The following is a 48,184-nucleotide window of genomic DNA, read 5'->3' as shown; positions in this document are numbered from 1 at the left end:
ATGCAGAGCAAAACAGGGTTGCTGTGGTCAAGATCGTACTTTGTCTGTAGCACCGGAGGGGCAACGCTCGAAACACTCAGAGCCTACGTTCAGAGTCAGTCAACGCCTGAGTGTTCTTGAAAGCCCCACGGGCTTTTCGCCTTATATCCCCGCCCGCACTGGGCAAGGGTTTACGGCGTTTTTCGCTAAACTACCAGCCATTCGTGCAGACTTTTCATTAACACCATTAGAAAGGGCGCAGCGAAACCCAGTTTTATCTTTTTTAATCATCCTTCCTCAAAAATTGGTTATGATTATAAATAGCTTGCCTGATACTGGCAGGCTATCGGCTGATATGTAAAAAAATTGTTGCCCGGAGGATGCATATATGAATTTATTGGATGGTTTACAAAAAAAACTGGACGGTTACTTTAATAAAACAAGTGAAATCAACTATGTAAAAATATTTGATACTCCCCAAATATGGGGGCTTCCTTTTGGAAAAGAGATAATGCCACAGGCTGTTAAAAGAGCAGCGGAATTTGAAGATGCTATTGTAAGCATTCTGGAAAACATGCGTTATCGCTGTGATATTTCCTCCTTAAATGCCCCGGATGCAGAGTGGAGAAAAGTTATCCTATCAGCTATTGATAGCGCATTTACAAAAAAAATAAACAGGAAGGACAGAACTCAGATAAGATTCTTATTCGCTCAAACACCGACATCTTTATTAAACGGTGTAGCTTCGTACTTTGAAGGTACTCCTGAATATCTGGCATTGAAGGATGATATTATTAAACTAATTCAAGAAAGGAGAGATAGTTGGGAGTGTATACCTGAAATATGGATTGGTCGATTTTACAGGATAGTAGACGGACTTAAAATATCATTAGACAAGAAGCTGTTACCAGAGGAAATGATTCCAGAAGCTGATACCAGAATGACATGGAATCATACAAAAATTATCGCAGTTGATGGAATTGAGTCATTTGTCGGGGGCCATAATTTAAATATGGATCTTTTTAAAAATTACCCTCCGGTTCATGATGTCTCTGTTAAAGTTATAGGAGAGGCATCATTAGGCTCACAATTATTTTTAAATAATATGTGGATATCTGATAAAGACCTCTTAACCAAAGAATTCTTTGATATAGATGAAAATAGATGGGCTAATGCAAATGGCATTGTGGGAAAGCCGGAAGACCCATTAAAAAAAGAGCACATTACTGAATATATAGACAGAAAAAAAGAAGAATGCCTAAAAAATCCACCTAAAGACCCAGAATATAAGAAAGCCAGCAGGATATTGTCCGTAGGTAAATATTGGTCTGGGCCTGATATGCGAACGGATTATAAAAAAGGCTCTGAAATAATGAAAGAGTTTATAATAAAGAATGCAAAGAAAAAAATTCGCATGTCCCAACAGGATCTTGTCAGTGCATGGAAAAAACAATGGCGAGATCATCATGTGTGCCGGTGGTTGATCGAAGCGTTACTTTCCAATCCCGAGCTGGAAGTTCAAATTGTTGTATCGCCACTTGATGCAGCAGCCGGTGCTGCTGGTGATCAATATTCTTTTGGTTCTGGGGCCAAAAGAACGTTTGAAATATTTAAATACTATTTGACACATGATGAGCATACCGATGAGAAACTGGAAGATCCGGATGGAATCAGGCAAGCCGCACTGAAAAGAATAGAGGTTGCCCCTTTTTTCTATACAGACAAAGTACCTGAAGATCTGTTAATTGAAGGTGCTACATACAAATGGCCAACCGCAGAGGAAAATTCTTATACAGCTACGCTAAAAGAACCGTCTCTTTCTGACAGACCTCCACAGATAGGTGCTATAGGACGCCCATTCTGGTCCTTAATGAAAGCAGGGGGTCCTGAGCAGGTATATCCCAAAGTCCCCCCTGCTCCTGGGAATCATGCAAAAGTAACAATAATTGATGATGAACTATATGTGGTTGGTTCTGATAATCTCTATCCAGGGTATCTTTCAGAGTTCAACTATCTTATTGAGGGAGAAGATGCGGTGAAAACTTTCATAGAATCCTACTGGGAACCGTTGTGGAAATACTCAGGAACACATTCATTTAATTACAAAAATGTTTGATGTAAGTAACCAGTATACTGATATATTCCCGCCAACTGCTGGCGGGAATATATCCCCTTCATCTTTCAAGTTGCTGCTTTGTTGGCTGCGTTCACTTGCCGCCGTGCTGCAATTTGAAATCTATTGGGTATAACTTGAAAAACACTAAGGAGATGACTTTTCAGAGTAGGAAACCAAATCAAAGCGTTTTTCAGTAATAGACTGAAAGCCAGCAGGATACTGAACCCGAGGAACCAGATGCTGGCAATCAGATTACCCCAGTGAAAGACACCATTTTCAAATAATCTGGGCTTGAAGCCCGTTAAATTATTTACGATTAGATTTTGGCCATAGCCAGGTATTTTGTCATCTCATCATCGGGCACCATACCACCGCCAGTTGCCCAGACCAAATGCGTAGCCTGTTTCATCTTTTCTACTGAAAGGTTCTTGTTATTTAAATAATTAGAGTTTCCACTAACACGAGCAGGCCCCGCCATTCCCGCCAACGCCGAAGGCTCTAACTGGATATCCTCATCACGATTAAGTAAACCCAACAGGTTATACATTTCTTGATCATTAATAGTGTAAAAGCCATCAAGCAAACGCTCCATGGCTCGACCAACAAAACCGGAAGCTCTCCCTACCGCAAGACCATCAGCAGCCGTGACATTGTCTATACCGATGTCCTGTACACTGATATTGTCATGTAGACCGGTATATACACCCAACAACATACATGGAGAATGGGTAGGTTCAGCAAAAATGCAGTGCACATGATCACCAAAAGCCAGTTTCAACCCAAATGCAACACCACCCGGGCCACCACCAACCCCACATGGCAGATAAACGAATAATGGATGCTCTTCATCAACCACAATATTCATCTGCTCAAATTGTGCTTTGATCCGGCCACCTGCCACAGAATATCCCAGAAATAACGTCCTGGAATTTTCATCGTCAATAAAAAAACAGTTGGGATCAGATTCCGCTTCTTTACGCCCATGAGCTACAGCCACACCATAATCTTGTTGATGCTCTACTACATTAATCCCATGTGAACATAACTTTTGCTTCTTCCACTCACGGGCATCGGCAGACATATGCACACTGACGTTAAAACCCAGTTTTGCACTTATAATGCCAATGGATAACCCCAGATTACCGGTAGAGCCTACGGCAATGCTGTATTGGCTAAAAAACTGTCTGAATTCCTCTGAAAACAGTTTGCTGTAATCATCATTTTCAGAAAGTAAACCAGCCTGTAATGCTAATTTTTCCGCATGAGTCAATACTTCATAAATACCACCACGAGCTTTAATCGAACCGGAAATTGGTAAGTGGCTATCTTTCTTAAGCAGAATTTTCCCTGCTATATCAACACTATAATACTGTTCCAGTGTTTTCTGCATTGCGGGAATAGCCACTATCTCTGATTCAATAATGCCATTCGTAGCTTTTGTCTCCGGGAAAGCCTTACATAAATAAGATGCAAAACGATTCAGGCGTGCTTCAGCATCCCTGACATCATCAGCATCCAAACCGACAAAAGGTAATCCCTCTTTAAAGGTTGTACTGCAAGGGTTAAACCAGAAGATTTCCTCTAATTTCATTAAATTTTTTACTAACGGATATTCATTTAGTAATTGTTGAATCTTTGTACTTTTCATTTGCGTGTTAACCCAAGATTGGTGTTCCCTGGTATATACCCTTCATCCTTCAAGTTGCTGCTTTATTGGCTGCTTTCACTTACCCCAGTCACATCGTTACCTATGCTCCTGGGGATGCGTTCTCTTGCCGCCACGCAGCAATTTGAAATCTATTAGGTATATAAAAAAATAACGCTAGTTTTTTAATTATTAAAATTATTATTTTCAGTATGTTATGTTTACTACAATTTTCCTACAAAATATCAAAACATCACTTTTTATTTATTTTTTATCTTCCCCTTATTTTGATTAGTACATTAGTATTTAATTTTCTTTTTATTTTAGCTATAAAAGCTACCTATTTTATAGGCTCCCCTGGTATTGACACACTCGCACTTCTTGTTCTTATCTTTCAACGACTGAAATATTATTCTTCTCATTACACAATGGTAGAAAGAAGAAACGTCCCAGCCAACGCAACAACAGATGCAATAAATGTTGCGGTTGTATAATATTTAAAAGTTTCACTGAGCGTTGCTCCGCAATATTGCTTAACCAGCCAGAACAGTGAATCAGTAACAATAGTACAGCCGATAGCACCGGAACCAATAGCTAAAGTAATGATTGCCGGGCTAATATCTGGATATAACGGCAGCATGGGTGAAACAATCGCTGTTGCTCCCACCATTGCTACGGTTGCCGAACCAACCGCCGCATGCAAGATAATAGCAACCAACCAAGACAAAAGAATTGGATGCATATCCAGATTTGACAAAATAACTGCCAACGTATCACTAATCCCACTTCCTTTCAGAATGCTATTGAATGCTCCGCCTGCACCGATAATCAATAAAATATTGGCGATAGAGGCAAAACAATCTTCTGTTTTTGTCAACAGCATACTCATGCCCACATTTTGTTTAATACCTAAGGTGTAATAGGCAACAAATGCAGCAATAAACATAGCGGTAATAGGATTACCGATAAATTCTAACACCATGTAAGATATGGTGCCTTTTTCTATATTCAGTTCAGCAAACGTTTTAATCAGCATCAACCCAATTGGCAATAGCACAGTAAACAATGTGATACCTAAAGAGGGTAAATCTTCTTCCCTGCGAACTTCAATATCAGAAAACTCATCAGGAACCGATTTGAAAGGCAAACGGCTACCGAGAAATCGCTGGAATAACGGGCCACCGATCAAAGCCGCAAACAAACCGATTATTAGTCCATAAACAATCACCGAACCAATATCCGCGCCCAGTTTATTCGTAACAAATAATGCCGCTGGGTGTGGAGGCACAATACAATGAACCACCATCAATGCCGTACACAACGGAATCGCTAATTTCAACAATGACGTATTAGTTTTCCTGGCAATAGAAAACGCCAATGGGATCAACAGTACTACCCCTACTTCAACAAACAGGGTAATACCACAAATCAGCCCAATCAGTACCATAATGATATCTGGTGAGAGCCATCGGCATTTTTGCAATGTGATACCAATACGCTCTGCTGCGCCAGATATCTCCATCATCTTGCCCAGAATGGTTCCCAAACCAATGACTGCGGCCAAAAAACCCAACGTACTACCCATCCCCGCTTCAATGGTTCTTACCACATTGACAGGGTTCATTCCCATTAATACGCCAACATAAAAACTTGCCAGCAGTAACGCCAGAAAAGGGTGAATTTTTAATTTGATTATCGTAAATACAATTAACACAATACTTGTAAGTAATGTACCAATCACCCAAGGTTGTGAATCCACTTAATCATTCTCCACAGTTAACCTCTGTTCGTTACATGCGTTTTCACTATTGAATATGAATATTCAATTTTTGACAAATGATCAATACATAGCCATGCATGAACTCTGTTGAGTCAATTCAGTGATACCGATCAAAATTTTCACTTTATTTGCGACTTAAATCACTAAAACTATCTGAAATATACACCCTTGATGATACGGTTGTATTATCCCACTTCGATGAAAAAGAAACATTATAAATATGTACACAGATGATAATTTCATGGTTGTAAATAAGTTACTAAATGGAAGCCAGTTATCAAAGCTGCATACATTTGAGATAGCCGCCCGCCACTGCTCTTTCGTTCAGGCGGCTGATGAATTGGCTATTAGTGCCAGCGCTGTCAGCCATAGAATCAGTTCACTAGAACAAGAGTTGGGACTCAAACTTTTCCAACGTTTTCACAGAAAGCTTGAATTAACTTGTGAAGGAAAGCGTTTATTTTGGACAATTAAATCAACACTGGAACATCTGAATCAGGAAATTCTGGAGATAAAAAACCAAGAGTTATCAGGAAACCTAACTATCTACTCCCGTCCTACCTTTACCCAATGTTGGTTAGTGCCCAAATTGGCTGATTTTAACCAGCTCTATCCATCCATTAATCTGAACATCTTGGTTGGTAACGAAAATGTAAATTTCCGCGGTTATGGTATAGATTTAGCAATTTATTTTGATGATATTATGTCCGATGAATTATCCCATCAGTATTTGATGAGTGAATATATTACCCCGGTCTGTAGTCCACAATATGCCGAAAAATATAACCTGATGGGAAATATCGATAATTTACAATACTGCACATTATTGCATGACAAACAAGCATGGAGCTACGATTCTGATACAAAAGAGTGGGATACCTGGACAGAACATTTTGGTATTACCCTAGATCCATCACAAAAATGTATAGTATTTGACCGTTCTGATTTAGCTGCGGTCGCCGCAATACACCATGCTGGTATTGCCATGGGCAGAAAAAACATGATTGGGGAAAAAATTAAAAGCAAAGAATTAGTAGCCCCTTTTCCCAATACCGAAGTGCTATGTAAACAATATTACTATACCTGTACCCTTCCCCAGCAACAGAATGAAAAAGTCAATGCATTTATTCAATGGTTGAAATCAATCATAGACGAATAAAGAATACCATCGGTCATTAAATAGGTACAACCATCCCTTTTTTCCAAGTGGCGATAGCTAATCGCCATTATACCCTTCATCTTTCAAGTTGCCTCTTTGTTGGCTGCACTCACCCCAGTCACATCGTTATCTATGCTCCCGGGAACTCGCTCCCTTGCCGTCGCGATCCATCTTGAAATCTATTGGGTATAGATCCCAATATAGTTACTACGAAAAAGGCTGAACTCTGTTCCCTACAAAGCTCAGCCTTATCAATTTAAGTTTAATCCTTGGTAATTATATTGTAGTCATGTGTCTACCTTTTCAAGAAGGTACGTTTTCAATTAGGCTATCAATATATCTATCAATATCCGCCCTGGTTGTCATTGGGTTTATAAACACCGCCTTCTCACCTGGAATATAAGAAAAATCCCCCTTTGAGTCATATTCAGAACGGGTAATAAATTCAACCCAATTGGTAAATAACCCAATTTTATCCCTATTGGTAAATATTCTTCGATGAAACTGATAATTACTTTGCATAAAATTCATAGCATCCTGAGAATCCATGCATGTCAGCTCATACTCAAATGCTATATCAACATCAGTTATAATCTTAGGATTATAAATCTTAAATCCAACACTTGGCCCCTGATTCGCTGGTGCAATAAGCTTAACATAGCCTAAATCTTGCAAACACTTTCTGAAATAATTGGCATTTTGTAAACAGTGCGCCAAAATAACCTGGTATCCTTTCTTTCCCATATAGGTTAAAGCAGAGACAGCACCAAAAATTCCTGCGGCACCCCGAGTACATTCAATTGTTGATTGTAAATGTGTTTTCTCTTGCATATCATTCTCAAAATAAGAGAAATGCTGTGGTTCATTCTCCAATGTTTTCAGATCGGATTTATCTTTTATCATCACTAAGCTGGAAATATAAGGCACATATCCCCATTTATGAAAATCTATGGTAAATGAGTCGGTATATTTAATTTCCTGAAACTTGTCCCTATTATTTTTTATACCTTGTAAAGTGCTTTCATTTATTGACAGCGGGTTTGATTCAAAATCATAATCAGCAAAGAACAACATTGACCAACCAATAGCTGCATCTGCATGAATATGCGGTTTAATTTTTATGCCATATTCTTCACATAAGCGATTACGTAAGTCATAAATTAGTTTTACCCTATCAACTGCAAACGTATCCGTCGTTCCCAATGTAAGCATAATTGTCGGAATCAAACAATTAACGTTAAAACATGCACGCATTTGGTGTTCCAAATGGGCCAAATCAATCTCATTAGAGGACGTAATCCTAATTCGTATCGTTTTATGTTTAATATCTACACCTAGCAGGGATAAATTCGTCATATTTGAATAATGTCCTCCCTGTGAATTAATAATACAATAATCATCACCGGAATCGAGACCGGTAAGCCGGGCATTTGGTAATGATTTTCTGATCCCTAAAAGATACCCATACAAATTACAAAAAGTTCCCCCTTGTGTGAAAATACCGGTTGCTTCCATAGGATCATAGCCAGCCAATGTTGCCATTTGCCTGACTGCCATTTTTTCTAATTTCTCAGCCATACCCGCATACTCGCTATAAACCAAATTAGGGCTTACAAGCTGGGATAACATTGAACCATAAATGGCGGGATCACAAGGCATAGCAATAGCATTTTCGACAGCACCAGGATTTTCCCAGTCTTTTGACAGTGCCACAGCAAAGAGCAACAGAGGATCAAGGCTACCTCCCGGTTCACAATACGTTTCAGGTATATGTTGCTCGGTTTTTATCTTTTCTAACAAAAAACTACCCTCAGGATAGGCATCAACACGTTTCAACGGATGAAGATTCCTCCCTCTAAACTCAATAATTTTCTTCATCTCCTGTTCATGAAATATAGGCCACTTATTAGAATTTCGGCTAAAAAACCATTCGATAATCCGTTGGTATTCAATTTCAAAATTAGGTGAAAGCCCGTCCTCTGAAATAATATAATTTTTATTTTTCACGATATTATTAACCTTTGTTTATTGTGTTATATGTGAATTTTTTGTTACCCAACAACAAAATTAGTCAGCATCTTGTCATTCATTTCTCTGATTAATTGCAATATACCCAATAGATTTCAAATTGCAGCGCGGCGGCAAGTGAACGCATCCCCAAGATGCATAGATAACTATGTGACTGGGGTAAGTGAAAGCAACCAACAAAATAGCAACTTGAGAGATAACGGGTATAAAAGCATAATAGGTATGCCATACAAATAAATAACCCCTTATAATGTCAGCGTTCACAAACTCAATGAAATATATGTATTTATGTAAAAACACTTCACCGCTATTACCCGGAAATAATCATTTATTATATAAACTATCATCTTAATATAATGTTTATTATTTTATTAATAGTAACCAATCTAATGTTAGACACAATAATTTAAATAAGATAAGTATTATATGAAAAATAACACATTACAATTAATTCATATAAAATCAAATAATTATATTTCATATGGCGCAAAAATACTCAAATAACTTTAACTCATTAATCTTTAATTGTATCTGGGTGTATTCCTACCACGCACACTGAAATGTGCAAAAAACAACTTACCTTTTTCACTTATCATAGTAAGCGCCAAAAATTTAATTTCACTAGTTACTATTGGAATAGAAAACAGAAACGCGTGTTTTTCTTAATATAAAAATGTGGAATATTTAGTATGAATAATTATCGGTAAGCAAAGAAAGAAAAATTCCAAAGTTAACAATTGATGAATATTGAAACAATAAAGCGATTATTTATACTAATAAAGCAAAATTACTCCAGAAATATCCTCAAAGAAGAAAGTAGTAATAATAGTTAGTGAATCGTGTATAAGACCTTAATTTTATCGAAAAATATATACTAATGATTTAATTTGTGATATTTATTATATTCGTTGGTAAACAAGTCTTTAAATAGTAACAAAGTAATTCATTACGAAATTATATAGAGTGTGATTAAATGCAAAAATTTTTACTAAGCTGTGGCATTATTTTCTCTGCATGTGCAATAACCTTACCTGCTCAAGCTGAACAACATACTGTTTCTATCGGCTATGCCTATGTGAAACCACAAGATATTAAAGCACTAAACGGTGCGACATTGAGTTATCGATATGAATTGGATGATCAATGGGGACTGTTATCATCATTTACCTTTGCTAAAGGGGATGAAAAAGAGACAGAAGAATACCCTAAACTTGATACTAAGTATTACTCTTTGATGACTGGTCCGACTTATAGAATTAATGATTATGTTAGCTTATATAGCCAACTGGGGTTATCCAGAATTAATGTAAAACTCTCCGCCACCTATGGAAATGGGTACACTGAGAAAGCAGAAATAAATAATAATGCTTTAGGCTGGGGAGCAGGTTTAATTGTCAATCCGACAACCAACACATCCGTTACAGTTGGTTATGAAGGTAGCCGCTTTAATACCAAAGAATATGGCGGGGAAAGCAAACTCTCCACTAATGGTTTTAATGTAACCGTCGGCTACCGTTTCTAATTTAGTCAATAAAAAGATTATAGAATCATCAAGGCTGAATATATAGCCTTGGTGATTTATTTAGAAATTTCGATTCAATTCTGCATATCAGCAAAATAAATTCATCGTTCCCCCAAAAAAGTAACTCGAAATCGATTTAACATATTACGAATCTTTTATTAAGCAAAGCCAGAACTAAACAAGGTTATTTTCACAATATTAATTTAGATGATGAAACTAAAGAGTGACCTCCGGGTGTTCCTGAATACAGAGATTTGTAACTTACCCTATATAAAATTTTAGTGTTAAGTATGTCCTCTATTCGCCTTTACATATCTTTACTGGGGCACAGTTGAAGGATGAAAGAGGGTTTTATTGAAGGTATATTCTAACAAGAATTAAATTATTTTTGTTGACCTTACTGGTTATATCAACGAAGATGTTAAAATGAGTAACATTAAACTAATGTAAGGAGGGAATATGACGTATAAGAAATATAATCCCAGTGTAGAAGGTTACATGGGGGATTTTTTAAAGGGTAATGTAGGTATTAATCAGTTAAAACCTCAACATGAATTCTTTGATGCCATAAGGTTAGAAAAAGTATTAAGTGATAATACCATACATGGCTAAAACTGCCATTATAGCAGCTACTTCTTAGGCTGCTGGCTCATTTATATCAGCTATAGCTGTAGTTGGTGGAAGTGTTATTGTCGCTGCAGGAATTGTTTTAATTGTTGGTTTTCTTGCTGCCATCACTTTGGAGTATATCGATAAGAAATATGGAATCAGTCTGAAAGTCATCAAATTGATAAAGGATGGAATGGAAAGAAAACCCAGGACACCTGAAGTTGATTTACAGAATATATTCAACAATATGGGTAAAATATGGCAGATAAAAAGATTATACGTATAATTTGTGGTATCTTTGTTTGTTTTATTATTTTATTTGGGTATTATATTGTTTTTAACAATATTCACTCATTATTAGTAATGAAAGATGAGATAGTATTTTCTAGTATAATTTTTATTTGCTTCTTTTCATTTCCACTCGTTTTGTATTATTTTACATCTTTATTTTTTTATTTTATTTTTAATAAACTGCCTAATAATCATATGTTGTATATCAAATTCTTAGGTTCTATTATGGTTATTTCTTTTATTATCAGTCTTCCAATATCTTTCTGGGTAAGTAATCAATTAAACAATGATGGCTATTTGGTATGTAATAAAATCTCATGGATGTCGCCTACAACTTATGTCAAAGACATTAAATTATGTGAGTAAAAATTTTATAAATATTCTTCTCTCATATTTTCGCCTAGCCTATTTAGCTCTCATTATGATTGCGATTAGTTTAGAAATTCTAGAGGCAAAATATGGAATAAGTAAAAAATTAATAGAACTAATCAAAGAAGAAATGAAAAGAAAACCAAAGTCACCGGAAGGAAATTTACAGCATGTATTTAACCGATTAGGTAAAATAAAGTGAATAATAAGCATGTAAAAATTTCATACGGAATAATATTATTACTAATAGTTACATCTGTAATGTACTTAGTGAGTGACTGTATTTTTTCATTGATTTTAATGAAAGAAAAAATAATATTTTCCGGAACTATTGTTATGTATTTCATTTCATTTCATTTCATTTCCTTTAATATTTTATGCTATATCTGGTTCTATATTTTTCTTTGTTTTTGATCGATTGCCTAAATTTAATAAGCCTATTATCAGATACTTAACCATGCTGATGATTGCATCATTCATCGTTAGCTTTCCTATCTCTTTTTATGTTGGTTATAAGTTAAACAATGATGGCTATTTGGTGTGTGATAAAATCTCATGGATGTCACCTACAACTTATGTCAAAGACATTAAATTATGTGAGTAAAAATTTTATAAATATTCTTCTCTCATATTTTCGCCTGTTTAGCTCTCATTATTTGAGGGCTTTTTTATTATTTCTCAGGGTGTTAAATAGTGCTTTCTGTAAAAATCACTCACGGTAAAAACACCACGAAAGAATTACTTGATATCCTGAACCATGAAACCAGAAATAAAGCCTTATATTACTGGTTCTTTGCTGCATTCATGCTGTTTGTCTATTTTACTTTCGATGTTGTCTGTCTGATATCATCATTATTATGGAAACATCCATTCTACCAAATAAGAAAATGGGGCTTAATCCTTAGATACTTACGACATATACCTGTTATCTTTCAAGTTGCCTCTTTGTTGGCTGCACTCTCTTACCCCGGTCACAGAGTTCTCTATGCTCCCGGGGATTCGCTCCCTTGCCGTCGCGATCCATCTTGAAATCCATTGGGTATAAACATAACAGACAAGATTTATCTTATAATGACAAATCTATATATAATCTCTATTAATGCTCTTAAATACCACTCTTAGGCATCCTAGATTTAACTGGTGGGTTGTCGGGGGCTCGAACCCCGGGCCAATTGATTAAGAGTCAACTGCTCTGCCGACTGAGCTAACAACCCATATGAACAATTATTATCTCATACACAGCTATCGTCAATATTATTATTGACCCGTTATTTGTTGGCTGCACTCACTCCCGGTCACAGTGTTATCTATGCTCCCGGGGATTCGCTCCCTTGCCGTCTCGATCCATCTTGAAATCCATTGGGTATAACTATTTTTTTCTAAGCGAATAATTCATATTCAATTTTAAGGATACTGATGAGTTAAATTGTAACCAATTTGTTTTTAAGATGAAATCAAGCTGTCATTATTATAGTAATTTGTGTCACAATCTTTTCGCAAACACCGCTAATATAAGGCCACTTAAAGAGCCGTGACAATTTACCTAAGAAAATGAAAATATTGGATACTATATACTATGGCAGAAAATATAAACACTTCACTTTCCGCTAAAACCGGGGAAACGCAGTTGCAACGCAATCTGAGCAACCGACATATACAACTTATTGCTATCGGTGGTGCTATTGGCACCGGGCTGTTTATGGGTTCAGGAAAAACAATCTCCCTTGCCGGACCATCGATTATATTCGTTTATATGATTATCGGTTTCATGTTGTTCTTCGTGATGCGCGCAATGGGCGAATTACTGCTCTCAAACCTGCAATATAAATCATTCAGTGACTTTGCTGCGGATTTACTGGGGCCTTGGGCAGGTTTTTTTGTCGGTTGGACTTATTGGTTCTGCTGGGTTATTACCGGTATCGCCGATGTGGTAGCCATCACTTCATATATCAGTTATTGGCAACCCGATTTCCCACAATGGGCTACTTCCCTACTCTGTGTTTCGTTGCTGCTAGCGCTTAATCTAGCAACCGTAAAATTATTCGGAGAAATGGAATTCTGGTTCGCTATGATTAAAATCGTTGCCATTGTTGCTTTAATTGTGACAGGCGCTGTTCTGATCGGTATGCATTTTCAATCTCCAGCCGGCCATACCGCTTCACTGGCAAATATATGGAATGACGGAGGATTCTTTCCCACAGGATTAAATGGATTTTTTGCCGGATTCCAAATAGCCATATTTGCTTTCGTGGGAATTGAATTAGTAGGTACTGCTGCCGCAGAAACTAAGGACCCAATGAAATCACTTCCCAGAGCAATTAATGCCATTCCAATCCGTATTATCACCTTCTATGTGCTGGCACTCATAATTATTATGTCAGTCACGCCATGGCGTTCAATCATTGCAGACAAAAGTCCTTTTGTTGAGCTGTTTGTGCTGATTGGTTTACCTGCTGCTGCAAGTATCGTGAACTTTGTGGTATTGACTTCTGCTGCATCTTCAGCAAATAGCGGGGTTTTCTCCACCAGCCGTATGCTATTTGGACTAGCAAAAGAAGGTGATGCACCACAGCAATTCAGCCGCCTTTCACGCCGTTCAGTGCCTGCATCGGGGTTAATTTTTACCTGTTTATGTTTATCTTGTGGTGTCGTGCTGATTTATTTAATTCCTGATGTTATGCATGTATTTACCCTAGTAACCACCGTTTCAGCCATTCTGTTTATGTTTATCTGGAGTATGATCCTATGTTCATATCTGGTTTACCGGAAACGTCGCCCTGCATTACATAAAGCTTCAATCTATAAAATGCCACTGGGTATTATCATGTCGTGGGTCTGTCTGGCATTTTTTGCATTTGTTCTGATACTACTCACTTTACGAGATGATACTCGTCAGGCATTAATTATCACACCTGTTTGGTTTCTGGTTTTAATTATTGGCTTTCAAATTGTAAAAAAACGTAGAACACGTTTGTACAACTAACTTATTCAAGTTTTTAATACCTATATGACCTGTGGGAATAATACTCCACAGGTCTTTTTTATTGCTGCAAGCGACTAAATTACCGCTACACTTACTCTACCGGTTAAGAAAATCTTTCTTACAAAATAAGGTAATTTCGCCTTATTACATCAATAATATTGATGAATTTAAATGACGGCTGCCGTTATTGTAAACTTCGCAGCCACTTTTTAACCTTGTTGGAGCAAGTAATATGACTAAAATTCTTGTACTTTATTATTCCATGTATGGACATATTGAAACGCTGGCATCCGCAGTTGCAGAGGGCGCCAAAAAAGTCTCTGATGTAGAAGTCACCATTAAACGCGTACCAGAAACCATCCCACCAGAAACATTTACCAAAGCAGGTGGTAAAACGGATCAATCCGCTCCGATTGCATCCACACAGGAGCTGGTTGACTATGATGCAATTATCATCGGCACCCCAACCCGCTTTGGTAATATGGCCGGCCAAATGAGAAACTTTTTAGACCAGACAGGCAGCTTGTGGGCCGAAGGTAAACTGCACGGCAAAGTCGCCAGCGTATTCACTTCCACAGGTGTTGGCGGTGGTCAGGAAATGACCATTACTTCAACCTGGACAACACTCGCCCACCACGGCTTTATTATCATACCGATTGGTTATGGTATTCCTGAAATCGGGGATATTTCACAGTCGCAAGGGGGAACCCCTTATGGTGCCAGTACTTTCGCTGGCGGTGACGGTTCACGCTTCCCCAATGAAAACGAATTGAAAATCGCCCGTTATCAGGGGGAACATGTCGCTAAGATCACTAAAAAACTGAAAAGCTAATAACGCTCGTTAGAGTGTGAAGGCATTTCGCCTTCACACTTTTTTACCTATTTCAATTCACTTAGTTTTGTATTGCACCTCAGCATCAATGAAACGCTGTTGCGTTTCTCTGCCCGGCGCTTTACCCAGCAAGCTGACAATGACAATCGCAATAGAAGCAAAGATAAAGCCAGGAATAATTTCATACAGTCCAAACCATTGGTACTTCATCCATACTAATACCGTGCCTGCCCCAACCAACATCCCGATTAATGCACCATTACGTGTCATACGTTTCCAAGTAACAGAAATCAACACAACCGGACCAAACGCTGCACCAAATCCAGCCCATGCATTACTGACCAGAGCCAATACCTTATTTTCAGGGTTAGTTGCTATTACCATAGCGATAACTGCCACCAACAGAACCATAAAACGCCCCACCCACACCAACTCCTTCTGGCTAGCAGATTTACGGATAAAAGGCTTATAAAGATCTTCTGTCAATGCACTGGCACACACCAACAGCTGACAACTCAAAGTACTCATGACCGCAGCCAGAATAGCTGATAATAAAATACCTGCTATCCACGGATTAAACAGAATAACCGCCAATTCCATAAAGATACGCTCACGATTGGCAGCTACCGGGCCAGACAGGTCAGAATGCATTTCAAAATAAGCAATACCGAAGAAACCAACCGCAATAGTTCCAGCCAAACATAACACCATCCAAGTCATACTAATACGACGAGCTTTACGGATAGTGTGATGGGAATCTGCCGCCATAAAACGCGCCAAAATATGTGGCTGACCAAAATAACCCAGTCCCCAACCCAATAACGAGATAATAGCGATAAAGTTCAATCCCTTAAACATATCCAAATAAGCTGGATTTTTCGCTGCTATCAGAGTAAGCGAGGTATCAATGCCACCAACGGAGAAAATAACGATAACTGGGGTCAAGATAAGAGCAAAAATCATTAATGAAGCCTGAACAGTATCTGTCCAACTGACCGCCAAGAAGCCACCGAGGAAAGTGTAAGCAATCGTTGCTGCTGCCCCAAGCCACATGGCTTTCTGATAACTGATACCAAAAGTGCTTTCAAATAATAAACCTCCGGCAACAACGCCAGAAGCACAATAGATGGTGAAGAAAATCAAGATAACAAGTGCAGAAATAATACGCAGGATCTTGCTGTTATCTTCAAAACGACTGGTGAAATAGTCTGGCAGTGTCAAAGCATTGTTATTGACTTCCGTCTGAATCCGTAACCTGCCTGCAACCAGTTTCCAGTTAAGATAAGCGCCTAACGCAAGACCAATAGCTATCCAGCTTTCTGAAACACCCGCGAAATAAACAACGCCAGGTAAGCCCATCAATAGCCAACCACTCATATCCGAAGCACCGGCAGACAAAGCCGTTACCACGCTACCTAATCGCCTTCCCCCTAAGATATAATCATCAAAATTTTTGGTCGAGCGATAAGCTAAAAAGCCTATCAACAACATCCCAGTAATATAGACAATAAAGGTGATTAGCATTGGTGTATTTACTGTCATGCAGGTTCTCCATAGTTTATCTGTGTTTGCAAAGCCGCAGTTCTCCTGGGTACACAGAGTTTTCCCTGTCAGGTTCAGGAACGTTGCACCTGATTGCACCTAAAGATGATTTATAATTCTAAATTGAAATAATTTTTTTTGTAACCAATTAAAAAGTTACAATGAATCCTAGATTAGCACTAGGTAATTTAACAACTAATTAACGCCATTTTTTACAAGAAACGTTTGCTGAATCACATTTATTTGATTTAAAGGTTGTATTTTTTAACCATTTCATGATTCCACTCTAGTGTTAGCCATAAAATGTTAAACCAATATATATCAATTAGATAAAGTCACAATAACAAATATACCCGTCTAATTATAATAAATGGATTAATTTCACAAAAACAAAACAAGCAATTTGCATAAGGTTGCACAAAGTTGCAACATATCAGATATTATCATGCAAATTAGATAAACCTTACCTATTAAAGGAGCGAGGATGGGTAGTACAACAATGGGCGTGAAGCTTGATGAGGCAACTCGTGATCGCATTAAAGCTGCGGCACAACGGATTGACCGCACTCCACACTGGCTGATTAAACAAGCTATTTTTAATTACCTTGAACGTCTTGAAAATGACGAGCAGATTACTGAGTTATCTTCCAGCCAAGATCTTGAAGAGAAGATAACGGGAGAAGAAACTGCAATAATAGATTCCTCTCATCAACCTTTCCTCGACTTCGCCGAGCATATCCTGCCTCAATCAGTAAAACGTTCTGCAATCACTGCTGCCTATCGTCTGCCAGAAACACAAGCAGTTCCAATGCTGCTACAACAGGCGCAATTGCCAGAAGAGCAGGCACAAGCAACCCACAAGCTAGCCTATAGCATTGCAGAAAAATTGCGTAACCAGAAAAACAGCGTTGGCCGCTCAGGTTTAGTTCAAGGGCTGTTGCAGGAATTTTCACTTTCATCTCAGGAAGGTGTTGCCCTGATGTGTCTTGCGGAAGCCCTGCTTCGTATTCCTGACAAAGCCACCCGTGACGCGCTGATCCGCGATAAAATCAGTAATGGTAACTGGCATTCTCATTTGGGCCAAAGTTCATCTATGTTTGTCAATGCAGCAACATGGGGGCTGCTATTTACCGGAAAACTGGTTTCTACCCATAACGAAGCCAAACTTTCTAATTCACTGAATCGTATTATCAGCAAAAGTGGTGAACCATTAGTGCGTAAAGGCGTAGATATGGCAATGCGTCTGATGGGTGAACAGTTTGTGACAGGTGAAACTATCGATCAAGCGCTGGCAAGTGCACGTAAATTGGAAGAAAAAGGGTTCCGCTACTCCTATGACATGCTAGGTGAAGCCGCTTTAACTGAGAAAGATGCCCAAGATTATATGGTTTCTTACCAACAGGCGATTCATGCTATCGGTAAGGCATCTAATGGCCGAGGCATTTATGAAGGACCTGGGATTTCCATTAAGCTTTCCGCCCTGCATCCGCGTTATAGCCGTGCTCAATACGAGCGAGTAATGGACGAGCTGTATCCACGTCTGCTTTCCCTGACATTACAGGCACGTCAATATGATATTGGTATCAATATTGATGCAGAAGAAGCGGATCGTCTGGAAATCTCTCTTGATTTGCTGGAAAAACTCTGTTTTGAGCCACAACTGGCTGGCTGGAATGGCATTGGTTTCGTTATTCAGGCTTATCAGAAACGCTGCCCATTTGTTATTGACACGATAATTGATTTGGCACAGCGCAGCCGTCGCCGCCTGATGGTGAGACTGGTAAAAGGCGCCTACTGGGATAGCGAAATTAAGCGTGCTCAAATAGATGGGCTGGAAGGCTATCCAGTTTACACCCGTAAAGTTTATACCGATGTTTCTTATCTGGCTTGTGCCCGCAAACTATTGTCAGTGCCAAATCTGATTTACCCCCAGTTCGCTACCCACAATGCTCATACTTTATCTGCTGTTTATCATATGGCCGGTCAAAACTATTACCCGGGTCAATATGAATTCCAATGCTTGCATGGCATGGGAGAACCACTATACGAACAAGTGGTCGGGAAAATCGCTAATGGCAAATTAAACCGCCCATGTCGCATTTATGCGCCAGTAGGCACTCATGAAACGTTGTTGGCCTACCTCGTCCGTCGTCTGCTGGAAAATGGTGCTAACACCTCCTTCGTCAACCGTATCGCCGATACCACACTACCACTGGATGAACTGGTTGCTGATCCAGTGAAAAAAATTCAAAAACTGGCTGAAACCGAAGGTCAAATTGGCCTCCCTCATCCGAAAATCCCTCTGCCTTACAACCTGTATGGCAAAGATCGCGCAAACTCAGCCGGTTTGGATCTTTCCAACGAGCATCGCTTAGCTTCTCTTTCCAGTGCCTTACTCAGTTCTGCTACCGAAGAACGGTATAGCGAACCATTACTAGGCGGTCATTATTACCATCAAGGTGAGTTACCCGTAGCTAAACCGGTCATTAATCCGGCTGAGCCTCTGGATATCGTTGGTCATGTTCGTGAAACAACTGAGCAGGAAGTTGGTCATGCGCTGGATGTCGCAACAGAAGCTGGAGCAATCTGGTTTGCGACTCCGCCATCAGAACGAGCAGCAATTCTGATTCGTGCTGCTGAATTGATGGAAAACCAGATGCAACTGCTGTTGGGTATTCTGGTTCGAGAAGCAGGTAAAACCTTTAATAATGCGATTGCGGAAGTACGCGAAGCTGTCGATTTCCTCCATTATTATGCCGGGCAAGTTCGCCATGATTTCGCTAATGATACCCATCGTCCACTGGGACCCGTTGTATGTATCAGCCCATGGAACTTCCCATTGGCTATTTTCACTGGACAGATAGCTGCTGCGCTGGCTGCCGGAAACAGTGTCTTAGCAAAACCAGCGGAACAGACCTCATTAATTGCAGCAATTGCGGTCAAGATACTACAGCAAGCTGGTATTCCCCATGGCGTATTGCAATTATTACCTGGCCGAGGTGAAACCGTTGGCTCTCTTCTGGTTGGTGATGAAAGGGTACGCGGGGTGATGTTTACCGGCTCCACTGAAGTTGCTGGTCTGTTACAACGCAATATTGCCGGACGACTTGATGCGCAAGGACGACCAACACCTCTCATTGCCGAGACCGGTGGCCTGAATGCAATGATTGTTGATTCTTCTGCTCTCACAGAACAAGTTGTTACTGATGTCGTCGCTTCTGCTTTTGACAGTGCAGGTCAACGTTGCTCTGCCTTACGCATTCTTTGCATTCAGGAAGATGTGGCAGAACGAACCATTACCATGCTGAAAGGAGCAATGTCTGAATGCCGGATGGGTAATCCTGAACGTCTTTCTACCGATATCGGACCAGTCATTGATGCTGATGCCAAAGCCGGTATCGATCGCCATATTCAGGCAATGCGCACTAAAGGACGCACGATTTACCAGGCAGCGCACAGCAATACGGTTGACAGTAAAGAGTGGGAACAAGGCACCTTTGTTAAACCAACGCTAATTGAACTGGAAAGCTTTGATGAGCTGAAAAAAGAGATCTTCGGCCCTGTTCTACATGTTGTCCGTTTTAAACGTAGTGAACTGGATACATTGCTGGATCAAATTAACGACTCCAACTACGGCCTGACACTAGGTGTACATACCCGTATTGATGAAACGATTGCACAGGTTACCGCGAAAGCGAAAGTAGGTAACTTGTATGTTAACCGCAATATGGTCGGTGCTGTTGTTGGCGTACAACCGTTTGGTGGTGAAGGCTTATCCGGTACAGGCCCGAAAGCGGGTGGTCCACTCTATTTATATCGATTACTCTCTTGCCGCCCTCAGAATGCCATTAATCAGACGCTGGAACGTCAAGATACTGAATATTCACTGGACGCCAATGCTCGTTCGACACTGATGGCTCCATTTGATGCATTGACGAAATGGGCTACCAATCAGCACAACGAAGAGCTGAATCAGTTAATTCAGCAGTACAAACTACTCGCACAAGGTGGCACAACTCGCCTATTACCTGGGCCTACAGGTGAACGCAATACTTACACCCTGTTACCTCGTGGTCAGGTATTGTGTCTGGCGGATAATCAGCAAGATACCTTGACCCAACTGGCCGCAACATTGTCTGTTGGCTGTCAATTACTCTGGCAAAATGATGAAATGCACCAGCAACTATTCCGTCAATTGCCAGATAACGTCCGTAAAGCAATCAATCTGGTTCAAGACTGGCAGAGTGAAGATACGGCATTCGACGCTGTCATTTACCACGGCGATTCTGATCAACTCCGTCAAGTCTGCGAACAGATCGCCCAACGTAGAGGCCCCATTATCTCCGTACAAGGTTTTGCCCGTGGAGAAACTAACCTCTTGTTAGAACGTCTGCTACATGAACATTCGCTGAGCATTAACACTGCCGCTGCGGGGGGCAATGCCAGCTTGATGACTATCGGGTAACGCCTAAAATAACCAAGGGGAACACACCGAAAATGCGTTCCCCTGAAATTGGTGCTCTCTTTACTGTTATATTTCCAGCTTAATGACCGCCCTGCTGCCAGCTCAAATACTGCTCATACTTACGCAAGGCAATGTTGTAGTTACTGAATGCCGACTGTGAGAGTTTCTCACTCAGTTTTTCCTGGATTTTCTCTGTTGTGAACTCTTTTACAGGGTAATTGCTTGAAGTGAGCAATTCATCCAAACGTCGTAAACGAACCACATACTCACGAATCGTACTGTGGCTCATTTCAGTTTGTTCAAACAGGTATTGTTTGAAAGACATGATGTCAAAATAATCTGTCTCACTGTTGCAATAAATTTCACTGCAAAAACGGCATAATGCGACAAATTTATCTTGCAACTCATCCCAAGTCTTATCATCAATCAACTCCGTCATCTCGGAGATCGACTCTTTATTAATCACCTGGCCATTAAAAACCAAAGAGATGCGATCAAGAGCTTTGTGACAATGCAAGCAATGAGTTTGACTATGTTTGTAGTCTTTAATGTAACGGCTGAGCGGCCGTTTCTTTTGTGTTGTAACAGACATAAGAGATAAAGCCCTGTGTGTAGTCTTAAACAAAAAACAAATAAGCAAAAAGTTACTTTTCCGGATTTAAGCGAGCCCGCAGACGTTTAATCGCCTGACTGTGTAACTGACTTATGCGGGACTCCCCGACTTCAAGTACTGCGCCAATCTCTTTCAGATTAAGTTCTTCCTGATAATACAGCGTCAGAACTATTTTTTCTCGCTCGGGTAACGAATCAATAGCATCAATTACCCGTTGACGAACATCACTTTCCAACAATTGTTGTAAGGGATTAGTTTCATGCCCTTCTTCAATGACAGGTTCACAGCTTTCACCATGCATTTCATGCCATTCGTCATAAGAAAACAACTGACTGTTATTCGTATCTAACAGTATCTGCCGATATTCTACCAGATCAATCTTTAATTCTTTAGCAACTTCCTGCTCACTGGCTGGACGGCCTAAGTCTTGCTCAAGTTTACGGATGGTTTGCGTTACTTCGCGCGCATTACGTCGCACACTACGCGGAGCCCAATCACGGCTCCTTAACTCATCCAACATTGCACCTCTGATACGTTGTACCGCATAAGTGGTAAACGCGGTTCCTTGTAAGGAATCAAAACGTTCCACCGCATTTAGTAAGCCGATTCCCCCGGCCTGAAGCAGATCATCCAGCTCCACACACGCAGGTAACCTAACTTGTAGCCTTAACGCTTCATGGCGAACTAATGGTACATAGCGCTTCCAGAGGCTGTTTTTGTCCATCACGCCTTCGGCGGTATACAAATCGCTCACAACAACAGACACCTTTGGAATAAGAGACTAACTACCATTATCCAATCCCCTAACAAGGGCAATCGTTTGAACAATGTAGTAAAAGCACTTCTTTTTCACCTATGCGAAATTTATTGTCCGCCTAATAATAACACAAATTTTAGGCTGTTCACGATAAACGACTAAAAAAGAAGGACCGGCGAACCGATCCTTAATTTATTTGGATTTTTACGTGAATCAGGTTCACATATTGCCCTAACGGAACGATTAGCGCAGCAGAGACAATACAGTCTGAGGAACTTGGTTAGCCTGAGCCAGAACCGCAGTACCAGCCTGTTGCAGGATTTGACCACGGCTCATGTTAGACACTTCGGTTGCGTAGTCAGCATCTTCGATACGGCTACGAGCTGCGCTCAGGTTGTTAACAGTATTGTTCAGGTTGTTAACGGTAGATTCCAGACGGTTCTGGATAGCACCCAAAGAACTGCGCAGGCTGTCAACTTTTGACAGAGCCTTGTCTAAAGATGTTAATGGCTTAGCATCATCGTCAACTTTAGCTGTTTTTTCACCAACCGTGACATTACCCGTTTTAGTGTCAATAGTGGCCTTATAAAATACTTCTTCACCACCGTTACCTTTACCCGTTACAACATATTGACCATCAATTGCTTTACCATCTTTATCGTTGGCTGCCTTGACTTTGATATCAGTAACATCAGCAATAGTTGGTGGGTTTACCTTAGTCTCAGTATTACCATCAGCTCCACCTTTAACAGTCGCGATGTCAGTACCAACACGTACTCCACCTAATGAACTAACATCAAATGTATTCAGCGCTAGAGTCTCACTATCAATTTTTTCCAGATTAATTTTGATAACTTCGTTATCGTTAGCGCCAACCTGAATGGTCATTTCGTTCTTTTCACTTAGAACATGAACACCATTAAATTGAGTCTGTTTAGAAATACGATCAATTTCCTTTAAACGCTGAGTAACTTCTTCCTGGATAGATTTAGTATCACTCGCAGAGTTGCTGTCGTTTTGAGCCTGAACAGTTAGTTCACGAATACGTTGTAAGTTGGTGTTAATTTCGTTCAGTGCACCTTCGGTAGTCTGTGCAATAGAGATACCGTCGTTAGCGTTACGTGCTGCCTGAGACAAACCTCTAATATTTGCAGTGAAACGGTTAGCGATCGCTTGACCAGCCGCGTCATCCTTCGCGCTATTGATACGCAGACCAGAAGACAGACGCTCAATAGCGCTACCCAAAGTACCCTGGGATCTATTCAGGTTATTCTGAGTCAGCAGGGACAGGCTGTTGGTGTTGATGACTTGTGCCATAGTTAGAGTTCCTTTTTAAAATCAAGTCGATATATAAGTTTGGGGTTTACCCACGGTGTTCATCACCGCCAACAGTTTTATCGGCGCTCCTCAAAGAACCTTTAATTTTTCTTGAAAAAACTTTTTCTTTTTTATCACTCCTCCCTTATAAGCCAAACAGCGCCCGTTCTTCGCGATTATTCTTACCATCAAAAAATTATTTTTATTAGTAAACTTTTTTCGAAACTTACCGATAACCGGTTCAATAAAGATTTACTAATAAAGGAGTCAATAAATGGCTAGCATTTCTTCATTAGGCGCCGGGTCGGGGATGGATCTGGGCTCTATATTGGATAAACTTCAAGCAGCAGAACAAAAACGTTTAGTACCGCTGACAGAGCAGCAAACCAGTTATAAAGGTAAGCTAACCGCTTTTGGTACATTAAAAGGCAGTTTAGAAAAACTGGAAACTGCGTCTGAATCACTGAAAAAGTTCGATAAACTTAACACAACCACTGCCAGCGAAAAACATGATGCATTCGTTGCCAGTACTGATTCTAAAGCCAGCCCGGGTAACTACAGTATTGAAGTTAAGCAATTGGCACTGGCACAATCATTACGGACAGAAAAAGTCAGTAATATCAAAGAGTATATGGGTGAATCTTTGGGTGAAGGTAAAACCCGGACAATTACCATTACTCAGCCTGGTGAAAAAAAGCCGATGAAAATCGAGCTGACAGACGGACAAACATCCATTCTTGAGCTCCGTGATGCCATTAATAAACAAGAAGGTAATGTCAACGCTAGTCTTATTAAGGCCAAAGATGGCGAAAACTATTTAGTGCTGACGGCTAAAAAAGCTGGCACTGAATCAAAGATGACAATCAAGGTTGAAGGTGACAATAAACTTGGTAAGTTTCTGAACTACACTCCAGGCACAGATGGCAATAAAGACACAGGTGCATTAATTCAAAAAGTTGAAGCAAAAAATGCAATCTTAAAAGTTAACGATATCGAAATTGAGCGTCAGACAAACCATATTACCGATGCACCCGAAGGCGTTATTCTGGATCTGAAAAAAACGACCGAAAGTAAAGATAAACCCGGGGTACATAAACCAGAAATTCTGGTCGTATCCCGTGATATTGAGCCGATGAAAGAGGCGATTAAAAACTGGGTTGATGCTTATAATGAATTACAAACGACGTTTGATTCACTGACCAAATTTAAGCAAGTAAAACAGGGTGAAGAGCCGTCGAAAGATAATGGTGCTTTATTAGGTGACAGCACATTACGCGGAATACAAAACCAGCTAAGAAGCCAGATTTTCAGCTCTCAGGCGGCTAATGATATTCCAACCCTGAATAAGCTAGGCATTAAACAAAAGTTTGACGGCAAACTGGAAATTGATAACGAAAAGCTGGAAAAAAATCTAAAAGAAAAGCCGACTAATGTGAAAGCGTTCTTTATGGGTGACGGTAAAAAAACGGGTTTTGCTACCCAGACACATAAGCTATTAAAAGATGCTCTGGATAGCCAAGGTACCTTAGTTACCGCGACTGATGGCATTAACAAGCGTCTAAAAACACTTGAGAAACAAGTGGACAGGACGAAAGAGAATATTAACGAAACAATTGAACGTTATAAACGCCAATTTTCACAACTGGATAAAATGGTCTCTTCCTTGGGAAAAACCGGTAGCTTCCTATCACAATTACAGCAAATGAGATAATTAAAGGAAATTATGTATCAACGTTCGGCAAGTCAATTATATGCCCAGATAGATATGGAGAGCGAAATTATGAATGCCTCCCCCTATCAGTTGATTCAGATTTTGTTCAACGGGGCGCTTAGCGCCCTACGTCGAGCAATTATTCTGATGGAACAAGGTAATATCGCGGAAAAAGGTGCAGCTATTTCCAAAGCGATCAATATCATTGATAATGGCCTTAAACAGGGGTTAGATAACGAGAAAGGCGGAGAGCTGGCACACAATCTTGCTTCCCTTTACGACTATATGACCCAACGTTTACTCTACGCTAATTTACGCAATGATGAGCCAGCCATTACCGAAGTAATAAAGTTACTCACCGAGATTTCAGACGCTTGGCGGCAAATTGGCCCTCATTACAACGCCAGTCAGGATATTGTTTAATGGATAATAAAATGGATCTTTTGTCAGCTTACCAACAGATCCTAAGTTTAAGTGAGCAAATGCTTAATTTAGCTAAAAATGAAAAATGGGATGAACTTGTTGATATGGAAATCACCTACCTCAAAGCAGTAGAAGTGATCAGCCACTCTTCAATATCATCGACGACTTCTCTTTCGTTACAGCAAAAAATGACCAACATTTTGCAGATAATTTTAGATAATGAAAATGAGATTAAAAAACTACTACAGAAAAGACTTGATGAATTAAGTAAACTCATTAAACAAGCAAGCCAACAGCAATTATTAAATGATAGCTACGGCCAATTCCCTGTTGAACCCTACCATACTCTTATGAGTTCTACGGAACAAAAGTAATTGAGAAATAAAGGTGATGTACTCTCATCACCATTATTTACCCGTTTTGTGAGTTTGGTTTAGGATGTCTTTAAAACCTTGTAGTATCCCGGTCTACAAATCAGGATTGTCCTTCATCTTCATATTCTATCCCCATCACGACCAATAGGTATTATTGATTATTGAGCTGTTATATGTAGCCCTGTGATTTAAGTTGATTGTGAAAAATAAAAAGACCACGCAGGAGCGCAGCTTTGAATAATCTAGTAATACAAAAATTCCAGATATTTAGTTGTAAACTCTAAGTTTACTACTGATATATACGAAGAATCTCCCCAGTTGCCCGTCTCTTAACCAGAATTCTGACTAAGATACAGAGCATTTGCCAAGGTTGAAAAAAATTAGCTATATAAATTAATCATGCCAATTACAGTAGAAACGGAAGGTTTTACCTATTTGTTTTAACAGATTACCTACTTTCTCAGCTTCACTACTTTTATAGTATGGAGCATAACAAGATGACTCTTTTATATAATGTCCAAGATAGTATTTGGTTTCATCCACTGTAATTGTTAGTTTTTTACTTGTAACACTCGTTAGATGATCCTTGTGTATAGATAATTGGGTCAGATTTATATTTAATGTATATCCATAAATAAGATCTTCGCTTTCTTGCCAATAAAAACCACTAACAGTTTCATTCACACTGCTTATATTGTTTTCAATCGTAACTAAGTTACTATTACTATGATCCCCCCATTCTTTATATGATTCTCTTTTCAAAGTTTCATATGGCGTTGCATCGAAAACCAACATGTATTCATAAGGGACTGAAATATCAACATTTAATTCCCAATCACAAGCCATCATATCTTCTTGCGTTGGCTGCCACGGTACAAAATTGCCATGCTCGTTACGCAGATCAATATGCGTCAAATAATCATATTTAGTGCCAACGGCAACACCATCAACAGCGTAAGCACTGCCTTCTTCTACTGTTAAATCATTTACACGAGGGGTAATAGCCAAATACATCTTTTTATCACTCCAGACAGAACGAGCGACAAGTTTGCGTAGTTTTAATTGAATCAAAGCCCAAGAAAAAGAACCAACCGGAGCAATAACACTATGACATTCATATTGCTTAGGATCAAACGGACATTCATTTTCAGGTTTCATAACTTCAGACATATTATTTCCTTATATCTATAAATAATTAAAAATTAAACCACATGATTTAACTTTTAATCTATTATTAAACATTCAGTAAATTTTTATTGATTAATGCAACCGACATAAAACTAAGATTCAATTATAACAGGATATACCGTTCATTCTCTTTATCGTTTTTTGATACTTATCAATAAGTTAAAGTTAATCTCAGAAATTAGAGTTGAAAGTTATTATTCGAAACCGTGAAACCTTAAATATTTTATTGACTATGAGTTTTACAACATTTAATTAAATCGCTAACTACAACAAGCATTCAACCAAAACATACGGTAAAGTTGCAAATTCAGTTAACCGCAATAAACACGGCTAAAGAACCAGATGATATGAACGCTCCGAGTTGGAAACTTCATCCGCTAAAAGGGGCTGATTATAACAAAATGGGTAGCACTGAAATGTGAACAGAAAAGCAATCTCAGTATGAGCTATGGATTGCCTTTCAACACAAAAGACCAGAAATAAAACCGATGGAATGTCCTGCTTGCAGCGCCGCAGAACTTATCCACGACACTCGCGATCTGTCTTATTACCTACAAGGGTGAAACTACAATTATTCCTGCGGAATCGGGACGTGTCATATGCGAAATGCGCGCATTCTCGAAGCAGGTCAACACAGCTATTGTCGATAATATAAAAGGTTGATAATGATAGATATCAATAAATTAATATACCTACACCTGCATATTCATAATCTCCTGATAAGAAGCCACCAGCTTATTTTTTGCCTGAACGCCTATTTGCAAGGAGATACTGGATTTTTGCATATCCACCATCACATCATTCAATTCAACACCGGGTACACCCAGTGTAAAATCCTGAGCTTGTTTTGTGGCATTCAAACGTGTTTGGTTAATTTTACCAACAGCCGTTGCGAGTTGACTGGTAAATCCCCCCTGCAACGGTATTGGCTTTGCGATACTTGCCGCTTGTAACGCCTGAGCCTGCATCTGTTGCAGAACCCCTTCAATTGCCGGAATTGACATAAAAACCTCGTGTTAAACCACCCTATACCTTACACAATTCAATGCCATATTAACCCAAGATACATACGGCACATTTTCACGCTGCCACCCTAACATAGCCCTCTCAATCTAAAGCGGGTAATTAACGTAAAAAGTCAGGGCTTATTGTGCCATTAAAAGATGAGTGAACAGCGAATAATGACAAGACTGAAAATAGGAAGAATTCTTTCGCTTGCGTATAGGGAGTCTGTTTTGTTACGCCACGCTTTTAGTATTCATGTTGAACAGCAAGGCAAGGATCGTCTATGAGTGCCGCAACAACCGACATTGAAAATCAAACTAATGGTTTCAATACGATTATTAATCGGATAAAAGCTGATCCTAAAGTGCCATTATTGGTTGCAGGCAGTGCAGCCGTTGCTATTGTCATTGCCCTTTTCCTGTGGTTACGCAGCCCCGATTATCGGGTGCTTTACAGTAATCTAAGCGATAAAGACGGTGGCGAGATTGTCACACAACTAACCCAATTAAATATCCCTTATCGTTTTGCCGAAAATGGCTCTGCTATCACGATCCCTGCCGAGCAGGTGCATGAGACGCGGCTAAGACTGGCACAACAAGGATTACCTAAGGGTGGAGCTGCTGGGTTCGAGCTACTCGATAAAGAAAAGTTTGGTATCAGCCAGTTCAGTGAACAAGTTAACTACCAAAGAGCATTGGAAGGTGAACTGTCACGGACAATTGAATCTTTGGGGCCTGTACAAAATGCTCGCGTTCATCTTGCGCTACCCAAACCTTCTCTGTTTGTTCGTGAACAAAAATCCCCTTCAGCCTCCGTTACCGTTGGGTTACTGCAAGGCCGTACATTGGATGAAGGCCAGATAAATGCCATTGTCCATATGGTTTCCAGTAGTGTTGCGGGGCTTCCACCGAGCAATGTCACCATCGTTGATCAAGCTGGGCGCCTATTGACACAAGCCGATGCCACCGGACGTGATCTTAATACCAGTCAACTAAAATACATTCAAGAAGTAGAAAACCGCTTCCAGCATCGTATTGAAGCTATTCTGGCCCCGGTTGTCGGTCGTGGTAACGTTCACGCCCAAGTGACTGCCCAGGTAGACTTTTCACGCCGTGAAGAAACTGCAGAAGAATACAAACCTAATCAACCGCCTAATCAGGCAGCGGTTCGTTCAAAACAGTTAAGTGAAAGTGAGCAGAGTGGTAGCCCCCGGATTGGTGGTGTTCCCGGTGCACTTTCTAATCAACCAAGCCCGCCACCGAGCGCGCCGATTGATAAACCCAATACCAAAGATAACAACAAAAACGACAAGAGCGATAAGAAATCATCATCCGCCGGTAACAGTAACGAGCGCATGGTGAACAGTAATCGCAATAACCGCCGTGATGAAACCACCAACTATGAAGTGGACCGGACTATTCGTCATGTGCAACAACAAGCAGGCGGTGTTGAACGCTTGTCTGTCGCGGTTGTCGTCAATTATGTCACTGTCGATGGCAAAAATGGCCCGGAGACGCAGGCGCTGACACCAGAACAATTAGCGAAGATAGAAGCGCTAACCCGAGAAGCTATGGGCTTTTCTAAAGAACGTGGCGACAGTTTAAATGTAGTTAACACACCATTTACTGAGAGCAAAGAAAATATCGAGGTTATTCCGGTATGGCAGAACCCTGTTCTATTGGAAAAAGCCTTTGATTTGGGTCGCTACCTGCTATTGATTCTGGTGGCATGGCTGCTGTGGCGCAAAATGGTGGTTCCTCAACTCGCTAAAAAACGTGCCGCAGAAAAAGCTGCGATTGAAGCACAAAAAGTTCAGAAAAGACAACCTACTGAATCCAATGCAGAAATGGATGAAAGAGCCCGCCAGAGACTGACGCGTCAACGGGTCAGTGCTGAAATTCAAAGCCAACGTATCCGCGAACTGGCAGAAAAAGATCCTCGCGTTGTAGCGCTGGTGATCCGTCAATGGATGAGTAACGAACAATGAGCCTAAACGGAACAGAAAAAAGCGCCGTCATGTTAATGACCTTGGGAGAAGATCAGGCGGCAGAGGTGTTTAAACACCTGAATTCCAGGGAAGTTCAGCAACTTAGTATTACAATGGCAGGCATGCGCCAGGTTTCCAACCAGCAACTGGTCGATGTACTGGCAGAATTTGAAGAAGATGCTGGCCAGTATGCGGCTCTCAGTATCAATGCCAGTGATTATCTGCGTTCGGTGTTGATTAAAGCACTCGGTGAAGAACGCGCCTCCAGCCTGCTTGAGGATATTCTTGAATCCCGTGAAACCACCACAGGTATTGAGACCCTCAACTTTATGGAACCCCAAATGGCTGCCGATATGATCCGGGAAGAACATCCACAGATCATTGCCACCATTCTGGTTCACTTAAATCGCGGACAGGCCGCCGATATTCTCGCGCTGTTTGATGACAAATTGCGTAATGACATCATGTTGCGTATCGCCACTTTTGGCGGAGTCCAACCGGCTGCGTTGGCCGAACTGACAGAAGTCCTTAATAACCTGTTAGATGGTCAGAACCTCAAACGCAGCAAAATGGGCGGTATTCGTACTGCGGCTGAAATTATCAACCTAATGAAAAGTCAACAGGAAGAGAATGTTATCGAAGCAATGCGTGCTTACGATAATGAACTGGCACAAAAAATCATTGATGAAATGTTCCTGTTCGAAAATCTCATTGATGTGGATGACCGCAGTATCCAGCGTCTGTTGCAGGAAATCTCTACCGACTCCCTGCTCATTGCACTGAAAGGCTGCAACCAGCAACTACGCGACCACTTCCTCAACAATATGTCTCAACGTGCCGCAGAGATTATGCGTGACGACCTGGCAAACCGTGGTCCGGTACGCATGTCTCAAGTGGAAAGCGAACAGAAAGCCATTCTGCTTATTGTTCGTCGTCTGGCAGAAAGCGGTGAGATTATCCTGAATGGCGGCGACGATAGCTATGTCTGATAAGTTGAACAATGCCGGCTGGCAGCCATGGAAACCCAATGAACTCACTCAGTGGGAGAAACTTCAGGCCAAACCAGAGCCTGTTGACGACTCACAGGAAACCGCTGAGCGTGATGACATCCTTCAGCAGGCAGCAATGCTGGATAACTTGAAAGAACAAGCGCGGCAAGCAGGCCATGAACAAGGATTCGCCGAAGGTCAGGTTCAGGGCTATGAAAAAGGCTATCAGACCGGCTTAGAAGCTGGTCTGGAACAGGGATTGCAGGATGCAAACCAGCAGCAGCAACCCATCACAGAACAGTGGCAAAATATGCTGGCTGATTTCCAGCATTCACTTGAAGGTCTCGATACCATTATTGCATCCCGTTTGATGCAACTATCATTGACCGCCGCAAAACAGATCTTAGGACAACCGGCGATTTGTGATGGTACTGCCCTGCTCAATCAGATCCGTGAATTTATCCAACAGGAACCGATGTTCAGCGGTAAACCACAACTCCGGGTTCATCCACAAGATCTTCCAATGGTTGAGAAGCAACTGGGAAATACGCTCTCACTACACGGTTGGCGTTTACTGGCAGATAACAAACTGCACCCTGGTGGTTGCAAAATCAGTGCAGATGAAGGCGATTTGGATGCTAGCCTGGCTACTCGCTGGCATGAATTATGCCGGCTGGCAGCTCCGGGAGAATTGTAATGACGGCAAGACTCGGACGTTGGTTAGCAACACTGGATGCTTTTGAGCAGAAGCTAGAGAAAACTTCACCGGTTCGTCGTTATGGGCGTCTGACCAGAGCAACAGGGCTGGTCATGGAGGCAACAGGCTTACATCTGCCGCTGGGAGCGACATGTCTGATTGAACGGCAAAATGGCGGCAATATTGAAGAAGTTGAAAGTGAAGTCGTTGGTTTTAATGGTGACAAGCTTTTATTGATGCCTCTTGAAGATTTGGAAGGTATTGTACCCGGCGCCCGTGTTTATGCCCGCCCGTACAGCGGCGAGGATTGCAGTGGTGGGCGCCAGTTACCGCTTGGCCCAGAACTACTAGGGCGGGTGTTGGACGGTGCTGGCCGCCCACTGGATGGATTTCCATTACCAGATACCGGCTATCGCGCTCCACTGACCACACCGCCAATTAACCCTCTGCAACGCACCCCGATCAGTGACGTACTGGATGTCGGAGTACGGGCGATCAATGCCCTACTCACAGTAGGTCGTGGACAGCGTATGGGGTTGTTTGCCGGTTCCGGGGTGGGTAAAAGTGTTCTTCTTGGCATGATGGCGCGCTATACACAGGCAGATGTGATTGTCGTTGGCTTAATCGGAGAACGTGGCCGCGAAGTTAAAGACTTTATTGAAAACATCCTTGGTAAAGCTGGTTTAGCCCGCTCAGTGGTCGTCGCCGCGCCTGCCGATATCTCACCTTTATTGCGAATGCAAGGCGCATCCTACGCGACCCGTATCGCAGAAGATTTTCGTGACCGGGGTAAGCACGTATTACTGATTATGGATTCATTGACCCGCTACAGTATGGCGCAACGCGAAATTGCCTTAGCCATTGGTGAGCCACCGGCAACCAAAGGCTATCCCCCTTCTGTTTTCGCCAAACTTCCGGCGTTGGTCGAACGTGCAGGAAATGGCGTTAATGGTGGTGGCTCGATTACTGCGTTCTATACCGTACTGACCGAAGGTGATGATCAGCAAGACCCAATAGCCGATGCGGCCAGGGCTATTCTGGATGGTCACATTGTGCTTTCCCGTTCGCTCGCAGAATCAGGCCACTACCCGGCAATTGATATTGAAACCTCTATCAGCCGCGCCATGACGTCACTCATTGATAAACAACATTACCGGCAGGTACAGCAATTCAAACAACTGCTCGCAAGTTATCAGCGTAACCGTGACCTTATTAATGTTGGCGCCTATGCCGCAGGTAGTGATCCGCTCCTAGACAAAGCGATTGGACTTTATCCCTACATGGCGCAATTTTTACAACAGGATATTGACGAACGTAGTGAATATGCAGCTGCCTGTACTCAACTACAACAGTTGTTACCTGTGTAACGTAATGATTTTCTATCTGTTGTCATTAAAGCGAGGAATAAGATGCAGCAACAATCACCTCTCATAACCTTGCGTGAACTTGCACAAAATGCGGTGGAAAAAGCAGCCACTCACCTTGCACAGGTTCGTCAAAACCATCAGCAAATGGAGCAACAACTTGCAACATTGATAGGTTATCAAGATGAGTACCGAGTACGCCTGAACGACACACTCAGTAGCGGTATGCCATGTACAACCTGGCAAAACTATCAGCAATTCATGAAAACGCTGGAAAAAGCGGTTGAACAGCACAAATTGCAACTCAATCAATGGCAACAACGGCTTGATACCGCTTTATTACAGTGGCGGGAAAAACAGCAGCGTCTCAATGCCTTTGATACTTTGCAACAGCGGGCGGATAACAACCGAAGATTACATCAGAACCGAACGGAGCAAAAACAAATGGATGAGTATGCCCAACGTAGCGCACAATGGAGAAATAAATAATGAATATCACTCTTTTGCCTGCTGACCTGAAATCGGCAGAAAACCCGCAAATGTACAGTGATTCACTCACTGACTCCGAGCAACCTTCGGCTTTTGCTCAATTGCTTAATCTGGAAACCGAACCGGCACAGAAAGGTATGATTAAACCGGGAAAAATATCATCTAAAGAAGGAAAAGAGATCACGGATGATACCAACAACGATTTATCACCTTTATTATCTATTTCCCCTGAAATACCAACGGAATCTATTAACTCCTCACTGATTCCCCTTGATGTAAAAGTAGAAGTAAACAAACAGCCAGTTCTTGTTGATGAAAAACTCATGTCAGCAGAAGCATTGGCGGCAAGTTTACCCGTACAATTATCCGGGTTAGCTATCAGCTCAGAAAACCAGAAAAGTAGCCTCCTCCAGCCCGACGGACTTATCAAGCATAATGATAAAAACCGTCAAATTACTGCTAAAGAATTAGTTGTTACGGGCTTATCGACTGAGGAAAATCCTCTGACAACGATTCCAGAGCAGCTAAAACAGGAAGAAGAAAAGGCGGAGGTGCTTTTTAAAATCAAGCCTGAAAACGGACTGGTGCAACATTCTCCAGTAAAATCCAAGCTTGCCCCGGCAACTATTCAGCACGGAATTCAACCTGAAAGTACAACACAAAATCATCCACGTGAATCCGTACTGATTCAGACCACCGCTCAAGCTGAGATCCAGCCCGCGCCGACCGCCACTGAAAATCAACAAACCGGGCAAATCTCCGCTGTAACAACCTCTCCCCTGCTCTCCGCAGGGCACAATCAGACAGCACAGTTTCAATTGTCCAGTGCTTCAACACCTTTACTGAATGCTCAGTTGGGTAGTGAAGAGTGGCAGCAACAATTAAACCAGCAAATCATGCTGTTTAACCGCAACGGCCTGCAACAGGCAGAACTACGCCTGCATCCACAAGAACTGGGTGCATTACAAATCCGTATGTCTGTTGAAGATAATCAGGCCCAATTACATCTGGCATCGGCTCACAGCCATGTCCGGGCTGCGCTAGAAGCGGCATTACCTAGCCTTCGTCATGCTTTAGCAGAAAGTGGCATTCAACTGACTCAAAGCAGTATCAGCAGTGACAGCTCCAGCCCGTGGCAACAAGAACAACGGTCTGGTTCACAAAATTCCGGCAACGGCAGAGACCATAACGCTAACACCTCACCAGAAACCCTTGTTGCTACCGAATCCACCATAAATTTAACACCTCATCAATTGGCATCAGTCCGGGGAGGTGTAGATATTTTCGCCTGATGGTGGAAAGTATTTATACCCAATAGATTTCAAGTTGCAGTGCGGCGGCAAGAGAACGCATCCCCAGGATGCATAGATAACGATGTGACTGGGGTAAATAAAAGCAGCCAACAAAGTAGCAACTTGAAAAATGAAGGTTATCAACGAGGTTCATAACAAACAAACGAACGAGTTAGTGGTTTTTTCCCCGTTTGTTCCAGCTATTGCCAGCGAAAATACGCGGGATAATTACTACCGATATTGATGGATAAGCAAGTCCACCACGGAATGAGTGGATACTTGTCCGCAACGAAAACAGGAATTTATCTGTCCATGTCTGACTATAGCTACGAGCGTAAACGCAAAAATCCATTTTGGATAATATTGTTAGTACTGATTGCCGTTATCGGTGCCGCCATCGGGGGATACAGTTGGTGGGCACTTAAACAGGCAGGAGAGAGTGACTCAGTGGCATCAAAAACCATAGAGGTCCCTGTATTTATGACTCTGGAGCCTTTTACCGTCAATCTTATCGACAACGAAGATCACTTTGACCGTGTGCTCTATATCGGTGTGACTTTACGTTTAGCCGATGAAAAAACCCGCCAGCGCTTCCATGAGTATCTACCGGAAATTCGTAGCCGTATGTTGTTACTACTATCACGCCAGAAATCAGCAGAGCTGGCTCATGACAACGGCAAACTGCGTCTGATGGCTGACATCAAACAAACGCTTAGCCCAACATTGGTACCAGGTGAGCCGGATCAGGTTATCACCGATGTACTGTTCACCACGTTTATTCTGCGATAATCAGCATGAGTGACAATATTCTTTCACAGGCAGAGATTGATGCTCTGCTCAATGGCGACAGTGCCAGTGACGATGCGGAAAATACTGCGTCCAGGGAAAATGAGGTTCGCCCTTATGATCCTAATACACAACGCCGTGTTGTCCGGGAACGCCTGCAAGCACTGGAAATTATTAATGAACGCTTTGCCCGTCATTTCAGGATGGGGTTGTTTAACATGCTCCGCAGGAGTCCTGACATTACGGTCGGTGCAATAAAAATCCAGCCTTATCACGAATTTGCCCGTAATCTAGCGGTACCGACCAACCTTAATCTGGTGCATCTGAAACCATTACGGGGAACAGCGCTGTTTGCATTCGCGCCGAGCCTGGTTTATATCGCAGTAGATAACCTGTTTGGTGGTGATGGGCGTTTTCCGACCAAAGTAGAAGGTCGCGAGTTCACTCATACCGAGCAGCGGGTGATTAACCGGATGCTACGGATGGCGTTGGACTCCTATCGTGATGCCTGGGATTCCATTTTCAAAATCGAAGTGGAATATGTGCGCTCTGAAATGCAGGTGAAATTCACCAACATCACCACATCACCGAACGATATTGTTGTTACAACACCGTTTCAGGTGGAAATCGGGGCACTAAGTGGTGAATTTAACATCTGTATTCCATTTGCCATGATCGAACCATTACGGGAACGATTGACCAACCCACCGCTGGAAAATGTCCGGCAGGAAGACAGCCTATGGCGGGAAAGCCTGGTAAAACAGGTTCAACACTCAGAACTGGAACTGGTCGCTAACTTTGCAGATATCCCGTTGAGGTTGTCAAAAATCCTGCAACTTCAGCCGGGCGATATATTGCCTATTGATAAACCCGAACGCCTGATCGTTCACGTTGACGGTGTGCCAGTACTCACCAGCCAATACGGAACATTAAACGGGCAATACGCCCTGCGTGTCGAACATCTTATTAACCCTGTTTTAAATGCTCTGGATGAGGAACAGCCCAATGAGTGATGCTAAGCAACCCACAGATACCGCTGCAACCGGATCTGCCGAAGATATGTGGGCAGAAGCTCTGGAACAACAGGCCGCGCAACAACAAACCTCTGACAGTAACGCGGCGATTTTTGAATCTCTGGAGCCTCAGGATGCACTGGCTCACTTATCGGATATTGACCTGATTTTAGATATTCCAGTCAAACTATCCGTAGAGCTGGGCCGGACAAAAATGACGATTAAACAACTGCTAAGATTATCCCAAGGTTCAGTCGTTTCTCTTGATGGTCTTGCCGGGGAACCGTTGGATATTTTAATCAACGGATACCTGATTGCTCAGGGTGAAGTGGTGGTTGTATCGGATAAATACGGTATCCGTATTACCGATATCATTACACCTTCTGAACGTATGCGTCGCTTGAGTCGCTAACATGGCTTTCCAGCCTTCTCTGCATAATGGCGCGACAGAACCTGTCGCGCAAACTCAGGCTGTTACTCAGGTAGCAACCTCCGCCCCACTTCCCGCTGGTCAAACATTGATGCAAGTCAGCAGTGCGCTGGCGGGGGTTTTGCTGTTGATTTTCACCATTACCTGGTTAGTACGCCGTATGGGGCTAATGCCTGGTAAAGGAAAAACTCAGCAACAATTGAGTATCAAAGCCAGTTGCTCTCTTGGGCAACGTGAACGTGTCGTTATTGTGGAAGTCGAAAATAACTGGCTAGTATTGGGTGTGACTGCCCAGCAAATTAATTTGTTACATCAAATGCCAATACCTGAATCCAGCCGTAATAACCCCGAAGGACAAGCCGTAAAACCAGCACTGTTTGGTCAGATTTTAAAAAATACGTTGACGCGCCAAGGCAAGGATGATGAAAAAAAGTAGTTCTTTCTTTATGACCAACCATAAATTCGCGTTGTCATGTCGCTTGGCGATTACGCTTATTGCGCTTATTTTACCCATGGATGTCTCGGCACAATTACCAGGGATTATCAGTCAACCACTCGCCAATGGTGGACAAAGCTGGTCACTGCCGGTTCAGACTTTAGTTTTTATTACCGCGCTGGGTTTTATTCCCGCTGCTTTGCTAATGATGACCAGTTTTACCCGTATTATTATCGTACTGGGTTTACTGCGAAATGCTTTAGGCACGCCATCGGCGCCACCTAATCAAGTCTTACTGGGGCTGACTTTATTTATGACATTTTTCATTATGTCACCGGTTTTCGATAAAGTTTATCAGGATGCTTATCTGCCTTTCAGTGAAGATAAAATCAGCCTGGAAACCGCTTTAGAAAATGGAGCCAAACCCTTGCGGCAATTTATGTTGCGTCAAACAAGGGAAAACGATTTAGCCCTGTTTGCTCGTCTTGCCGATCAACCGCCGTTTGAAACAGCAGATTCGGTTCCTATGCGAGTCCTGATGCCAGCATTTATTACCAGTGAGCTAAAAACCGCGTTCCAGATTGGTTTTACCCTGTTTATCCCATTTCTGATTATCGACTTAGTAGTCGCCAGTGTTTTAATGGCATTGGGGATGATGATGGTGCCCCCCGCCACCATTTCATTACCTTTTAAACTTATGTTGTTTGTATTGGTTGACGGTTGGCAATTACTACTGGGTTCTCTGGCACAAAGTTTCTACGGTTGACCTAAAAAGAGACAAATATTATGACTCCTGAATCGGTAATGGCATTGGGCACAGAGGCAATGGAAGTCGCACTGGCGCTGGCAGCACCGCTGCTTTTAGCGGCTTTATTATGTGGTTTAATTGTGAGCTTATTACAAGCTGCGACACAAGTTAACGAAATGACACTGTCATTTATTCCCAAAATTTTGGCGGTATTTGTCACAACTGTTATCGCAGGTCCCTGGATGCTGAATTTATTTCTGGACTACATGCGTGAACTCTACAGCAGCATCCCCGTGATAATTGGCTAATCATGATATCTTTTGACAGTGCAATGCTGAGCCAGTTTGTCAGTGAATTTTTCTGGCCGCTGGTTCGGGTACTTGCGTTATTCAGTACTGCACCATTATTCAGTGAAAAACAGGCCACCAAGAAAGTCAGAATCGGGTTGGCCGTGATGGTAACGCTGCTCTTGATGCCAAACCTGCAACCAGCCCAAGTCCCCATTTTCTCTGTCGCCGCATTTTGGGTGCTGGTCCAGCAAATCCTGATTGGTGCATCACTCGGCCTTACTATGCAAATTGCTTTTGCCGCCGTGCGCCATGCGGGTGAAATAATTGGTTTACAAATGGGACTTTCATTCGCCACCTTTTTTGACCCTTCCGGTGGCCCCAATATGCCTATTTTGGCACGAATCTTTAACCTTCTGACTTTGCTTTTGTTTTTGGCTTTTGACGGTCATTTGTGGTTATTATCAGTTCTGGCAGATACATTTCAGGTTATTCCAGTACAACCATTGCAACTGAGTGCTCAAGGATTTCTACTTCTGGCACAAAGTGCCAGTATGATATTTATCAACGGCATGATGCTAGCTTTACCATTGATCACGCTATTACTAACGTTGAATTTATCGTTGGGGATTTTAAACCGGATGACACCACAACTTTCCATCTTTGTGGTTGGTTTTCCGTTAACGCTCACCACCGGTATATTGGTACTAACGCTTTTAATTCCCATGTTAGCGCCATTTACTGAACGTATGTTTAGTGAATTATTTAATCGACTGGCCGTAATTATCAGTGGAATGGTTATTTGAAAACATTTTTTAAACCAAATTAGTATCTTAGTTTATAATATATTTTTAACAACATCTAAAAAATTATTTTCGAAGATATTAATGGAGCAGTAAATTAATGAATATAGAACAAGAGTTATATCATGCTGCGGTTAACTTAATTGAAAAACGATACCCCAAAGGATGGGGTGGTGCAGCCGTAGTACGGACAAAATCGGGTAAAATATTAACCAGCATTGCCCCTGATACCAAAAATGACGCGTTATCTCTTTGTATGGAAGTTGGTGCCTATTTAGAAGCCCATAAACTGAATGAAGCAGTAACACACTCCTTATGTCTCTGTCGTGAAGATGCCGGTTGTGAATATATCATTTTGACACCATGCGGAATCTGTCAAGAACGCCTGGTTCATTGGGGAGGCTCCGTAAAAGCGGCTGTCACTAATGAGAAAAACGAGCTGTTATTTAAAACAATACGTGAATTACAACCTTATCATTGGTCATCTGTTAATGGAGAAACGTTGTAATTTTAATTAATTATTTTATATCCGGCTCTCCCGGGGATTCGCTCCCTTGCCGTCACTATCCATCTTGAAATCTATTGGGTATAAAGTGCTGTAAGCACCAACGGGGGTTCGACAACAGGTGCTATTACAGGCCAGATAATACCCCACCATCATTCCTGTCTCTTGATCACATTTACAGGTCAAAAGACTGGGCTAGCCGGTAACCTTCCTAGATGGTTTGTAACATAAACCATCCTTCTTTTTCCGGTTCTGTCGCATTAAGGGGGCTAGGGGTAACCACTTGAATTCGAAAGCGGTCGAAAAACAACTGTTTTCCGGCCACCATTGGATTTACTCCCACGGATTGAGGATCGTCACCCCTGTGGACTTAAAATCGGCTACGTTGCGAGTGACTACAGTCATACCATGCACAAGAGCCGTCGCTGCAATAAGCGCATCACGCTCACAGCTCTTGTCAGGTACGTGTAACCGGGCGCAGCGTTGCGCCACGGCTGTATCGACGGGTAGCGTTCGCCCAGAAAACTCCGGCAAAACATGTTGCTCCAGCCATGCACGCAGCATGGCCCCCTGCGTGGCGTCCTTACGCTCAATCAACAAAACACCAAGCTCTAATTCCATGATAGTGATGGCGGATACATAAAGGCTGGCGGCATCGACGCTTTCAGTCCATGCTGCAACGTTCGGATCGGCCTTACCAACCCGAACTTTTCGTAGTTCGGACACCACGTTGGTATCGAGTACGTACATCATGAGAGGTCAGCCGGACGGGTTTCGATAGTCACGCACTGCGGCTCAAACTCAATATCCGCAACGCCCGGCATAGCCAGCGAATCGGCAATATTGCGATACTGCTTTGTAAGCAACCGGTATTCTTCGATGCTCAACAGCACATGAGCAGGTTTACCACGGTCTGTGATGAATACGGGGCCGTTCTTGGTCTCCTTCTTTGCGCGGGTAACGTCCTGATTCAGCTCTCGGCTAGATAAAGTCGTAATAGTCATGGCAGCAGCTCCTACCTGAATTTAACATGTAGTTATGTTACTACAAAAACAAACGATAGTGCAAGTTTTGTTCGTTTTTCCATATCACAAATAGACTCCTTAAAACATATATACCCATATACCCAACAGAATCAATATTGATACCGCCGCCCATGTTTTTGTGTACGGTACCTATTATTTTTCATACTGTTAATATGGCGATCAGAGTCTATTGATAAAATCGTATTGATTGAACAAAATTATCAATATCCACCTATTGGTCTGATCATTTAAGCAATATCTTTTTACGCTGAACACATATTTCAACAGACCATTTAATCAGGTCAATCGTCGATTCTCTATCCATTCGAAGGCATGAAGCAACCGTAATTGCCTGAGAACAAGCAATTACAAAGCAGTCTCCTGCGCTTAGATTTCTTTCAACAACGTCGAATCGTTCAATATAATCACTGAATCGGGAAAAGATTTCATCCTGTGGGTTCTCAATTTTTGGCGGATTAACTTCCTTTTTACAAACCAAAATTGCATCAAGATTGATAGGTTCCTTTGCTGCGCTTTTAGGGCTGGCAACAGACATTTCAGCTTTTACCGGGTGAGCAGCTACAATGTCAAAACCGGCTTTAGTGACAGAATCATATATTGCCATCCAACCGTCTATCGTCGAATGATGATAACTGAAACACAAGAGACCATCTTCTTTAAGCACTCGGTTGCATTCCTTAAAAATACTGCAAATTTTCCTTGTGAAACTTTCGTTATCCCTATCTTGGACTTCGTTTTCGTGTGATGAATCTTTCCTATTCAAATATCCATATTCGCCACTAAGCGCATTAGAAAGCCAAGCATAGAAAAAGTCACTCAATTCACTATAGTGAACAAAATCAAAATACGGTGGATCAGTAATTACAGCATCAACCGATGAATCAGGGATAGGAAGTGAAGAACTGTCCGCATTCAAAATCAAAGCACCTTGAGAGGCGTTTTTGAACGTTTCCCATGACTGGGTAGGATTTACCCTTATCGGATCACTGCAAACGATTTTCTTTGAAAAACATTTTACCCCATTGTTTTTAATGAATACTTCAAAGGGTTCATCAAGATAGGTCTTCGCCTTAATCAAACGACTTTCAAATAATGTCGAAAATGTACCACTACTTTTTCCCGGTGTGCCCCATACACTATTTTCTAACGGTGTTCTCTCTGGTTTCAAAATATGGTTCGAAAACATATGACGAACAGCACCAGTACCCTCTCCCTTAAAACTACAAAACAGGTTATTAAATTCAAGTGTTCCGCTGAACAGGCAAACAAAATGATCTCGAATCACCTTATCTTTAATCTTCAATATCCGCTGAAGCAATAATCCAAGGCATAACAATTGACGTTCATTAAAGAAGTCACACCAATTATTATAATTATATCCACGTGCTTGGTTTGTGTTATATCCGGGTCTAACCTTCATGGTGGGTAATGGAAGATCACCTTTGATCAGGGAAAGACGTTCACACGCTTCATTAAAAAGGTCGTAGTCATATTGGGTCGGTTTGATATAGACCTTTTCACCTGCTTCGTTAAGCGCCATGATGGCATACAATTTATGCTTTGGTGGATACTCTTTGCTAGATACCAGCTCTTTAATTTTGTATTCATTACCTTTACTGTCAACAATTTTTGTTCCCTTGGCAGGTCCATTTTGGGGGTTAAAGTTATGTGAGCAGCAAGAGCATTTAATGTCAGTACTATTGTATTTCTCCACAATAATAGATTCGCATGACGGGCACCATATTTGCGAATCCGGTTTCTTGCTAGCATAGGCATTTTTACTGAATACATAACTTGAAAACAACGGAATTTCTTCCCCCTCTGGCGTGGAAACAACCTTCACCCAAAAATAGTAAAGTGCTGGAGTAGATTTTGAAGCGCCGGGAACCATTGTTGTATAGTAGGAAAGGATTTCCTCTTTTACATCCCGTTCAATGGATTTAAATTCTTTTTTCAGTTCATTTATATTCACGCTAGTCATTGCTTGTGTGACTAAGAATGTACTCACTGGGTTAACATCACATCCTATAATACTTGCTCCAAGCTTTGCCGCTTCCCCCAATGTGGTTCCCGAACCCATAAAAGGATCAAGCACAACCTTTCCGGGATGTTTTTGATATTTGTAAAAATCCTTCCATTGACCTTCAGTAAGAGCACCAGAAACAATAGAACGGAATACACTTCCTAAACGCTTCGCCCACCACTTATGAATGTGGTAGATGGGACGGTTAATTTCCTTTCTGTAACTTTCGATTTCCGCAATTGGATCAATCTGCTCGAAAGGGAAATCATTTTCAATGACATACTTCATATTATTTTATTAACACTGGCATAGAAACAGATGTACGCGGTTTTGCTATACGTGCTTTGCAGTCAGCAAAAATATCTTCAATCAGAACAGGTTCAACAGATTGATCAGGTTTACCATTATCAATGATATTGTATAAAAAGTTGTTTTCGTAAATGTCATACCTTGATACTTCTTCTGTAGCCAGGTGCGATATCTGAAGATTTTCACAATCAAATTTTTTCGCTACAAAAACCTTTCTTGTATGAAAACACTTTAATTTATAGTTTAGCGGATTAGGGTACGTATACATTGCCCGATGACGAACAGAGCCCTCACCATACGGACCATGGTTATACTCGCTTTGGTTCGCAACTTTGGCTTTTTTATAAAGATTAAAGTCATAATTGATGAAATCACCATGCATCAAAATAAAAGTGACAATACTGCTACTGTCATTGCTCAATAATGCGTACATGTAATAAACAAGGAATATCGACTATTGCATTGTCCATCTTTATCAGAGCAGTTCCGCACGGCAAGCAACTATTGTAATCCATAGTAAGACCACGTGAATCAGCGCCATTCGGCTTCTGAATTAGCTTTTTAACTTCAACTCCAACAATGATACCTGTTTGCTTGTCACGAATAATAATATCAGGAGTAGTCAGCTTACCTGAACGAACAACTTCCAATTCAGGAAATGCTTGTTGGAGTTTTTGTTCAATCAAGCAATCAAAGGGATCGTCTTGAACTGTACCAACCAAGGAAGGCACACGTAGGTCAATAGGTATAGCGCCATTATCATCAATCTGACCATAAAAGTAATCATAAACGGCTTTCATTATTTGATGTTCATTGTGGTACATGCACAATCCTTAAAGTTATTTTTTAATATTGGTTATTGCTTTCAACCGGTTCCATGCGATGGTGTCCTGAAACCCTGCCCGCTTTAGGCGTTATACCGTAACGACTTTCGCAAAAAAGATCAAAAGGGAAATCAAATAACACAGTAACCAAAACTAAATCTAGAAAACATGGTCAATTACGAAACAAAAGGACCAGGATTTTGCAATCACAAACCGCACTGCGCATATTAACTGAAAGCATATTTTTTCCTTCTTCCTCAGTATTAACTGCAAAAACAGTTAATACTGAGTGAGTTAAAACAAACCATAGCTATCTTGAAATCACCACTTTTCCATTGATTAAAGAGAAAAACGGGTTAAACGTAAATCCATCTTCACTATTATTTTTATCTTCAATTAATAGTGGAGATTGTATCCCATCTTTAACTTCAAACCGGAATAACCGGCCATCCATATAACGCACTAATTTATATTTACTCCAGTCTATCGGTACTGCATGATAGCCTTTATCAAAGTAATGTTTAAAATCCAACGAATCAAAATCAATTTGCTCAGTACTATTATTTGCCTGAGCTTCCTCATGCAACGTTAACTGATAAGCTGTTTTTAATGCTATCAAGTCTTGGTTTTTCAACATTTGCCAAATATCTTCATAGGCTTTTTTAACCAGTTCAGAACTTATTTCTGTTTTTGGTAAAGGTATAGCTGTAGCCCAAGCCCAGACAGGCAAATCATTTAATATGATTGCCCGTTCTGTATGAAAATAAAATTCATTAGGGTACTCTTTCGTCGTAATCTTACTGGATTGTGCAGTATCGATATTAAAATTAATGGATTGCTTACTATCAGGCTCTAATGTGCCGTTCTTGTCTACCACCCTGGTAATAATATTAGTGATTTCATCGGAATCATAGGGAGTTACCTTAACCAGACGAACCTTGCATTCTGCATCTTTTTCTTTATAAAAATATTTATTATCCCTGGCGCTTAATGGACCCATATCAAGACTAAGAATATTTTTACCATTTTGCAATAGTGGAGCTATGTTATAACCTGTCGATATCGTGCCAGATCTTGAATCAAAATTATCTAATATAAAGATCCCATTTACCTTTAACATACAGAGTGCTTGGTTTGTTTCTAAGTAACTAATATATTTAACTTTATCCATTGCACTTCTCCCATAAGCGGATAATGATAGTGAAAATAACATCATAAAGAATAATAAAAATTTTTTCATTATGATAACCTCAGTTTATATATTGATTTTTCTTTTGGTAACTTAGGATATATCTCCCATTTTTCTTGTTTTTTATTACTACTATTTTGATTAAATTTACTGCTTTTAGTTTTTGATCTACCTTTCCCCATCCCAAACTCCACATAATAACTGGCCGTAATCCCTTCATGGAAAAACACCAGATATAACCCCTTATCCTGCTTATCCAGTTCAAAGCATCCCTGCACTTCAATATCTGCATCCGCTTTAAAATACCCCTCCACCAGATAATATTTAAATCCCACCTGTATATTAGTTTCTGCTCTAATCGCTAACGTCCCTTTAACCATCTCTCCTAACTCGAATTCCATTTCATGCGCTTCATTACTGGCATATTTAAATGCTAAGTTTAATGCCCCTTCCAACACCATATCTAATTGTGCCCCCAGATAAAGCAGGTTATCGCGGGAAAAACTTATTTTATAATCCGTGCCCGGCCCTGCTATCGGATTTTTACCTAATTCATAAAATTGAAACGCCGCATTATCCGGGCTATAAAAAATCGCCCGGGGGCATTGCGCATTTTCCGTGATACATCTTTTTCCCACCACTGAAATAGTCACCGGGATACCCCCGGTTTCATCAATCACCCAAATATCACCAATCGGTTCAATCTGGTTATAATTGAAAACCCGTTTACCGACTTTTAACACCAATTTATGAATACAGGGGTCCGGGATTTTGCAATCACAAACCGCACTGCGCATATTAACTGAAAGCATATTTTTTCCTTCTTCCTCAGTATTAACTACAAAAGCAGTTAATACTGAGTGAGTTAAAACAAACCATCACTACCTTGAAATCACCACTTTTCCATTGATTAAAGAGAAATAAGGGCTAAATGTAAATCCATTTTCACTGTTATTTTTATCTTCCATCAATAAGGGGGAGTTGTTACTTTTATCAACTTCAAACCGGAATAAGCGACCATCCATATAACGTATCAGTTTATATTTATTCCAGTCTATCGGTACCGCCTGATAACCGTTATCAAAATCTTCCTTAAAATCATAAGAATCAAAATAACTTTGTTCTGTACTGTTATTAGCCTGCGCATTTTCATGCAACATTAATTTAGCCGCCAACTGTAATGCTGCCAAATCTTTGTTTTTCATGATTTGCCAGATATCTTCATAGGCTTTTTTAACCAACTCCGTGCTTGCTTCCGTTTCCGGCAAAGGCGTAGCCGTCGTCCAGGCCCAGACAGGTAAATCATTTAATGTCACTGTTCGCTCTGCGTAATAGAATCCCCTATCTTTAAGGTTTTTTTCCGTAATTTTACTGTAGCTAACGGTATCAATATTAAAATTGACGGATTTCATACTATTAGGCTCTGCCACGCCTTTTTTATCTGCCACACTGGCGACAATATTTGTGATTTCATCGGACTGGTAAGGTGTCACTCTTACCAACCTGACTTTACACTCCGCATCCTTATCTTTATAAATATATCCCTCCTTTGCATCACTAAATGGCGCCATTTCGATATAGATAGTATTCTTACCATTTTGCAGTATCGGAGCAATATTATACCCGGTCGATATAGTACCAGTAATTGAATGCAAGCTACTTAATGTATATATTTCATTGACTCTCAGGACACAACGCGCCCGATTAGTTTCTAAATAAGTGATATATTTAACTTTATCCATTGTACTTTCCCCATAAGCGGATGATGATAGTGAAAATAACATCATGAAGAATAAAAAAATCTTTTTCATTACGATAACCTCAGTTTATATGTCGATTTTTCTTTTGGCAGTTTTGGATATATCTCCCACTTTTTTTGTGTTTTATTATCTTTTCCGTCTTCTTGCTTAACCGAATTGTTGTCACTTTTAGATGGTTTACTCCCCATCCCAAACTCCACATAATAACTGGCAGTGATGCCCTCATGGAAAAACACCAGATATAACCCCTTATCCTGCTTATCCAGTTCAAAACATCCCTGCGCTTCAATATCTGCATCAGCCTTAAAATACCCCTCCACCAGATAATATTTAAACCCCACCTGTATATTAGTTTCTGCTCTAATCGCTAACGTCCCTTTCACCATATCCCCCAGTTGAAATTCCATTTCCCTCTCCTCATTGCTGGCATATTTAAATGACAGATTTAACGCGCCCTCCAGAATCATATCTAATTGCGCCCCCAGATAAGCCCCATTCC

General features: G+C 41.1%; 46 protein-coding genes, 1 tRNA gene and 1 pseudogene. 29 read left to right on the top strand and 19 right to left on the bottom strand.

The genetic code is table 11. The annotated features are described in order from the left end of the window. On the top strand, nt 1–120 hold a 120-nt coding region (locus EAE89_RS18130), incomplete at its 5' end, for a transposase (RefSeq protein ID WP_214086359.1). A gap of 247 nt (nt 121–367) precedes the next feature. Next, a complete protein-coding gene (locus tag EAE89_RS18125) occupies nt 368–2,095 on the top strand; it encodes a phospholipase D-like domain-containing protein (protein WP_214086357.1) in 1,728 nt (575 codons plus the stop codon). A 316-nt stretch (nt 2,096–2,411) separates the two neighbouring features. Here EAE89_RS18125 and EAE89_RS18120 read toward each other — a convergent pair whose 3' ends face one another. Then, nucleotides 2,412–3,743: a D-serine ammonia-lyase gene (locus EAE89_RS18120; RefSeq protein ID WP_214086356.1), complete on the bottom strand. Its 1,332-nt coding sequence runs from the start codon at nt 3,741–3,743 to the stop codon at nt 2,412–2,414. A gap of 418 nt (nt 3,744–4,161) precedes the next feature. Next, nucleotides 4,162–5,499, bottom strand: coding sequence for a D-serine transporter DsdX (gene dsdX / locus EAE89_RS18115; RefSeq protein ID WP_149616741.1), 1,338 nt, complete (start codon nt 5,497–5,499; stop codon nt 4,162–4,164). Nucleotides 5,500–5,740: 241 nt separating this feature from the next. On the opposite strand from dsdX, the gene dsdC reads away from it, so the two are divergent. Beyond that, a complete protein-coding gene (gene dsdC / locus EAE89_RS18110; protein ID WP_054478183.1) occupies nt 5,741–6,679 on the top strand; it encodes a DNA-binding transcriptional regulator DsdC in 939 nt (312 codons plus the stop codon). Nucleotides 6,680–6,982: 303 nt separating this feature from the next. On the opposite strand, the gene EAE89_RS18105 is transcribed toward dsdC, so the two are convergent. Beyond that, nucleotides 6,983–8,686, bottom strand: a complete 1,704-nt coding sequence (locus EAE89_RS18105) for a pyridoxal phosphate-dependent decarboxylase family protein (RefSeq protein WP_214086355.1) — start codon at nt 8,684–8,686, stop codon at nt 6,983–6,985. Between the two features lie 994 nt (nt 8,687–9,680). Between EAE89_RS18105 and EAE89_RS18100 the strand changes: the two genes are divergently transcribed. The 6 genes from EAE89_RS18100 (at nt 9,681) to EAE89_RS18075 (ending at nt 12,527) form a co-directional block, all read left to right on the top strand. Then, nucleotides 9,681–10,229 carry an Ail/Lom family outer membrane beta-barrel protein gene (locus EAE89_RS18100; protein ID WP_149616742.1) on the top strand — a complete coding sequence of 183 codons (549 nt, stop codon included), beginning with the start codon at nt 9,681–9,683 and terminating at the stop codon, nt 10,227–10,229. Nucleotides 10,230–10,688: 459 nt separating this feature from the next. Continuing rightward, nucleotides 10,689–10,841 carry a hypothetical protein gene (locus tag EAE89_RS18095; protein WP_188093353.1) on the top strand — a complete coding sequence of 51 codons (153 nt, stop codon included), beginning with the start codon at nt 10,689–10,691 and terminating at the stop codon, nt 10,839–10,841. Nucleotides 10,842–11,096: 255 nt separating this feature from the next. Continuing rightward, nucleotides 11,097–11,495, top strand: a complete 399-nt coding sequence (locus EAE89_RS24430) for a DUF1240 domain-containing protein (RefSeq protein ID WP_149616743.1) — start codon at nt 11,097–11,099, stop codon at nt 11,493–11,495. After that, nucleotides 11,467–11,700 (top strand): hypothetical protein, encoded by a 234-nt coding sequence (locus EAE89_RS18085; RefSeq protein ID WP_054478170.1) that lies wholly within the window; start codon nt 11,467–11,469, stop codon nt 11,698–11,700. Before EAE89_RS24430 ends, EAE89_RS18085 begins: the two co-directional genes overlap by 29 nt. A gap of 129 nt (nt 11,701–11,829) precedes the next feature. Continuing rightward, the gene (locus EAE89_RS18080; protein ID WP_244866593.1) at nt 11,830–12,102 is read left to right on the top strand and encodes a DUF1240 domain-containing protein; all 273 of its coding nucleotides are present in this window, start codon (nt 11,830–11,832) and stop codon (nt 12,100–12,102) included. Nucleotides 12,103–12,191: 89 nt separating this feature from the next. Continuing rightward, on the top strand, nt 12,192–12,527 hold the full coding sequence (locus EAE89_RS18075) for a hypothetical protein (protein ID WP_214086354.1): 336 nt from the start codon (nt 12,192–12,194) through the stop codon (nt 12,525–12,527). Between the two features lie 109 nt (nt 12,528–12,636). Here EAE89_RS18075 and EAE89_RS18070 read toward each other — a convergent pair. Then, a tRNA-Lys gene (locus EAE89_RS18070) sits at nt 12,637–12,712 on the bottom strand. A gap of 362 nt (nt 12,713–13,074) precedes the next feature. Here EAE89_RS18070 and cycA point away from each other — a divergent pair. Both cycA and wrbA read left to right on the top strand, forming a co-directional pair. Further along, a complete protein-coding gene (gene cycA, locus EAE89_RS18065; protein WP_054478168.1) occupies nt 13,075–14,481 on the top strand; it encodes a D-serine/D-alanine/glycine transporter in 1,407 nt (468 codons plus the stop codon). A gap of 232 nt (nt 14,482–14,713) precedes the next feature. Then, nucleotides 14,714–15,313, top strand: a complete 600-nt coding sequence (gene wrbA / locus EAE89_RS18060; RefSeq protein WP_214086353.1) for an NAD(P)H:quinone oxidoreductase — start codon at nt 14,714–14,716, stop codon at nt 15,311–15,313. A gap of 57 nt (nt 15,314–15,370) precedes the next feature. Here wrbA and putP read toward each other — a convergent pair whose 3' ends face one another. Then, the gene (gene putP, locus EAE89_RS18055; RefSeq protein WP_054478165.1) at nt 15,371–16,855 is read right to left on the bottom strand and encodes a sodium/proline symporter PutP; all 1,485 of its coding nucleotides are present in this window, start codon (nt 16,853–16,855) and stop codon (nt 15,371–15,373) included. 484 nt (nt 16,856–17,339) lie between these two features. Here putP and putA point away from each other — a divergent pair, with 484 nt between their 5' ends. Next, the gene (gene putA, locus EAE89_RS18050) at nt 17,340–21,320 is read left to right on the top strand and encodes a trifunctional transcriptional regulator/proline dehydrogenase/L-glutamate gamma-semialdehyde dehydrogenase (RefSeq protein ID WP_214086352.1); all 3,981 of its coding nucleotides are present in this window, start codon (nt 17,340–17,342) and stop codon (nt 21,318–21,320) included. Between the two features lie 79 nt (nt 21,321–21,399). Here the strand turns inward: putA and fliZ are convergent, their stop codons facing one another. The 3 genes from fliZ to EAE89_RS18035 all read right to left on the bottom strand — a co-directional run bounded on the left by fliZ (nt 21,400) and on the right by EAE89_RS18035 (nt 24,007). Next, nucleotides 21,400–21,912, bottom strand: a complete 513-nt coding sequence (fliZ, locus tag EAE89_RS18045; RefSeq protein ID WP_054478161.1) for a flagella biosynthesis regulatory protein FliZ — start codon at nt 21,910–21,912, stop codon at nt 21,400–21,402. A gap of 52 nt (nt 21,913–21,964) precedes the next feature. After that, nucleotides 21,965–22,687, bottom strand: coding sequence for an RNA polymerase sigma factor FliA (locus EAE89_RS18040; protein WP_054478160.1), 723 nt, complete (start codon nt 22,685–22,687; stop codon nt 21,965–21,967). A gap of 246 nt (nt 22,688–22,933) precedes the next feature. Further along, nucleotides 22,934–24,007: a FliC/FljB family flagellin gene (locus tag EAE89_RS18035; protein WP_214086351.1), complete on the bottom strand. Its 1,074-nt coding sequence runs from the start codon at nt 24,005–24,007 to the stop codon at nt 22,934–22,936. A 274-nt stretch (nt 24,008–24,281) separates the two neighbouring features. On the opposite strand from EAE89_RS18035, the gene fliD reads away from it, so the two are divergent. Genes fliD through fliT form a run of 3 tightly spaced genes read left to right on the top strand, consistent with a single transcriptional unit; the run spans nt 24,282 to nt 26,515 of the window. Further along, nucleotides 24,282–25,718, top strand: coding sequence for a flagellar filament capping protein FliD (gene fliD / locus EAE89_RS18030; RefSeq protein WP_054478157.1), 1,437 nt, complete (start codon nt 24,282–24,284; stop codon nt 25,716–25,718). A 12-nt stretch (nt 25,719–25,730) separates the two neighbouring features. Continuing rightward, nucleotides 25,731–26,141, top strand: a complete 411-nt coding sequence (gene fliS, locus EAE89_RS18025; protein ID WP_054478154.1) for a flagellar export chaperone FliS — start codon at nt 25,731–25,733, stop codon at nt 26,139–26,141. Continuing rightward, nucleotides 26,141–26,515: a flagella biosynthesis regulatory protein FliT gene (gene fliT / locus EAE89_RS18020; protein ID WP_214086350.1), complete on the top strand. Its 375-nt coding sequence runs from the start codon at nt 26,141–26,143 to the stop codon at nt 26,513–26,515. Before fliS ends, fliT begins: the two co-directional genes overlap by 1 nt. A 393-nt stretch (nt 26,516–26,908) precedes the next feature. Here the strand turns inward: fliT and EAE89_RS18015 are convergent, their stop codons facing one another. Together EAE89_RS18015 and fliE are read right to left on the bottom strand one after the other, a co-directional pair. Next, entirely contained in the window at nt 26,909–27,685 is a 777-nt protein-coding gene (locus tag EAE89_RS18015; protein WP_214086349.1) for a DUF2829 domain-containing protein, read from the bottom strand. A gap of 710 nt (nt 27,686–28,395) precedes the next feature. Then, nucleotides 28,396–28,707, bottom strand: a complete 312-nt coding sequence (fliE, locus tag EAE89_RS18005) for a flagellar hook-basal body complex protein FliE (RefSeq protein WP_054478144.1) — start codon at nt 28,705–28,707, stop codon at nt 28,396–28,398. A 284-nt stretch (nt 28,708–28,991) separates the two neighbouring features. Between fliE and fliF the strand changes: the two genes are divergently transcribed. From fliF to EAE89_RS17935, 14 genes are all read left to right on the top strand, one after another. Next, complete coding sequence (gene fliF, locus EAE89_RS18000; RefSeq protein WP_214086348.1) at nt 28,992–30,695, top strand: flagellar basal-body MS-ring/collar protein FliF; 1,704 nt, start codon at nt 28,992–28,994, stop codon at nt 30,693–30,695. After that, entirely contained in the window at nt 30,692–31,684 is a 993-nt protein-coding gene (gene fliG, locus EAE89_RS17995; RefSeq protein WP_054478139.1) for a flagellar motor switch protein FliG, read from the top strand. The genes fliF and fliG overlap by 4 nt, the downstream gene beginning before the upstream one ends. Beyond that, nucleotides 31,677–32,381: a flagellar assembly protein FliH gene (gene fliH, locus EAE89_RS17990; protein WP_214086347.1), complete on the top strand. Its 705-nt coding sequence runs from the start codon at nt 31,677–31,679 to the stop codon at nt 32,379–32,381. Before fliG ends, fliH begins: the two co-directional genes overlap by 8 nt. Beyond that, nucleotides 32,381–33,748: a flagellar protein export ATPase FliI gene (gene fliI / locus EAE89_RS17985; RefSeq protein WP_214086346.1), complete on the top strand. Its 1,368-nt coding sequence runs from the start codon at nt 32,381–32,383 to the stop codon at nt 33,746–33,748. The genes fliH and fliI overlap by 1 nt, the downstream gene beginning before the upstream one ends. Before the next feature lie 42 nt (nt 33,749–33,790). Further along, on the top strand, nt 33,791–34,234 hold the full coding sequence (fliJ, locus tag EAE89_RS17980) for a flagellar export protein FliJ (RefSeq protein WP_054478132.1): 444 nt from the start codon (nt 33,791–33,793) through the stop codon (nt 34,232–34,234). Beyond that, entirely contained in the window at nt 34,234–35,526 is a 1,293-nt protein-coding gene (locus EAE89_RS17975; RefSeq protein WP_214086345.1) for a flagellar hook-length control protein FliK, read from the top strand. The genes fliJ and EAE89_RS17975 overlap by 1 nt, the downstream gene beginning before the upstream one ends. Nucleotides 35,527–35,838: 312 nt before the next feature. Further along, a complete protein-coding gene (gene fliL / locus EAE89_RS17970) occupies nt 35,839–36,315 on the top strand; it encodes a flagellar basal body-associated protein FliL (RefSeq protein WP_054478128.1) in 477 nt (158 codons plus the stop codon). Between the two features lie 5 nt (nt 36,316–36,320). Next, nucleotides 36,321–37,325: a flagellar motor switch protein FliM gene (fliM, locus tag EAE89_RS17965; protein ID WP_054478127.1), complete on the top strand. Its 1,005-nt coding sequence runs from the start codon at nt 36,321–36,323 to the stop codon at nt 37,323–37,325. Next, a complete protein-coding gene (gene fliN, locus EAE89_RS17960) occupies nt 37,318–37,737 on the top strand; it encodes a flagellar motor switch protein FliN (protein ID WP_054478126.1) in 420 nt (139 codons plus the stop codon). Before fliM ends, fliN begins: the two co-directional genes overlap by 8 nt. 1 nt (nt 37,738) lies before the next feature. Beyond that, complete coding sequence (gene fliO / locus EAE89_RS17955) at nt 37,739–38,191, top strand: flagellar biosynthetic protein FliO (RefSeq protein WP_244866589.1); 453 nt, start codon at nt 37,739–37,741, stop codon at nt 38,189–38,191. 76 nt (nt 38,192–38,267) lie between these two features. After that, entirely contained in the window at nt 38,268–38,957 is a 690-nt protein-coding gene (fliP, locus tag EAE89_RS17950; protein WP_149616773.1) for a flagellar type III secretion system pore protein FliP, read from the top strand. Between the two features lie 20 nt (nt 38,958–38,977). Next, nucleotides 38,978–39,247: a flagellar biosynthesis protein FliQ gene (gene fliQ, locus EAE89_RS17945; protein WP_054478125.1), complete on the top strand. Its 270-nt coding sequence runs from the start codon at nt 38,978–38,980 to the stop codon at nt 39,245–39,247. A 2-nt stretch (nt 39,248–39,249) separates the two neighbouring features. Then, a complete protein-coding gene (gene fliR / locus EAE89_RS17940) occupies nt 39,250–40,032 on the top strand; it encodes a flagellar biosynthetic protein FliR (protein WP_054478124.1) in 783 nt (260 codons plus the stop codon). Between the two features lie 97 nt (nt 40,033–40,129). Then, complete coding sequence (locus EAE89_RS17935; RefSeq protein WP_054478121.1) at nt 40,130–40,537, top strand: cytidine deaminase; 408 nt, start codon at nt 40,130–40,132, stop codon at nt 40,535–40,537. Nucleotides 40,538–40,867: 330 nt separating this feature from the next. Here EAE89_RS17935 and EAE89_RS17930 read toward each other — a convergent pair whose 3' ends face one another. The 9 genes and pseudogenes from EAE89_RS17930 to EAE89_RS17890 form a co-directional block, all read right to left on the bottom strand. Further along, nucleotides 40,868–41,284 carry a type II toxin-antitoxin system VapC family toxin gene (locus EAE89_RS17930; protein ID WP_054478208.1) on the bottom strand — a complete coding sequence of 139 codons (417 nt, stop codon included), beginning with the start codon at nt 41,282–41,284 and terminating at the stop codon, nt 40,868–40,870. Then, nucleotides 41,284–41,538: a type II toxin-antitoxin system Phd/YefM family antitoxin gene (locus EAE89_RS17925; protein WP_054478120.1), complete on the bottom strand. Its 255-nt coding sequence runs from the start codon at nt 41,536–41,538 to the stop codon at nt 41,284–41,286. The genes EAE89_RS17930 and EAE89_RS17925 overlap by 1 nt, the downstream gene beginning before the upstream one ends. Nucleotides 41,539–41,803: 265 nt before the next feature. Further along, a complete protein-coding gene (locus EAE89_RS17920; protein WP_054478119.1) occupies nt 41,804–43,891 on the bottom strand; it encodes a DNA methyltransferase in 2,088 nt (695 codons plus the stop codon). A 1-nt stretch (nt 43,892) separates the two neighbouring features. After that, nucleotides 43,893–44,345, bottom strand: coding sequence for a hypothetical protein (locus EAE89_RS17915; protein WP_214086344.1), 453 nt, complete (start codon nt 44,343–44,345; stop codon nt 43,893–43,895). Next, nucleotides 44,323–44,736 (bottom strand): hypothetical protein, encoded by a 414-nt coding sequence (locus tag EAE89_RS17910; protein WP_054478114.1) that lies wholly within the window; start codon nt 44,734–44,736, stop codon nt 44,323–44,325. Before EAE89_RS17910 ends, EAE89_RS17915 begins: the two co-directional genes overlap by 23 nt. Nucleotides 44,737–45,046: 310 nt before the next feature. Beyond that, a complete protein-coding gene (locus EAE89_RS17905; protein ID WP_244866587.1) occupies nt 45,047–45,907 on the bottom strand; it encodes a hypothetical protein in 861 nt (286 codons plus the stop codon). Between the two features lie 68 nt (nt 45,908–45,975). Next, entirely contained in the window at nt 45,976–46,737 is a 762-nt protein-coding gene (locus tag EAE89_RS17900; RefSeq protein WP_214086343.1) for a hypothetical protein, read from the bottom strand. A 69-nt stretch (nt 46,738–46,806) separates the two neighbouring features. Further along, nucleotides 46,807–47,667, bottom strand: a complete 861-nt coding sequence (locus EAE89_RS17895; RefSeq protein WP_244866585.1) for a hypothetical protein — start codon at nt 47,665–47,667, stop codon at nt 46,807–46,809. A 68-nt stretch (nt 47,668–47,735) separates the two neighbouring features. Further along, nucleotides 47,736–48,184 (bottom strand): annotated as a pseudogene (locus EAE89_RS17890) (hypothetical protein); the annotation flags it as partial.

The sequence above is a fragment of the Photorhabdus heterorhabditis genome, assembly GCF_018448905.1.
GTDB classification, from domain to species: Bacteria; Pseudomonadota; Gammaproteobacteria; order Enterobacterales; family Enterobacteriaceae; genus Photorhabdus; species Photorhabdus heterorhabditis.
This window is presented reverse-complemented; position numbering and strand designations above follow the sequence as displayed.

Bases quoted from the DNA above. Each gene is read 5' to 3' on its own strand.
- EAE89_RS17900 (WP_214086343.1), bottom strand. From the start codon at position 46,737: ATGCTTTCAGTTAATATGCGCAGTGCGGTTTGTGATTGCAAAATCCCG.
- fliN (WP_054478126.1), top strand. From the start codon at position 37,318: ATGAGTGATGCTAAGCAACCCACAGATACCGCTGCAACCGGATCTGCC.
- EAE89_RS17905 (WP_244866587.1), bottom strand. From the start codon at position 45,907: ATGGATAAAGTTAAATATATTAGTTACTTAGAAACAAACCAAGCACTC.
- EAE89_RS17930 (WP_054478208.1), bottom strand. From the start codon at position 41,284: ATGTACGTACTCGATACCAACGTGGTGTCCGAACTACGAAAAGTTCGG.
- fliO (WP_244866589.1), top strand. From the start codon at position 37,739: ATGGCTTTCCAGCCTTCTCTGCATAATGGCGCGACAGAACCTGTCGCG.
- wrbA (WP_214086353.1), top strand. From the start codon at position 14,714: ATGACTAAAATTCTTGTACTTTATTATTCCATGTATGGACATATTGAA.
- EAE89_RS17975 (WP_214086345.1), top strand. From the start codon at position 34,234: ATGAATATCACTCTTTTGCCTGCTGACCTGAAATCGGCAGAAAACCCG.
- EAE89_RS17915 (WP_214086344.1), bottom strand. From the start codon at position 44,345: ATGTACGCATTATTGAGCAATGACAGTAGCAGTATTGTCACTTTTATT.
- fliR (WP_054478124.1), top strand. From the start codon at position 39,250: ATGATATCTTTTGACAGTGCAATGCTGAGCCAGTTTGTCAGTGAATTT.
- EAE89_RS18095 (WP_188093353.1), top strand. From the start codon at position 10,689: ATGACGTATAAGAAATATAATCCCAGTGTAGAAGGTTACATGGGGGAT.
- EAE89_RS18125 (WP_214086357.1), top strand. From the start codon at position 368: ATGAATTTATTGGATGGTTTACAAAAAAAACTGGACGGTTACTTTAAT.
- EAE89_RS18120 (WP_214086356.1), bottom strand. From the start codon at position 3,743: ATGAAAAGTACAAAGATTCAACAATTACTAAATGAATATCCGTTAGTA.
- cycA (WP_054478168.1), top strand. From the start codon at position 13,075: ATGGCAGAAAATATAAACACTTCACTTTCCGCTAAAACCGGGGAAACG.
- EAE89_RS18100 (WP_149616742.1), top strand. From the start codon at position 9,681: ATGCAAAAATTTTTACTAAGCTGTGGCATTATTTTCTCTGCATGTGCA.
- EAE89_RS17925 (WP_054478120.1), bottom strand. From the start codon at position 41,538: ATGACTATTACGACTTTATCTAGCCGAGAGCTGAATCAGGACGTTACC.
- fliJ (WP_054478132.1), top strand. From the start codon at position 33,791: ATGCAGCAACAATCACCTCTCATAACCTTGCGTGAACTTGCACAAAAT.
- EAE89_RS18035 (WP_214086351.1), bottom strand. From the start codon at position 24,007: ATGGCACAAGTCATCAACACCAACAGCCTGTCCCTGCTGACTCAGAAT.
- fliI (WP_214086346.1), top strand. From the start codon at position 32,381: ATGACGGCAAGACTCGGACGTTGGTTAGCAACACTGGATGCTTTTGAG.
- fliT (WP_214086350.1), top strand. From the start codon at position 26,141: ATGGATAATAAAATGGATCTTTTGTCAGCTTACCAACAGATCCTAAGT.
- EAE89_RS18015 (WP_214086349.1), bottom strand. From the start codon at position 27,685: ATGTCTGAAGTTATGAAACCTGAAAATGAATGTCCGTTTGATCCTAAG.
- fliP (WP_149616773.1), top strand. From the start codon at position 38,268: ATGGATGTCTCGGCACAATTACCAGGGATTATCAGTCAACCACTCGCC.
- EAE89_RS17935 (WP_054478121.1), top strand. From the start codon at position 40,130: ATGAATATAGAACAAGAGTTATATCATGCTGCGGTTAACTTAATTGAA.
- fliS (WP_054478154.1), top strand. From the start codon at position 25,731: ATGTATCAACGTTCGGCAAGTCAATTATATGCCCAGATAGATATGGAG.
- fliD (WP_054478157.1), top strand. From the start codon at position 24,282: ATGGCTAGCATTTCTTCATTAGGCGCCGGGTCGGGGATGGATCTGGGC.
- dsdC (WP_054478183.1), top strand. From the start codon at position 5,741: ATGTACACAGATGATAATTTCATGGTTGTAAATAAGTTACTAAATGGA.
- fliF (WP_214086348.1), top strand. From the start codon at position 28,992: ATGAGTGCCGCAACAACCGACATTGAAAATCAAACTAATGGTTTCAAT.
- putP (WP_054478165.1), bottom strand. From the start codon at position 16,855: ATGACAGTAAATACACCAATGCTAATCACCTTTATTGTCTATATTACT.
- putA (WP_214086352.1), top strand. From the start codon at position 17,340: ATGGGTAGTACAACAATGGGCGTGAAGCTTGATGAGGCAACTCGTGAT.
- EAE89_RS17910 (WP_054478114.1), bottom strand. From the start codon at position 44,736: ATGTACCACAATGAACATCAAATAATGAAAGCCGTTTATGATTACTTT.
- fliZ (WP_054478161.1), bottom strand. From the start codon at position 21,912: ATGTCTGTTACAACACAAAAGAAACGGCCGCTCAGCCGTTACATTAAA.
- fliM (WP_054478127.1), top strand. From the start codon at position 36,321: ATGAGTGACAATATTCTTTCACAGGCAGAGATTGATGCTCTGCTCAAT.
- fliH (WP_214086347.1), top strand. From the start codon at position 31,677: ATGTCTGATAAGTTGAACAATGCCGGCTGGCAGCCATGGAAACCCAAT.
- fliG (WP_054478139.1), top strand. From the start codon at position 30,692: ATGAGCCTAAACGGAACAGAAAAAAGCGCCGTCATGTTAATGACCTTG.
- EAE89_RS24430 (WP_149616743.1), top strand. From the start codon at position 11,097: ATGGCAGATAAAAAGATTATACGTATAATTTGTGGTATCTTTGTTTGT.
- fliQ (WP_054478125.1), top strand. From the start codon at position 38,978: ATGACTCCTGAATCGGTAATGGCATTGGGCACAGAGGCAATGGAAGTC.
- EAE89_RS18085 (WP_054478170.1), top strand. From the start codon at position 11,467: ATGTCAAAGACATTAAATTATGTGAGTAAAAATTTTATAAATATTCTT.
- EAE89_RS17920 (WP_054478119.1), bottom strand. From the start codon at position 43,891: ATGAAGTATGTCATTGAAAATGATTTCCCTTTCGAGCAGATTGATCCA.
- fliE (WP_054478144.1), bottom strand. From the start codon at position 28,707: ATGTCAATTCCGGCAATTGAAGGGGTTCTGCAACAGATGCAGGCTCAG.
- EAE89_RS17895 (WP_244866585.1), bottom strand. From the start codon at position 47,667: ATGGATAAAGTTAAATATATCACTTATTTAGAAACTAATCGGGCGCGT.
- fliL (WP_054478128.1), top strand. From the start codon at position 35,839: ATGTCTGACTATAGCTACGAGCGTAAACGCAAAAATCCATTTTGGATA.